Here is a 57671-nt window from a genome sequence, read left to right on the forward strand (position 1 = left end):
GCTAGTTTTTTCCCAGCCCCTTTTTTTATATTTTAGTAAATACCTTATTAATTACAGGGTAAATAATACTTGTTAACACTGCATTGAATATTGCAGTAGGTATAACTACGACAGCAAATAATGCTAATAATGACTGTAATAAAGTCATATTTAAAACCCAACCACCTAATAAACTAAATAAAGCACCTGAGATAATCGTACCAATAAATACAATTATCACAATTATTTTGACAGTGATGTTTGTGTCAAAATAATTAATAATAGGTTTAATCACTATCATTGTGATTACGATTTGTATTGGATTAATTATTTGTCCATAAGGAAAAGTGGTAAGCAATGCAGTAAAAAATGCTGCAGCGACTGTAATAATAATAAATGATTGTTTATCACGAAACAGTGTCGCGCAGATAAGAATCGTTATTAATAAAACATCAGGTGAAATACCACCGGGGATAGGGATAAGCATTGATAAACTACGTAAAGCAATACCTAAGGCGAATAATAAAGCAATTGATACTAATTTTTTTGTGTTATTCATATTAACACACTCCTCTAAACTCATTTATTCTCTATAATGTACTCGTTACTTATAGCAGAATATAAATAAAGTTTAACTGAATATGAAAAACATTACAAGGCTTCTTTGATTTTTTGACTGATTTCACTCATCTGTTGAGGTGTATAATGTTCACCTTGAGGTTGCCAATGTAAATTAAAGCCATCTTGTTCATCATAGCGTGGAATTAAATGAAAATGAATGTGAAATACTGATTGACCTGCATAAGCATCATTATTTTGTAAAATGTTTAAACCTAAAGGGTTAAAAGCTTGTTTAATCGCTTTAGCGACACGTGGTAAAGCTTTAGCAAGATGTGTCATGTTTTCTTCATCAATTTCAAAGATATTAGTGGCTGCTTTTTTAGGAATGACTAAAGTATGGCCTTTAGTGACTTGTGAAATATCTAAAAAAGCTAAAACATGTTCGTCTTCATAAACTTTATAACTTGGTATTTCTCCAGCAATAATTTTTGAAAAAATAGTTTGTGACATAAGATTTTCTCCTCCTACTAATAATAGGTAAATTATAGCATATTTATCACTTTTTTATTAGTTTTAATTGCCTAATGGTTCAATTTATTGGTACAATAATAATAATTAAATGGAATGGAGAGAAAATATGTTAACTGTCAAGAACTTAACAGGAGGATATGGCCAAACTGCTATTATAAAAAATATTAATTTTGATATAGCTGAAGGTGAGGTCGTTGGTTTGATTGGTTTAAATGGTGCTGGAAAAAGTACAACCATCAAACATATATTAGGTATTTTACAACCTATGTCAGGAAGTATTTCATTGAATGACTTGACATTATCACAACAGCCAGAACAATATAAGCAGCAATTTTCGTATATTCCAGAAACACCTGTACTATATGATGAATTGACTTTGCAAGAACATATTAATATGACGTCATTAGCTTATCGTATACCAAAAGATATTGCAGATCAAAGAGCCAATGAATTATTAAAAACATTTGATTTATTAGAAAAGAAAGATTTTTTTCCAATTTATTTTTCTAAAGGTATGAAACAAAAAGTCATGATTACTTGTGCTTTTTTAGTAGAACCACAACTATTTATTATTGATGAACCTTTTTTAGGTTTGGATCCCATTGCAATTAGTCAATTATTGATGCTTATTCAAAAACAAAAACAACGTGGTGCGAGCATATTGATGTCAACACATATTTTAGCTACTGCTGAAAAATATTGTGATAAATTTTTAATTATTCATAAAGGACAATTAGTAGCACAAGGAACATTAGAAGATTTACGTCAACAGACACAATTACCACATGCTTCATTAGATGATATTTATATTACACTGACAACAGAAGAGGTGAAGTAAATGAATGAATTACTTCACAAAAGATTATTACAAGAAAATAAAGATGTTTTTAAGTATAGTAAGTATATTTTTAATGGCAATTTAATAGGTTTTCTATTTATGTTAAGTTTTATTTTTGCTTACTACTATTTACAATGGTTGCAAACAGTGACAGTTTTTCAAAGTAAATTATTAATTAGTGTTTGTCTCATTATTGTAACGATGGTAATCTTCATGCAGAAAGTGATATTGTTAGTTAAACCAGCAGATATTGTTTTTTTAACTTGTAGAGAAGCAGATTTTAAAGCGGTTTTTAGTCTAACGAGAATTAGATCGTTACTACCACCTATCATATCAATGATGATTGTCAATTTAGTAATATTACCAGTGTTTACTATACATTTGAATTATCAATTATTAATCAATTTGATAGTCATGCAATTAGTTGTATTAATTATTGTTAGAATAGTTTATGAACAACAATTTTATCACCAAAATGTTTTGAAATGGTGGCATTACAGTATGTTGTTAATCATCAGTATAGTATTTTTATTACTGCCGATATGGTATAAAATAAATTATGTATCATTATTTTTATTGTTATTATTATTAGGTAGTGCTATTTTACTGGCCAAAAAACAAAAAACAAAAGCATTAAATTGGGAGAAGATGATTGTTTACGAACAACAAAGAAAGCAAAAACAATATCAACTATTAGCATTATTTGTAGATATTCCACAATTAGCCATTAGAGTACATCGTCGTAAATATTTTGATGTGATGATTAAAGGGTTAACGTCAAAAACAACAAATATGTACTATTATTTATTTGTTAGAAGCTTTTTTAGACAAGAAAATACAATCTTTTTACTTGTACGATTAATGTTATTCGCTATGTTATTAATGTCAGTATTTAAATATGATTTGTTGATTTTATGTATTGGTGTGATGGCAAGTTATTTAGTTTTAATTCAATTACGTACATTAATTAAACAATATGATTATCATCTATGGTTTCAAATTTATCCACAAAATAATACTTTTAAATATACAGCTTTTGATCGATTAATTCGTCAAATTATGTTTGCTGTGATATGTATTATCACTGTTTATAGTTTATTCATTTTGACAGTTAAATGGTATGTTGTGATTTATTTGATAGTGATGATTGTGATTATATTATGGTTAGAAAAAAATAAAAAGGGATGATAAAATGACATTATATCAAGAGGCAAAACAATTAGTTTTACAAGCAGGAGAAATAATTAGACAACAAATACAGGCACATCAAACATTGCATATTGAAACAAAATCTAATGCTAATGATTTAGTTACCAATGTAGATAAAGAAATAGAACATTTTTTTGTTTCTCATATTAAAGCAAAATATCCTAAGCATCATATTTTAGGTGAAGAAGGAAACGGGCATGATTTAGCTACATTAAATAATAAAACAGTGTGGATTATTGATCCAATAGATGGTACTTTAAATTTCGTTCAACAACAACAACATTTTTGTATTTCAGTTGCTATTTTTATTGATGGTCAAGGGAAGTATGGTTTTATTTATGATGTTATGGCAAAATGTTTATATGAGGTAGATAAGGGACATTTCTTTAAAGTCAATGGAGAACTCGTTGATCAACCTGTTACACCGCCTATTAAAGAAGCTTTCTTATCAATTGGTGCTAAGTGGACATTATCAGATGTACAATTGCAAAAATTAGTTGCAGATGTACGAGCAACAAGGGATTATGGTTCGGCAGCATTGTCATTAGCATATGTGGCAAGTAATAATGTACATATTTATATTACAAAGAAAAATTATGCATGGGATTTTGCTGCAGGTGCCATCATGCTTGAACATCAAGGCTATCAATTAACGCAAATAGATGGTAGTGCAGTGTCGTTTTTTGAACAGAATACGATTATTGCCGCACCAACAGCATTACACGAAGTTATTTTAACACAATATCTACCTAAAAAATAATTAATAGAAGTATTAAGCAAGTTAATGTCACTTGTTTAATACTTTATTTTTTTATGTTATTAAGTGGTAAAATGAATTGAGAGATGATAAACTAAATAAACAATGAATAAAAAGTGAGGCAGACAATGAAAAATAACAATCAAAAATTTCGCGTCTTATTAGAGCAATTGTCATTACCATCACTCTTAGATGACGATCAATTTTCTAGTGCGACTATTGAAAAAGTTGTAATTAGTAAAAGTAAAAGACAATTATTTTTTATTTTCCGTTTGAAAGATTTACCAAATGTAGTGCAATGGCATCAATTTCATCAAGCATTGCATAATAGTTTTCAAAATATTGCTAAAGTAGATTATCAATTAGAAATTGCAGATCAGTTGAACAATGAAGTTAAAGATCAATATGTGAAAACGTATTGGCCATTTTTATTAAATGAAGGATTAAATTTAGCAACGAATTTAAAAAAAAGTATTTTAGAAAGAGATATTGTTGTCAATTATCCAAAGATTATTATATCTGCTTTAAATGATAATGAAGCAGCGTTATTAACGGCTAAGTGTCAACATGATATTGTTCATAGTATTGAAAAATTAGGATTAGGAAAATATCATCTTATTTTTGAAGTGAATGAAATTACAGCACAGGAAAAAATTTCTCAACATGAACAAGCACATCATCAATTTATCGAACAAGAAACAGAGAAGTTAAAACAAACCATTTTAGAAAATAAATCAAGAGAACAACAAGATACACAACCAAAACCATACTCAACAAATAGTGGTGGTTATCGTGGCGGTAGAAGAACAACACATGTCACTGCTACCCAAATGGGCAGAGAGATTGATCGTAAAAGAATTCAAAGTATTGAGCATTTAATCGAACCTGAAACAGATGTTGTTTTAGAAGGTTATATTTTTGATATGGACGTGCGTGCATTACGTAATAAAAAACATTTAATCACATTGAAAGTAACTGATTATAGTGATTCGATTGCTGTAAAATTTTTTAATGCACCAGAACAAAAAAATAATCTTAATGAATTAGTTGATCATTTATCTAAAGGACAATGGGTACGTGTTTGTGGTAATTTAGAACCAGATTATTTTACAAAAGAAATGACAGTCATGGTTAAAGATTTAGAGATTGTTAATAAACCAGGTAAAGAAGATACAGCTGATAAAGATAATAAGCGTGTAGAACTACATTTACATTCGAATATGAGTCAATTAGATGGGATTACATCAATTAAAGATTATGTTGCACAAGCAACTAAGTGGGGGCATAAAGCAATTGCTATAACTGATCATTATAATTTACAAGCTTATCCAGATGCAGCACATGCAGCTAAAAAAGCAGGAATTAAAATGATTTATGGTGTAGAGGTCGCACTAGCTAATGATGAAGTACCAATTGCTTATAATGCTAATCAACAAAAGTTAGAAGACGCTACTTATGTTGTTTTTGACGTAGAAACGACAGGTTTATCACCAGAGAATGATAAATTAATTGAAATTGCAGCAATTAAAATGCATCGTGGTGAGATCATTAGTAAATTTGAAAGTTTTATTAATCCAAATGAACCATTAAGTTCATTTACAATAGAATTAACTAAAATTCAAGATTCAGATGTACAAAATGCACCACAAGTAGAAGAGGTAATGACTAATTTCTATAATTGGGTCAATGAAGATGATATTTATGTTGCCCATAATGCATCCTTTGATATGGGTTTTATTAATACAGCTTATGAACGTTTAGGATTCGGTAAAAGTAAAAATGGTGTCATTGATACTTTACAATTATCACGTACCATTAATACTAAAGTCGCAAGACATGGTTTAAATTATTTAGCAAAATATTATCAAATTCCTTTAACGCAACATCATAGAGCGATTTATGATACAGAAACAACATCAAAAATTTTAGTAAAGATGTTAGTACAAATTGAAGCATTAGATATTCATTATCACAATGAATTAAATGATAAATTAGCACAACAAGATGTTTATAAACGTGCTCGACCAACGCACTGTACCATCTTAGTACAAAATAGTATTGGTTTAAAAAATCTTTTCAAAATTGTATCACAATCATTTACAGAAACGTATTATCGCCAACCCATTGTGCTGAAATCAACTTTGAATCAATACCGTGAAGGTTTATTAGTAGGTAGTGCGTGTCAAAACGGTGAATTATTTGAAACGGTGTTACAACAATCAGAAGAAGAAGCACAAAAAATAGCGCAATTTTATGATTATTTTGAAATTCAACCAAAAGATCAGTATGCGAATATGTTAGAACGCGAACTGATTAAAAATGAACAACAATTAGAAGAAACAATGAAAAAAATAATAAAATTAGCTGATAAAATGGATAAGCCAGTAGTTGCTACAGGTAATACGCATTATCTTTACGAACATAGTGCTATTTCTCGACAAATTTTAGTTGCTTCAGATAAAAAGAATCCATTAAGTCGACAAATTCTACCACCTGCACATTTTAGAACAACTGATGAAATGTTGCGAAACTTTTCATTCTTAGGTGAAGCGGATGCGCAACGTGTTGTTGTCACAAATAGTCAAAAAATTGCTGATATGATAGAAGAAGTTAATCCTTTAAAAGATAAATTATATACACCTAAAATAGAAGGTGCAGAAGATACTGTACGTGAGATGAGTTATGCGATGGCTAAAAAAATATATGGTGATAATTTACCACAATTAGTGATTGATCGTTTAGAAAAAGAATTGACATCTATTATTGGTAATGGTTTTGCTGTTATTTATTTAATTTCTCATAAATTGGTAAAAAAATCTTTGGATGATGGGTATTTAGTTGGTTCGCGTGGTTCTGTAGGTTCATCATTTGTAGCAACAATGATGGAAATTACTGAGGTTAATCCTCTGCCACCGCATTATATTTGTTCATCCTGTGGTTATGCTGATTTTGATTTAACTGGTCAATATGGTTCGGGTTTTGATATGCCACAACGTACTTGTGATAAGTGTCAGCAAGAAATGATTCGAGAAGGGCAAGATATTCCTTTTGAAACATTCTTAGGTTTTAAAGGTGATAAAGTACCTGATATTGATTTGAATTTTTCTGGTGAATATCAACCTACTGCACATGCTTTTACGAAAGAAATTTTTGGTGAAGATTATGTTTATCGTGCAGGAACAATCGGAACAATTGCTGAAAAAACAGCTTTTGGGTATGTGAAAAATTATTTAGAAGAACGTAATATTTATAAACGTGGTGCTGAGATTGATCGTCTAGTTTCTGGATGTACAGGAGTTAAACGTACAACAGGGCAACATCCAGGAGGTATTATTGTTATACCAGATTATATGGATGTTTTTGATTTTACACCAATTCAATATCCGGCAGATGATTTAACTGCTGCGTGGCGAACAACTCATTTTGATTTTCATTCAATACATGATAATGTATTGAAATTAGATATTTTAGGTCATGATGATCCAACAATGATTCGTATGCTACAAGATTTAACAGGTATTGATCCTAAAGATGTACCTACTAGTGATCCTGAAGTGATGCAAATATTTCAATCACCCGATATTTTAAATGTTAAAGCATCACAAATTTTTTCTAAAACAGGGACATTAGGTATTCCAGAATTTGGGACAGGTTTTGTTAGAAAAATGTTAGAGGATACTAAACCCACTACTTTTTCTGAATTAGTTCAAATTTCTGGTTTATCCCATGGAACAGACGTATGGTTAGGGAATGCACAAGAATTAATTAATTCTGGTATTTGTCAATTAAGTGATGTTATTGGTTGTCGTGATGATATTATGGTTTACTTGATTTATCAAGGATTAGATGAAAGTCTGGCTTTTAAAATTATGGAATCAGTACGTAAAGGTAAAGGATTAACTGAAGATTTTGAACAAGCAATGAAAGATAAAAATGTACCAGAATGGTATATGGAATCATGTAAAAAAATTAAATATATGTTTCCAAAGGCGCATGCGGCTGCTTATGTGTTAATGGCTATACGTATAGCTTGGTTTAAAGTTCATCGTCCTTTATACTATTATGCTGCTTATTTTACAGTTAGAGCATCAGATTTTGATTTGTTAACTATGACAAAAGGTGCCGCCTCTTTACATGCTAAATTAACTGACATGAATAAAAACTTAGATGAACTTAAAAATAAAGATAAAGATTTAATGACTGTTTTAGAATTAGCTAATGAAATGGTTCAAAGAGGTTTTGCATTTCAAAAAATTAGCTTAGAAAAATCTAGTGCTAATGAATTTATTATTGAAGGTGATAGTTTAATTCCACCTTTTAATTCTATTCCAGGTTTAGGAGATAGTGTAGCTAAACGTTTAGTAGAAGCAAGAGATGAAGCACCATTTTTATCTAAAGAAGAATTGAAAAAACGTGGCGGTGTATCTGATAAAATTATTGACTATTTAACAGAAATGGGTAGTCTAGCAGGTATGCCAGAAAAAGCACAGTTAAGCTTATTTGATGATTTAGAATTTTAACATCTTGGATAATATATTTATATATTGATAGTAAAACTACTTATGATTAGGATATCATGAGTAGTTTTATTGATTGTAATCATTTTTATTCCTGTAATTCATATAGTTAAATTAATTTATTGACAAAGTTAAAAAATAAGTTAAAATAGTTAACGGTATTAACTATTTTTGGAGGTGATATTGTGCATGAACAAGCGATGACATTAGTACATGAACTAAGAAAATCATTGAGTCAATTACATAAGCAGAACCAACATCAATTTAATCGACCGATGTTACATCTATTGAATATGATTGATTGTCATGGTCCGCAGACTATGCATTTATTGAGTGAACATTTAGGTTTAACAAAACCACGTATTACTGTTATTGTAAATCAATTAGTAGCAGAAAATTATTTGACGGTGACAGTAGATGAACAAGACAAACGAAAAAAAAATATTGCATTGACATCACAAGGTAAGCAATTTGTTGAGCAACAGCAACAAAAAACTAAAGCTTTTTTCAATGATGTCTTCGAACATTTTTCGTTAGAAGAACAGCAACAATGGTTGTATTTGTTAACAAAAACAATTGATATTATTAATCACTATGAAGAGAAAGGAGAAAATTAATGACATTATTTAAATATTTGAAACAGTTCAAAGTACCACTATTATTATTAATTATCTTTTTAGGTATTAGAGCAGGTAGTGAATTACAATTACCAAGTTATACAAGTAATATTGTAGATATTGGTATCCAACAAGATGGAATAGAAGATAGTGTTGCAACACAATTAACAGATGAAACGTATCAACTTTTACAATTATTTATGTCAGAAGATGACAAAAAATTAATGGATGAAGCTTATAAAAAAGAACAAAATAGCTATCATTTAAAAATTATTAATAAAGCACAGCATGATCGATTGAATACACTATTATCAAATAGTATGTTAATGCTAAATGGTGCTAAGAAAGAGCATCTTAATTTAAATCAATTAAAACAAGGTATTCAAGCAGGTGTGGTGACACCTAAAATGTTAGAGGAGAATAAACAAAAAATATTAAATAAATTAGGTACACAATCTGATTTTATTGTTCAACAAAATGGTATTTTATTTGTTAAAGATGAATATAAAAAATTAGGTATAAGTATTGATGATCTTCGTCATGCATATTTAAAATCTATGGCAATGAAAATGATTTTATTCACTTTATTATCAGGTGGTGCAAGTATTGTAACGAATTATTTTGCTAGTAGAATCGCAGCCACAGTTGGTAGAAATTTACGTCAACAAATGTATGAAAAAGTTTTAACTTTTTCTAAAAATGAAATAGAGAAATTTTCGATGGCTTCATTAATTACAAGAAGTACGAATGATATTCAACAAATACAAACTACACTAGCTATTTCATTATTTATTGTCTTCTTTTCACCAATTATGGCGATATGGGGAATTTATAAAGTTTTACAAACGAACACGAGTATGACATGGATTATTGCTTTAGGTGTGAGTATTTTAATAGCCACGGTAGGTAGTTTAGTTGCTATTTCTATACCTAAATTTAAAATGATGCAAAAATTAATTGATAATGTTAATTTAGTTAGTCGAGAGATTTTAACAGGTTTATCTGTTATTCGTGTCTTTGGACGCGAAAAATATGAAGAAGAACGCTTTAGTAAAGTGAGTCAATCATTAATGTCAACACAATTATTCGCGAATCGTACAATGGTATTTTTAATGCCTTCGATCATGTTAATTATGAACGGTTTAGGTGTATTAATTATTTGGATTGGTGGGCATCATATTGATAAAGGTACAATTCGAGTAGGTGATATGATGGCTTTTTTAACTTATACGATGCAAATTGTAATGTCATTTTTAATGTTAACAATGTTATCGACAATGTTACCACGTGCGACAGTTGCAGCTAATCGTGTTAATGAAGTATTAAATACTGAATTAACAATTGTAGATAGTATGGAAACACAAGATGACTTATTAAATGATGTGAAAGGCATTATCCGTTTTGACAATGTATCTATTACATTTTCAGAAGCAGAAAGTCCTATATTAAAAAACATTTCATTTCAAGCTAATCCAGGAGAAACAACAGCAATTATCGGAAGTACGGGGAGTGGGAAATCAACTTTAATTAATTTAATTCCAAGATTCTTTGATGTAACTGAAGGACGTATTACAATTGATGGTGTAGATATTCGACAAGTATCTTTAGAAAAATTAAGAAGTATTCAAGGTTTAGTACCACAAAAAGGTGTTTTATTTAGTGGAACTATTGCAGATAATATTAAATTTGGTAATGATCAAATGTCACAAGATGAGATGTTATTTGCTGCAGAAGTATCACAAGCATTAGATTTTATTAACAGTAAAGAAGAAGACTTTAATTCAGCTATTGCACAAGGTGGTAGTAATGTATCAGGTGGACAAAAGCAACGTCTATCCATTGCACGTGCAATTGCAAGACGACCTAAAATTTTATTGTTTGATGATAGTTTCTCAGCACTAGATAATAAAACTGAAGTTAAATTAAGAAATAGTTTACGTCAGCATATGAAAGATGCAACAACTATTATAGTCGCACAACGTATTTCTACAATTTTACATGCGGATAATATTATCGTATTAAATAATGGTGAAATTGTGGGTCAAGGACAACATCAAGAATTATTAGCTAATTGTAAAACTTATCAACAAATTGCTGAAAGTCAGTTAAGTGCAGAAGAGTTATTGAAAGGAGGTCAACGTCATGTCTAATCACTCAAAACATCGCCGACCACGTTCTAAAAACTTTAAAGCAACTATGTTACGTATTTTATCTTTGATTTTTAAAACTTATCGTTGGCAAATGCTAGCTATTATTGTTTTTGCCTTGTTAGGAACATTATTTAATATTCTTGGACCTAAAATTATGGGGCATGCCACAACGACATTATTTGATGGCTTAATTGATAAAATTAAAGGTACAGGAACAATTAATTTTACTAAAATAGGTACGATTTTAGTATGGGTTATGGGATTATACATTATTTCGGCTATCTTTATGTCTTTACAAGGTTGGTTAATGACAACAGTGTCTCAACAATTTTCGTTCAAATTAAGACAGCAAATAACGCAAAAAATTAATCGTTTACCAATGGGATATTTTGAACAACGCACAGTAGGTGATGTATTATCTAGAATTACTAATGATGTTGATACTTTAGGACAAGGTTTGAATCAGAGTATCACACAATTAATTACAAGTATTACGACTATTTTAGGTGTTGTACTAATGATGTTCACTATTAATCCAATAATGGCAAGTGTAGCATTAGTTGCATTACCTTTATCGGGATTATTGATAAGTATTTTAACAAAAGTAAGTCAAAAATACTTTGTTCAACAACAACAATCATTAGGTGAAGTTAATGGTCAAGTTGAAGAAAGTTATGCTGGTCAAAATGTTATTGTAGCTTTTAATCATCAACAACAAGATTTTAAAACATTCAAAGAAAAGAATCATGTTTTATATACCTCAGCTTGGAAATCCCAGTTTTTATCTGGATTAATGTTTCCATTAATTAATTTTATAGGTAATTTAAGTTATATTAGTATTGTTGTAACAGGAAGTATTTTAGTAGCTAGAAAAGCAATTGGTGTTGGTGATATTCAAGCATTTATACAATATGTTAGATTTTTCACGCAACCAATAGGTCAATTAGCACAAGTGATGAATATGTTACAAAGTATGGCAGCAGCTGCAGAACGTGTATTTGAGTTTTTAGATGAGACAGAAGAATTACCTATTAAAGATGAAATTATACCGATGAATAAAACAGGTGTTGTGGATTTTGAACATGTAAAATTTGGTTACAAGCCAGATGAAATGATTATTAATGACTTTAATATTCATGTAGAACAAGGTCAAACAATTGCTATTGTCGGACCAACAGGTGCTGGTAAAACAACAATGGTAAAATTATTAATGCGTTTTTATGATGTCAATCAAGGTCAGATTAAGATAGATGGGCATCTTATTACGCAATTACCACGCCCCTATTTACGTGATTATTTCACTATGGTATTACAAGATACATGGTTATTTAAAGGAACAATAATGGAAAATATTCGATATGGTCGTTTAAATGCCACTGATGAAGAAGTAATAGAAGCAGCAAAAGCTGCACATGCTCACCATTTCATTCAAACTTTACCGAATTGTTATCAAATGGAATTAAATGAAGATGCTACTAATATTTCTCAAGGGCAAAAACAATTATTAACGATTGCACGTGCTATCTTAGCTGATAAACCAATTTTAATTTTAGATGAAGCAACATCAAGTGTAGATACAAGAACAGAGCGTTTGATTCAAGAAGCTATGAATCGTCTAATGGAAGGAAGAACGACTTTTGTTATCGCACATCGATTGTCTACCATTAAAAATGCTGATGTTATTTTAGTATTAAAAGATGGTGATATTATTGAACAGGGAAATCATGAACATTTAATTCAAAAAAATGGATTTTATGCGGAATTATATCAAAGTCAATTTGAAGTTTAAATCAAGTGACTGCACTTATAAAAGAGTGCGGTCACTTGATTTTATTTATATTGATTGCTGTTTAAAATAGTAGAATGTTCATGATTATTAACAAATATTTTTGACCTCATACTATAAAAATGATATATTTTAACAGAAATACATATATTTTAAGTAGGAGGTAAGTTAAATGTTTCAAATAAAATTAGATATGGTACAAACGATAGGTTTATCTGTAGTTTTACTAATCATAGGTCAATATTTAAAACATTATGTAAAGATATTTCAAAAATATTGTATTCCATCTCCCGTTATAGGTGGTTTCTTATTTGCCGCAATAAGTTTTGGCTTACATCATGCAAATATTTTAATGTTTGATTTTGATGCAACGTTACAAAAGTTTTTTATGACGATGTTTTTTACAAGTATTGGTTTTAATGCCAGCTGGAAAATTTTAAAACGCGGTGGGACAAAAGTATTTATCTTTTTAATTTTGGCAATCTTATTAGTAATTTGTCAAAATATCGTAGCAGTTGGTATTTCTAAATTATTAGGGATTAATCCGCTATTAGGTTTATTAACAGGTTCAGCAGCTATGACAGGTGGTCATGGTACAGCGGCAGCGATGGCACCTTCAATAGAAGCTTTAGGTATAGAAGGTGCTAAAAGTGTTGCTATTGCAGCGGCAACTTTTGGTTTAGTAGCTGGTTCAACATTAGGGGGGCCATTAGCTCAACGTTTAATTCAAAAAAAGAAATTAGTTATTGAGGCAGAGCAATCTAAAGAAGATGCTTCAGGTTTGATTGAAGGGCATGTAAAAGACCTAAATGGTGAAAATTTTGCTAAAGCATTTTTTATCATTTTGATTTCAATGTTTATTGGTAGTTACTTATCGGAATATTTAAATCAATTTTTAAGTTTCCCAGCATACATCGGTCCAATGTTAATTGCAGCGATATTAAGAAATATTGCTGATGGCACAGCATTGTTTGATATTCATTATGAAGAAATTCATATTATTGAAGATGTATCGTTGAATTTATTTTTAGGTGTAGCAATGATGACATTGAAGTTTTGGGAGTTATCAAGTGTTGCAGGTGCATTAATTGTGTTATTACTAGCACAAGCGGTATTAGCTTATCTATTTACTTATTACATAACATTTAAAATTATGGGCGCTAATTATGATGCGGCGGTTATGGCTTCAGGACATGTTGGTTTTGGCTTAGGTTCAACTGCTAATGGTATTGCTAATATGCAAAGTATTAGTCAAAAGTATGTTCACTCACCAATTGCATTTTTTGTTATTCCAATTATAGGTGCATTATTTATTGACTTTTTCAATGTTGCAATTATTACGACATTTATTTCATTCTTTTCTTAGGAGGCAGTATTAGTGAAAAAGAAAGTTAAAAATTTATTGATATTAAGTCTAGCAGCTAGCACGACATTAATGGGATGTCAGCCTGTATCGCAACAAGAACAACATAAAGTTTTAAATTTAGCTTTTACTTCAGATCCACCAACATTGAATCCTAGTTTAGCTGCTGATATTACATCATCTGCAGTGGCAGACAATTTATTTGAAGGATTAACACGTGTATCTAGTAAAGGGCAAGTGGATTTAGCAGGTGCAGAAAGTATTGAAAAACAAGACAATGGTCGTGTATGGATTTTTAAATTACGTCATGATGCAAAATGGACAAATGGTGATCCAGTAACAGCTAAAGACTATGTTTTTTCATGGAAATGGGTGTTAGATCCTAAAAATGCTGCGAATGCTGCGTATAAATTATATGATATTAAAGGTGCGGAAGCATTTAATAAAGGAACTGGAAATATTAACGATGTAGGTGTGCTTGCATTAGATGATTATACATTACAAGTTACGTTAAATACTTCAGTACAGTATTTTGATCAAATGTTATCTAATTCAGTGTTTTTCCCATTGCATCAAAAAACAGTGGAACAATATCCAAAATGGTATACTTCAGTGGATCATTTTGTTTCTAATGGTGCTTTTCAATTAGCAGAATATCAAACAAATAAACATTTAATGTTAACTAAAAACAAACAATATTACGATCATAAAGATGTTGATTTAGATCAAGTTATGATTAATATTATTCCGGATGAGAATACAGCCTATAACATGTATACAGCAGGTGAATTAGATGTGTTAGGTAGTCCCTATAATAAAGTGTCTACTGAAATTATTGATAAAGTAAAAACAACAGAAGAATATACGAATTTTGATAATTACGGTTTATATTTGTATAAGTTCAATACAAATGATAAATACGTAAATAATATACATATTCGTCGTGCTTTATCTTATGCAATTAATCGTCAAGATATTGTAACTAATATTACTAAAGCTGGTGAAAAAGTTGCTTTGAGTGCTGTACCACAATTTAATCATCAATTGTTTAAAGATAATAATATCGAACAAGCAAAAAAAGAATTAGCTATTGGAATGAAAGAATTAGGTATCAGTCAACCACAAGATATTAAATTAACAATTTCATATAATCGTATTGAAGTACATGCTAAAATTGCGCAACATATTCAACAACAATGGCAAAAAGAATTGGGTGTTAATGTTGAGTTGAATAATGCTGAATGGAAAGTTTATCTTGATCAAGTACGTAAAGGACAATTACAAATTATGCGTGCTGGATGGCCAGCTGACCGTTCAGATCCGGCTAATTTCATTGATATGTATCAAGATGTTAAAAGTGGGGATAATAATACAGGATGGCATAATCAACAATTCAGTGATTTAATTGCTAAAGCTAAGAGCGAAGGTGATGAAGTCAAACGTAATGAATTGTTAAAATCAGCAGAAAAAATATTAATAGATGAAGCACCAATTACACCTATTTATTTTTATGTAACTCCAACTTTAAAAAAATATTACATCAAAGATTATCAATCAACATTGTTAGGTAATGTCTATTTAAAAGATGTTAAATTAGATAAATAAAGTTATTCATGGGGCTGGGAAAAAACTAGCCCCTTATTATTTTTTAACACTATAATATATCAGATAATTTAAAATATTTTCAAAAATACATGGACAAAAGGTATAAATATATGGTAAATTATTTTATAAACTGATGTGTCTTATATGACAATCGTTAAATTAGGAGGTAAAGAAATGAAAAAACAATTAAAAACAGTTGGTGTAGCTTTAGCTACGACAACATTAATTTTGACAGCTTGTGGCTCAAATAATAATGGTGCTAGCGCAGATAAAAAAACAATTAATTTATCATTTACATCTGATCCACCAACATTAAACCCAGGGTTATCAACTGATACAACTTCTGCAGCGTTAGCAGATAATTTATTTGAAGGTTTAACGCGTGTAGCTAAAGATGGTAAAGCTGACTTAGCAGGTGCAGAAAGTATTGAAAAACAAGACAATGGTCGTGTATGGATTTTCAAATTACGTAAAGATGCTAAATGGTCAAATGGTGAAGCTGTAACAGCAAAAGATTATGTTTTTGCTTGGAAATGGGTATTGAATCCAGCTAATCAATCAGAAGCAGCTTACAAATTATATGATATTAAAGGTGCTGAAGCCTTTAATGGTGGTAAAGGTAAAGTAGAAGATGTAGGTGTTGAAGCAGTAGATGACACAACATTAAAAGTAACTTTAAACTCACCAGTACAATATTTTGATCAAGTGGTAACAAATGCTTCATTTTTCCCAGTTAATCAAAAAGTTGTAGAATCAAATGCTAAATGGTATACAAAACCAGAAACATTTGTATCAAATGGTGCATTTAAATTAACAAGTTATTCACCAAATAAAGAATTAACATTAGCTAAAAATGATAATTACTATGACAAATCAAATGTAGATTTAGATGAAGTTAAAATTAATATTGTAACAGACGAAAATACAGCATTTTCTATGTATAATGCAGGGGAGTTAGATGTTGTAGGTGATCCTTACAATACGATTGCAACAGATGCAATGGAGCAAGCTAAAAAATCTCCAGAATATAAAGCAAATAAAAAAGATGCTGTATACATGTACAAATTTAATGCAGAAAAAGAATTTGTTAAAAACCAACATATCCGTCGTGCATTGTCATATGCTATCGATCGTAAAGCAATTGTAGATAACATCACAAAAGCAGGTCAACAACCAGCTGCTGGTTTTGTACCATCATTCGATAGTAAACTATTTAAAGATCATGATGTAGAATTAGCTAAAAAAGAATTAGCAGAAGGCTTGAAAGAGTTAGGTTTAGCTAACGCAAGTGATATTAAATTAACAATTTCATATAATACGAGTGAAGGTCATGCGAAAATTGCCCAAGCAATTCAAGAACAATGGAAACAAGTATTAGGTGTAACAGCAGAGTTAAGTAATGCTGAGTGGAAAGTATTCTTAGATCAAGTACATAAAGGTGACCTACAAGTGATGCGTGCTGGTTGGTCAGCAGATTACTCAGATGCAACAAATTACTTAAATATGTTTTCTGAAGTATCAAATGGTGATAACAATACAGGATGGCATAGTGATGAATACACTGAGTTATTAAATAAAGCAAAAGAAGAAACTGATGCTACAAAACGTGAAGCATTGTTAAAATCAGCAGAAAAAATTATCGTAGATGAAGCACCAATTGCACCACTTTACTACTATGTAACACCAACGATGACGAAAGAATATGTTAAAGGTTTTGAACAAACACCATTAGGTAATGTTTACTTGAAAGATATTAAAATCGAAAAAAAATAAAATAACAGGTAAGTGAAGATAGGATTAGGATAACTTCTAATCCTATCTTACTGCTTAAATTAAATGGTTGATTTTTTAATTTAGTCTATTATAAAATGGTGAAATAGTGTTTATAAAAATAAAGGAGTGAATAAAATGGGTAAATATATAGGGAAACGTTTAATTTCTATTGTAATTACATTATTTTTAATTATTACAATTACCTTTTTCTTAATGCGTATTGCGCCTGGTAGTCCATTTACGCAAGAAAGACAATTACCGGCCGAAATTTTAGAAAACTTAAATCGACAATATGGTTTAAATAATCCATGGTATATTCAATACAAAGATTATTTACTTAATATTTTACAGTTTGATTTCGGTACATCAACAAAATATCGTGATGTAACAACTAATTCATTAATTGCTTCTGGTTTCCCAGTGTCAGCAATGTTAGGTGCAGAAGCTATTTTTCTAGCTGTGAGTTTTGGGGTAATGATTGGTACAGTTTCAGCATTGTATCATAATAAATGGCAAGATTATGCTTTAAGTATTTTTGCTGTTTTAGGTATTTCAGTACCAAGTTTTATCATGGCTTCATTATTACAATATGTTTTTGCAGTTAAGTTAAATCTGTTTCCAGTAGCAAGTTGGAATGGTTTTATTTATTCAGTGTTACCAGCGATTGCTTTGTCTTTATCACCAATGGCCTATATTGCTAAGTTGACACGTTCAAGTATGTTAGAACAATTAGGTGCAGAATATATTAAAATGGCAAGAGCAAAAGGAATGTCAAAAGAAACAATTATATTTAAACATGCCTTAAGAAATGCGATTATGCCTGTATTAACGTATTTAGGTCCTTTAACGGCAGCTGTATTAACAGGTAGTTTTGTTGTAGAGAAAATCTTTAGTATTCCAGGATTAGGAAAACATTTCGTAGAAGCAATAACGAACCGTGATTATTCTGTTATTATGGGTACAACTGTTTTCTATAGTATTATTTTATTATGCTCAATTTTAATTGTAGATATTTTATATAGTTTTGCAGATCCACGTATTAAACTGAAAGGAGGCAAATAATATGCAATATAATAACGAAAGTCAAATTCCATTAGAAAAATTTGAAATTGTTGGAACACAACAGCAACAGGCAGAACGTTTAGATAAAAAAACTTTATCTTTTTGGTCAGAAGTATTTAGACGATTTTTACAAAATAAATTAGCCGTTGTAGGTGCAATTATTGTTATGTTAATTACTTTATTTGCCATTTTCGGTCCTTATTTAGTATCGTTTTCTTATTCTGAACAAACAGGTATTTATAATCAAGCACCAAGTGCGACACATTGGTTTGGTACAGATGATTTAGGTCGTGATATTTTTGTACGTATTTGGTACGGTGCAAGAATTTCTATTGCTATTGGTTTGATTGCTGCATTTTTAGATGTAGTAATTGGTGTTGTTTATGGTGCCACAGCAGGTTTACGAGGTGGAAAAACAGATAATATAATGATGCGTTTTGCTGATATTTTATCAGCAGTACCTTATTTATTAGTCGTTATTTTACTATTAGTTGTTTTAAAACAAGGGTTGATACCAATGGTTCTAGCTTTAACAATTACTGGGTGGATTAATATGGCACGTATCGTACGTGGTGAAGTATTAACAATTAAAAATAATGAATATGTGTTAGCATCACGCACATTAGGCGCTAATACATGGCATATTTTAATTAAACATATTATTCCTAATGCAATGGGTGCTATTATTGTAACAATGACATTGACAGTACCAAGTGCTATTTTTACTGAATCATTTTTAAGTTATTTAGGTTTAGGTATACAGCAACCATTCCCATCTTGGGGAACAATGGCTTCAGAAGGTGTTGCTGCGTATCAATATTATCCTTGGCGTTTATTTTTCCCAGCTTCATTCATTTGTTTAACAATATTTGGTTTTAATGCAGTCGGTGATGGTTTGCGTGATGCATTGGATCCGAAATTACGTAAATAGGAAGGTGAAAAAATGACGAAAATTTTAGAAGTTAATAATTTACATATCAATTTTCATACTTATGCTGGGATTGTACATGCTGTAAGAGGTGTTAGTTTTTCATTGAAAAAAGGTGAGACACTAGCTATTGTAGGTGAATCAGGTTCAGGGAAATCTGTGACAAGTAATGCAATTATGCGTTTAATTCCTCAACCACCTGGTGATTATGCACAAGGTGAGATTTTATTTGAAGGACAAGATATACTAAAATTATCAGAACAACAAATGCAAACGATTCGTGGAAAAGATATTGCGATGATTTTCCAAGATCCAATGACATCGTTAAACCCAACAATGAAAGTGGGTAAACAAATCGATGAAGTATTAATTAAGCATTTACAAATGTCTAAAGAAGCTGCACAAAAACGTGCAATAGAGTTATTAGATTTAGTAGGTATTCCTTATCCAGAGAAAAGATATCATCAATATCCGCATGAATTTTCTGGAGGTATGCGTCAACGTGCTGTTATTGCGATTGCGCTAGCAACTAATCCTAAATTATTAATTGCTGACGAACCAACAACAGCTTTGGACGTTACAATTCAAGCGCAAATTTTAGAACTAATGAAAAAAATTCAAAAAGAATTTGATACAGCTATTATTTTTATTACACATGACTTAGGTGTTGTTGCAAATGTTGCAGATAGAGTAGCCGTAATGTATGCGGGTCAAATTGTCGAAGAAGGTACAGTTGATGATATTTTTTATGACCCACGTCATCCATATACATGGGGATTACTATCTTCAATGCCTGATTTAGATAATCAAAAACGAGAGCCATTGCGTGCTATTATTGGAACGCCACCAAACTTAATTGATCCACCTAAAGGTGATGCATTTGCACCACGAAATCCTTATGCTATGGCAATTGATTATGAACAAGAGCCACCAATGTTTTCGGTAAGTGAAACGCATCGTGCTAAAACTTGGTTATTACATAAAGATGCGCCAAAAGTAGAACGTCCAAAAGAAGTGCAAGCACGTATTAATAAACGTGGTTTACAAAAACAAGAGGAGGCGAAATAAATGGCTAAAAAATTATTAGAAATAAAAAATTTAAAACAGTATTTTGGTTCGCCACAAAATCCAATTAAAGCAGTAGACGGTATTTCTTTTGATATTTATGAAGGTGAAACTTTAGGTTTAGTAGGTGAATCAGGTTCAGGTAAATCTACAACAGGTCGAAGTATTATTCGATTATATGATATTACTGATGGACAAGTGTTATTTGAAGGTAAGGACGTTCAAGCAGCAATGTCTCGTAAAGAAGTATTGAATTTTAATAAAGAAATGCAAATGATATTCCAAGACCCTTATGCTTCATTAAATCCAAGAATGACAGTAAAAGAAATTTTATCTGAACCATTTGATATTCATCATATGTATTTAAATAAAGCAGAACGTGAAGTAAAACTTTATGAATTATTAGAATCAGTTGGGTTAAATAGAGAACATATTAATCGTTATCCACATGAATTTTCTGGTGGGCAACGTCAACGTATCGGTATCGCACGTGCATTAGCATTAGACCCAAAATTTATTATTGCAGATGAACCTATCTCAGCATTAGATGTTTCGATTCAAGCACAAGTGGTTAATTTGTTAAAAGAATTGCAAATGGAACGTAATTTAACTTATTTATTCATTGCACATGATTTATCAATGGTTAAATATATTTCAGATCGTATTGCAATTATGCATCGTGGTCACATTGTAGAAATAGGGCCAGCAGACGATATTTATAACAATCCACAACATAGTTATACAAAATCTTTATTATCAGCTATTCCTTTACCAGACCCTGATTATGAACGTCAACGTGTTCGATATAGTTATGAAGAAGGTCATGAAGATTTTGTTAATCAACAATTAGTAGAAGTCTCACCAGGACATTTTGTACTTAAATAAAAAAGAATGTGAATAGTTGCTATTCACATTCTTTTTATTGTATTGTAAAAATATAGTAATTGATGACATCAAAATAGGAGGCGATCTTATTAAAATTATTAAATTGTATTACCAAAGTAGATCATTGAATGAAGATTTTATAACGTGGTGGTTAAAACGTTATTTAGGTTTTTATGGTAAATTAACTGTTGCGCTACTATTATGGGGATTATGGTTTGCTTTTTTATTTAATATTAAATTGATAATATATTTTATAATTTTTATTATCATCATTTCAGCTATTGTAATCAGTTATGAGATTTGGCAATATAGGGGGAAATTTTATGAAAATAACAAAAGTAGAACAAAGTCAAAAAAATCACATGAGATATAATATTTACTGTGATCAACAATTTGTACTATCAGTTTCAGAACATACTTTAATTAAATTTGTCTTATTGAAAGATAAAGAAATTTCTACTCATGAATTAGAACAAATTAAAACATATGAAAATTATCAAAGAGTTTACGACAAAGCAATTCAATTTATTTCTTATAAACTCAGAACAATTAGTGAGATGAGGCAGTATTTACATCAATTAGAAGCATCTGAGCAATATATTGATCAAGTCATTGAGAAATTATTATTAGAAGGCTATTTAAATGATGAATATTATGCGCAATGTTATGTCAGTACAATTATCAATACAACTGATAAAGGACCAATAATTATTCAACAAAAATTAGCACAACATCAAATTGATAAGATGAAGATTAATCAAGCTATTGATATGTATTCACCACAACAATGGCAAGAACGTTTAGAAATGTTAATTCATAAATTCATCGTTAAACAACAACTTCCTAAGCGTGCCTTAATACAAAAAATTTTACAAACTTATCAACGTAAAGGTTATATGATGTCATCAATTCAAGAAGTGTTATCAACAGTTAATTGGCAACAAGTTATTAATGATGAAACGACACAAAGATTAATTGATAAAGTTGCACAAGATTTTTATCATAAGTATCAGAAAAAACATCAAGGTTATCAACTGCGTACAAAATTATATCAAGCATTGCAGCGAAAAGGATTTGATTATGATGATATACAAAGCATCGTGAGTAAATTGTTGGAGGAAGATTAATATGCTAATAATAAATAAATTATTAAAAAGTTGGTTATTTGCTTATATCATTGCTGTGATTGGTCAACAGTTATTGCTTGCTCTATTTAATTTTACCAATTGGCTACCGTTACAACAAAGTGCACAGCAATTAATGCAGTATTATACGTTGATTTTCACGATTATTTTTGCTTATTTTTTATTTGATGATGCACTTTATATTATTGTGTCAATGTTAATTGTTATTATTCAGCCAACGCCTATGTCATTATGGTTAATTGCCCTGAGTCTTATTTTAATTTATTTTTGTCGTCAATTAACGCTTCAGTCACATGAATTAATAGGTTTGTTTCTTTCATCAACATTTATTGTTATTTTATCAATTGTAATTTTACCTTGGTTTGATTGGCAACAATCGATACTAGTCTATGTTTATCAAAGTATAATAGATTTACCTGAGTCAACTTTTAAAGTAATTATCGTGAGTTTAGTTTTTAGTTTAAATACATTACTTCCTAATGATGCTAATCAACTAATATCGCAATTAATGATACCGTCAGATATGCTTATTTTAGCAAGTGCATCAAGTACAATATTTATTATTTCTTTATCAACGCTATGTTTATATATGGGGGCCATTAAAGAAAGTCTAGTACAAAGTTTATTAGTGCCAGCCATTCAATTGATTAATGTTTTAAAATATCCTATTGTGCTATTAATCCCTTTAATCGTGACTTTAGTATTAACATTAATGAGTTATTATGTGATGCCTTTAAATAATTCGATTAAATCGGTTTTTTATGGCAGTAGTTTTTTTATAGCATTTATTGATGGTGCCCAACTTAATGGTGGTGGTATATGGGGCTGGACCAATGTATTGACTATCTATGTTATTTTGCCTATGCTATTAACATGGTTATTGGCATATATATTAGATAAAATGAATTGGTTTAAAAAAGTATCCATGAAACTTACACGACAAATATTTCAACAATAAGGAGAAGATTAATGCGTTATCAATTGAATGATATAGAAAAAATAATGAAAGACAAATTAAAAGATTATGATATAACTGTAGATAGAAAAGAAGAAAAGATGACAGTAAAGCATATTCATGGTGGAAGTGTAGTAGTAGCACTAAGAACATTATTAGCAAAAGCAAATGAACAAGAGAATTTAAATAATATAGATGAGGCAGTCTATTACATTACTACGAGTTTAACAGCCAGAGCTAAAGATGAAACGGTAACGATTAATTTATCACAAATTTATCCTGTTATTCGTGCAACGAGTTTTCCAAAAATGACTAAACAAGATGTTGCTTTTGTTGTAACAGCGCATACAGCTGAAACAATGATTTATTATGCATTAGATTTAGGTAATACCTATCGTTTAATAGATGAAAAATTATTACAACAATCAAATATTACTAAAGAACAATTGCATGAAGCAGCAATCACAAATTTGAAACAATTACCAGTATCTTTAGCTAAAGATGAAGTAGTAAGTAATCATTTTTATTTTGTAAATAATAAAGATGGTTATGATGCAGCAAGAGTATTAAATGACGAGTGGTTAAATCAATTAGTAGCTACATTTACAGGTGAAGCAATCATGGCTATTCCACATCAAGATACCTTGATTATTGGTGATATTGTTAATGAAGCGGGTTATGATATTATGTCAAAAATGGCCATTCATTATTTTACGGAAGGATTAGTTCCCATTACCTCTATGACATTTAATTATGAAGAGAATAAGATAACACCTTTATTTATTCTAGTACAAGATAAAAAGATGAACTGATATATTACATAAATATTACGTTGATTACAGAGATATAACAAGTTAAGTTTTTAATGAAATAGAATTGAATCTCCTAAAATAATAGGGTAATCTAATAATACGATATAACATAGGAGAAAATGACATGAAGAAAAAGAATAAATTAACTAAAGTTTTAGGCGCGTCCGTTATGGCAACATCATTATTATTTCCAACAACAGCTCAAGCAGCGATAGATGCTTCAAATATTACTGTCGATTCAGGGATGGAAAATACAATTTTAGCTAAAATTAATGCTATTCGAGAAGCTAATCATTTACCATTAGCAACTTACTCACCAGCTTTATCAGAACAAAGTAAACATTTATTAGCGGGTGCTGAGTCAGTTAATAGTCGTTTTACGAATGGTGCAGGTAGTGCGCATAATTATTATGGACAATATAATTACAATACAAATGAAGTGTGGTCTTCAATTGGTATGTCATCAGGTTTTGCATTAGATCAATGGATTACTGAAGCAAATAGTGTAACAGCAGGTGCAATGCACTGTATGACTTTATTAACAGCAAGTGAAATTGGTGGTGCGTTAGCAACGGAAAATGGTCAAACATTGTATGTAAGTACATATACACCAGGTGGTAATGCTGAAATTGATAAAACAGCACGTGCAATATGTAATAGTCCACTTGTACATGCACCATATGGTGGTAATTTAGCGAATGCTTATACTGATGTATTAAATTCAGGTAAATCAGTTAAACCAGAAGTTGAAACGACTCAACCAGTTTCTACACCAGCAGAAACTGTAACCGAGCAACCTTCAATGAATGTTGAAGCAACAACACAACAACCACAAGTAAGTGTGGAAGAAGTAACATCAGTAGCAAAACCAGCACCAGAAAGTAAAGAAGTAGCAACAACAATTGAAAAACCACAAGTAAGTGTGGAAGAAGTAACATCAATAGCAAAACCANAGTAAGTGTGGAAGAAGTAACATCAGTAGCAAAACCAGCACCAGAAAGTAAAGAAGTAGCAACAACAATTGAAAAACCACAAGTAAGTGTGGAAGAAGTAACATCAGTAGCAAAACCAGCACCAGAAAGTAAAGAAGTAGCAACAACAATTGAAAAACCACAAGTAAGTGTGGAAGAAGTAACATCAGTAGCAAAACCAGCACCAGAAAGTAAAGAAGTAGCAACAACAATTGAAAAACCACAAGTAAGTGTGGAAGAAGTAACATCAATAGCAAAACCAGCACCAGTAAGTCAAGAAGTAGCAACAACAGTTGAGAAACCACAAGTAAGTGTGGAAGAAGTAACATCAGTAGCAAAACCAGCACCAGTAAGTCAAGAAGTAGCAACAACAGTTGAGAAACCACAAGTAAGTATGGAAGAAACAACATCAACTAAAGCAACAACAAGTCAACAAAATGACACAGCACAATTAGTGAATGACTTAACAAAACAAAAAATTGCTAATAATGTGGCATATATTAATGAAGTAATTAATGTTTTAAAAACTTCAGCACAATCAAAAGAATTAACAGAATTAGTTGATCAAATTGAAAAAGCTAAAAATGATGCTTTAAATATGAAAGATGATACTAAAGTATTAGAAGGTTTAGAAAATATTATTCTTGCATTTGAAAAATTAGCTAATGAAGAAGAAACTTCAGAAGCAGTATCAACAACATCAACAGTCACAACAACAGAAGTTAAGAGTGAAAAAGCACAAGTAACAACGGATGCAGTCAAACACAATACAACAAAAGCAAGTATTGAAAAAACTGTTAACAAAGTAGCTAAAAATCCAAATAAAAAAATGTCATTACCTAAAACAGGTGTTACAGGAGAAACTTCTTATGCACAATTAGGATTGTTAGGTTTATTATTGGCAACATTAAGTTTCGGATTACGTCGTAAAGCTAAATAAAATCATAATTATTGAGATAGTTAAATAAGCTATCTCAATAATTTTTTTGTTTCTAAAATATGAGTTTATTTCTATTACAATTTGATATCATTAAAATATTTCTCTTGATTTTATTATGAAAGTTCTATATTATTAAAAAGTAAGACCTTTACCTTGGTTATATGGAGCACTCCAACTCTTATAACTCAGTTAAGGGCGACTATAATATATTTTGGAGGTGCCTCACATGGCAGCAATTACACAACAACATAAACAAGAAATTATCGCTAAATTCCGTACGCATGAATCAGATACTGGTTCTCCAGAAGTACAAGTAGCAGTTTTAACTGCAGAAATTAATGCATTAACTGAACACTTAAACACTCATAAAAAAGATCATGCTGGTCGTCGTGGTTTACTTAAAAAAGTTTTCCGTCGTCGTCATTTATTAGATTACTTACGTGATAACGATATTCAACGTTACCGTGAATTAATTAAAACATTAGGTTTACGTCGATAATAAGAAAAATAAGAGTAATGATTAATTATCATTACTCTTATTTTTATCAAATGTATTTTTAAATAACCAAAACGGAACATGTGGTTCTTGATGATTTAAAATACGAATGATGTTAGCTTTATGTTTCCAAATAACAAATAGTGCGGCAAGAATTAAAAATAGTTTAGTGATATTGTCACTAAAAATAAAGGTGCTTATTATTACTGCAATTGCTGATAAAATACTTGATAAAGATACGTAACCAATTAAAAGTAAAGTAGTGACAAAAGTAATAAAAGCAATTAAAAAAATGACAGGTTGAAATGCAAGTAACATTCCTGCTGATGCTGCTACAGCTTTGCCGCCTTTGAATTTAGCAAATATTGGATAAACATGCCCTAGAATAACAACAACACCAAAAACTAGAGGATGCCAGGCATTAACATGAATAAAAGTCATAGGTAATATGACAGCAAGATATCCTTTTAAAATATCTATTAACATGACAATGCTTCCTGCCGGTATGCCTAAACATCTGAAAGTATTTGTTGCACCTAAATTACCACTGCCCATTGTACGTATATCTTTGTGAAAAAAGATTTGACCAATCCATAATGCAGTAGGTATTGATCCTAATAAATAGGCAATAAGAATAAATATATAATTCATAATTATACTCCTTAAATAATGAGTCAGCTGTTCATTTGAAATGATTAAGTATGAAAATGACTAACCTTATCAAAATTTTAACATAGTATATAAGAATACACAACAAAACGCTGTCTAATCGGTTATTAATAGTATTCATTTGAAATTACTGACAAAATATTGAATTAAGTTTATAATAACAAGTGTTTAAAAGAAATAAGAGGTGAAACAATGACAAAAAAAGTAACGACGAATTATAATGCTGATTCTATTCAAATTTTAGAAGGTTTAGAAGCAGTAAGAAAACGTCCTGGTATGTATATAGGTTCAACAGATTCTCGTGGTTTGCATCATCTTGTCTATGAAATTGTTGATAATTCAGTAGATGAAATTTTAGCTGGTTACGGTGAAACAATTAATGTCGTTATACATAAAGATAATTCTATTGAAGTTGAAGATTTTGGTAGAGGTATGCCAACAGAACAACATGCTTCGGGTAAACCAACACCTGAAGTTATTTTAACGGTATTACATGCAGGTGGTAAATTTGGACAAGGTGGTTATAAATCATCAGGTGGTTTACATGGTGTAGGTTCCTCAGTAGTTAATGCGTTGTCAGAATGGTTAGTTGTTACAATTTATAGAAACGGTAAAATTTATAGACAACGTTTTGAACAAGGTGGGCATCCAGTAACTACATTAGAAGTTATTGGTAAAACTAAACGAACTGGAACTGTAATTCATTTTAAACCAGATGCAACTATTTTTTCTAAAACGGTTTATAAATATGATATTTTATCAGAACGTTTAAGAGAATCGGCATTTTTATTAAAGAATGTTGAGATAAAATTAACAGACGAACGTACAGTACCTGTTCAAAATGAAGTGTTTAAATTTGAACGTGGTATTGAACAATTTGTTGAATTTTTAAATGAAGAAAAAGAAACATTAAATAAAGTTGCTTATTTTGAAGGTAAATCAAATGACATAGAGGTTGAATTTGCTTTTCAATTTAATGATGGCTACTCTGAAAATATTTTATCTTTTGTTAATAATGTAAGAACAAGAGATGGTGGTACGCATGAAACAGCGACTAAAAGTGCACTTACACGTGCCGTGAATGAATATGCACGAAAAGTTAATTTGTTAAAAGAAAAAGATAAAAATTTAGATGGTGCAGATATTCGAGAAGGTTTAACTGCTATTATTTCTGTGCGTGTGCCTGAAAATTTATTGCAATTTGAAGGGCAAACGAAGAGTAAATTAGGAACATCAGAAGCTCGAAGTGCAGTAGATAATGTTATTGCAGAAAATATGATATATTGGCTAGAAGAAAATGTACAAACTTCAACATTATTAGTAAAGAAAGCTATTAAAGCACAACAAGTACGTGAAGCTGCGCGTAAAGCACGTGAAGAAGCACGTTCAGGCAAAAAAAGAGGTAAAAAAGAGAATTTATTATCAGGTAAATTAACACCTGCACAAAGTAAAAATGCATCTAAAAATGAACTGTATTTAGTCGAAGGTGATTCGGCAGGTGGTTCAGCTAAGCAAGGAAGAGATCGTAAATTTCAAGCTATTTTACCTTTAAGAGGTAAAGTATTAAATACTGAGAAGGCAAAATTTGATGATATTTTTAAAAATGAAGAAATTAATACGATTATTCATACTATTGGTGCAGGTGTAGCAGTTGATTTTAAATTAGAAGATTGTAATTATGATAAAATAATTATTATGACAGATGCTGATACAGATGGCGCACATATTCAAGTTTTATTATTAACATTTTTCTATCGTTATATGCGTCCTTTAATTGATGCAGGTAAAATTTATATTGCATTACCCCCTTTATATAAAGTAGAAAAAGGTAAAGGTAAATCTAAAAAATTAGCATATGCATGGACAGAAGCCGATTTAGCTCAAGCAATGAAAAAAGTAGGAAAAGGTGCTGAATTACAACGTTATAAAGGTTTAGGTGAGATGAATGCTGATCAATTATGGGAAACAACGATGAATCCCGATACACGAACATTGATACGTGTAGTGATTGAAGATGAATCTCAATCTGAACGTCGTGTTGTCACTTTAATGGGTGATAAAGTAGAACCACGTCGTGAGTGGATTGAACGTCATGTTGAATTTGGTTTACAAGAAGAGCAATCGATTTTAGAAAAATAGGGGGAAATCATGAAAGATACAATTCAATTGATGTCACTTGAAGATGTAATGGGTGATCGATTCGGACGTTATTCAAAATATGTTATCCAAGATCGTGCATTACCTGATGCAAGAGATGGTTTGAAACCTGTACAAAGACGTATTTTATATGCAATGTATACAGAAGGTAATTTTGCTGATCGTAATTATCGTAAATCAGCTAAAACAGTAGGGACAGTAATAGGTAATTTTCATCCACATGGTGATTCCTCTGTTTATGATGCGATGGTGCGAATGTCGCAAGATTGGAAAATGAGACATATATTAATAGATATGCAAGGTAATAATGGATCGGTTGATGGTGATCCAGCCGCAGCTATGCGTTATACGGAAGCACGTTTATCAAAAATCGCTCATTTATTATTACAAGATATTGAAAAAAACACAGTAGAATTTGTGATGAATTTTGACGATACTGATGAAGAGCCAACCGTATTACCAGCACGTTATCCTAATTTATTAGTTAATGGTTCTGTTGGTATTTCAGCTGGTTATGCAACAGATATTCCACCACATAATTTAGGTGAAGTGATTGATGCGACATTATATTTATTAGATCATCACCAAGCCAATGTCGATGAATTAATGCAATTTATTAAAGGGCCAGATTTTCCAACTGGTGGTATCATTCAAGGACTTTCAGGCATTAAGCAAGCTTATGAAACAGGAAGAGGTCGTATTGTCGTTCGCTCTAAAACAGAAATTGATATGATGCGTAGTGGACGTGAGAGAATTATTATTACAGATTTACCTTATGAAGTTAATAAAGCTAATTTAGTCAAGAAAATAGATGAATTGCGTATAGATAAAAAAATAGAAGGTATTAGTGAAATTCGCGATGAAACTGACAGAGAAGGTCAGCAAATTGTGATTGAACTAAAAAAAGAAGTGAATGCACAAGGTATTTTAAATTATTTATTTAAACATACGGATTTGCAAGTTGCTTATAATTTTAATATGGTAGCTATTGACGAACGCCGTCCTAAATTAATGTCATTACGTCAACTATTACTTGCTTATATTGAACATCAAAAGCAAGTAATCTACCAACGTTCAGTTTATGAATTAAATCGTGCGAAACAACGTATGCATATTGTAGAAGGTTTAATTAAAGCTTTTTCGATATTAGATAAAGTCATTCGACTTATTCGTAATTCTGAAAATAAATCAGACGCTAAAATCAATTTACAAGATGAGTTTGATTTTACAGAACAACAAGCAGAAGCTATCGTTATGTTACAATTATATCGATTAACAAATATGGACATTTTAGCACTACAAAAAGAATTTGATAACTTGAAAACAATGATTCATCAACTTGAAAAAATTATTAATAATAGCTCTACTTTAGTAAAAGTGTTGAAAAAAGAACTATTAGAAGTAAAAAAAGTGTTTGATGCACCAAGACGTTCAGTCATAGAAGCTAAAATAGAAGAATTAAAAATAGAAAAAGAAGTATTAATTGCTAGTGAAGATGTGATTGTTACCTTGACAAAAGATGGTTATATTAAACGTACTTCAACAAGAAGTTATATAGCATCTAAAGGTATTGAAGATTTAGCAATGAAAGATACGGATATTTTATTAACTAAAGTGGATTGTAATACACAAGATGTAGTTGTTATTTTCACTAAAAAAGGTTATTTCTGTTATGTACCAGTGCATTTATTACCTGATATTAAATGGAAAGATTTAGGACAACATTTATCTAGTATTTGCACATTAAATGATGATGACGAAGTGTTGAGCTTAATGCTAGAAAAACAATTTGTTGATAATGATACAATTGTTATGTCGACTAAAAATGGTATGATTAAACAAACATTAACAAATAAATTTAAGTTAACGCGTCATAATAAAGCTTCAATGGCTATTAATTTAAAAGAAGATGATGAGTTGATTTCTGTTTATCATTTAACAAGTAGTCAATTATTGACTGATGTTATTGTGACAACTAATGTTGGTTATGTTTTAAGATATAATCATCAAGATATTCCAGTATCAGGATTACGAACAGCAGGTGTTAAATCAATCACATTAAAAGATAATGAGTATGTTGTAGGTGCTTCGCCAATTTTAATAGATAATCATTATTTAGTGACTTTATCTCAAAGAGGCGCAGCTAAACGTATGAAATTAACTGATTTTGATACAGCAAAAAGAGCACAGAGAGGATTAGTTATCTTAAAAGAACTTAAATCTCAACCTCATAGATTAGTTTTCGCTAAAGTTATGTCAGATAATGTAACATTAGAATTAGTATCTGAAAAACAGATGATTAAACATATAGAAGTGAAACATATAAGACTATCAGAACGTTATACTAATGGTAGTATAATCGTTGATACAACTGACTTTGGAGAAATCACCTTAGTACATGAAAAAGTTAGTGAGTAGATAAAATTATAAATTAACTTTAAGATATATCGTATGATGAGTGTTCATAGAACTATGGACAAAAATAGGAGTTATTGGTATATTTAATATGTAATTAATAAAGCAATAGTAAAAGTTACTTAATATTAAGTAGCTTTTACTATGTTTATAAATAATAAAGTTTATTAGGAGGACATATGTTTGAAAAATATTTAAATACAATAAATGATTTCTTTTCTACAGGCCAAGCATTTATTTGGAGTTATTTTGCTATTGGTTTATTAGTAGTATTAGGTATTTATTTTACGATTAGTTTTAAATTTATTCAGTTTAAAGGCATTAAAGAGATGTTTAAAGTGTTAACTGAATCACCAGATCGTGAAGGTGTATCATCATTCCAAGCATTTACAATTTCTGCAGCTTCTCGAGTAGGAACAGGTAATATCGTAGGTGTTGCCATTGCTATCTCTATGGGAGGTCCAGGTGCTGTATTTTGGATGTGGGTAATGGCTGGTTTAGGTGCATCATCTGCCTTTATTGAAGCGACATTAGCTCAAATTTATAAAAAACGTGATCCTGAAACAGGCGCATTTATTGGTGGACCAGCTTATTATATAGAACGTGGTTTAAATCAAAAATGGTTAAGTGTTATCTTTGCAGTATTAATTACAATTACTTTTGCTATTTCTTATAGTTCTATTCAAGCAAATACAATTGCGCAATCATTAGAGATTTATCATGTGCCTACACATATTATTGGTATTGTGTTAGCAATTTTAACAGCAGTAATTATTTTTGGTGGTGTTCACCGTATTGCAAAATTCACAGAATGGTTTGTGCCATTATTAGCAATTGTTTACTTAGCAATGGCTTTACTTGTTATTATCATGAATATTACACATGTGCCACATGTGATGATGATGATCATTAAGGGTGCTTTTGGTATAGAACAATTTGCAGGTGGTTCTATTGGTGCCGCAACTGCAATGTTTTTAGGTATTAAACGTGGTTTATTTTCAAATGAAGCTGGTGAGGGGTCAGCACCACATGCTGCAGCAACTGCTTCAGTATCTCATCCAGTAAAACAAGGTTTAATTCAAGCCTTGGGTGTATATTTTGATACTTGGATTGTTTGTTCAGCAACAGCCTTTATGATTTTATTATACCCAGGTTTAGAATATGGTGAATCTGCATTATCAGGTATTAAATTAACACAAACAGCGTTAATTCATCACTTAGGTACGATAGGTGGTTCATTATTAACATTTTCAGTATTTTTATTAGCTTATAGTACAATCATTGGTAATTATTTCTATGGTGAAACAAACATTAAATATTTAACAGATAGTAAAATTGCTCTACAAGCATTTCGTGTTTTAGCTGTTCTTGTTATTTATTTTGGTTCAGTTGTACAATTAGATTTAGTGTGGAATATTGGTGACTTCTTTATGGCATTGATTACTACAATTAATTTAATTGCAATTTTAAGCCTTAGTCATGTTGTTTATTCAACAACTGTTGATTATTTAAAACAACGTAAAGCAGGAAAAAATCCAATATTTGAAATTAAAAATATTAGTTCGGATTTAACTAATATTGATTGTTGGGGAGAAAACAACGCAAAATAGTGAGTATGGGCGATAATCGTCCATACTTTTTCTTTATGGAGGTAAATCAATGAGTTTTTTACAATGTTTTATTAAAAGTTCGAAATTAGTTTTGTTATTTATTGTATTTAAGATTGTTATGAATATTATATTTGATAGTCAAAAAGTAAAATTATTTATTTTAAATATATCTAATTGGTCGGAATGGTTAGTCATTATCATCATCTTGCTAGCAATTTGGTTTGTATTAACAATGATTTTGGCTGTTATATATTATCTTTATAAAAATTATAAAAAATAATAATTGCAAATAAAATGTTTTAGAGAAGTTAATACGCTCTGAAACATTTTATTTTATAATCTCGAGGAAATAGTTTTGAAAAATAAAACTATATACTTGTGAAAATAGATGAAAACATGTTATTATGTTATATGAAACGGTTACAAGAAGAAAAAATATTGATAATAAAACTAATGATAGAGATTTTAATTTATAAAATGTAAAGGAGAACAATTATGACTGTTACAATTTATGATGTTGCACGCGAAGCAAAAGTGTCAATGGCAACAGTATCACGTGTAGTAAATAATAACCCTAATGTTAAAGCAGCAACACGTCAACGTGTTATGGACGTCATTGAAAGACTAGGCTATACACCTAATGCAGTAGCTCGAGGTTTAGCAAGTAAAAAAACAACAACAGTAGGTGTGATTATACCTGATATTTCTAATTTCTTTAATGCTGAACTGGCACGTGGTATTGAAGATATTGCTAGAATGTTTAAGTATAATGTTATGTTAACGAATTCAGATCAAGATAGTGATAACGAATTAGAAATTTATCAAACATTAGTAAGTAAACAAGTTGATGGTATTGTTTATTTAGGAGGTGCTTTATCTCCTAAATTAACACAGTTATTTACTAATGGTACGATACCGGTTGTATTAGCAGCCACTTCAGATAGTGAAAAAGTATTACCTTCAGTGAATATTGATTATCAAGCAGCAGCTAAAGAAGCAACTTTAAAATTAATTAATAATGGTAACCGTAAAATTGCTTTAGCAATTGATTCGAATAAAAATGTTGTTTGTCAACAAATTTTAGCAGGTTATAAAGATGCTTTAATGGATAAAAATATTAAATTTAATCAAAAATATGTATATGATACATGTCATACTTATAATGATGGTATTGAAGTGTATCCTACTTTAGCCAAAGCTGGTGTTGATGCTGCTGTGGTTTTAAACGATGAAGTTGCTTTAGCATTTGTACATAGTGTACAAGATAATAATAGAAGTGTACCAGAAAATTTTGAAGTGATTTCATTTAATAATACAAAATTAGTTAATATGGTAAGACCAAAAGTATCTTCAGTAGCGCAACCAATTTATGATATTGGTGCAGTATCAATGCGTTTATTAACTAAATTAATTGATAAAGAAAAATTAGAAAAATTAGAAGGTAGTAAAATTTCACAAGATGAAGAAAATCATGTGATATTGCCTTTTACAATTCGTTATAGAAATTCAACAAAATAAAATTTTTAGATTGAAAGATATCAGTTGACAACTGAAAAAGAGTTACTTATAATATGCAGAGTAAGTTAATCTTATCCAGAGTTGGTGGAGGGAATAGGCCCAATGAAACCCAGCAACCCCGTAAATTACGGAAGGTGCTATCCTTAGCAAAGTTTTGCTTTGAACGATAAGAGGCATAATAGTACGTACTGCCTTATGTGGATAAATATTAATTTATTTACATGAGGTTTTTTTATTTTTAGTTATTAGGAGGATATTATGACAATCAAAAAATTATTCACTTCAGAATCAGTTACTGAAGGACATCCAGATAAAATTGCAGATCAAATTTCAGATGCAGTATTAGATGCAATTTTAGCACAAGATCCACAAGCACGTGTGGCTTGTGAAACATCTGTTACAACAGGTTTGGCATTATTAACTGGAGAAATTACAACAACAGCGATTATAGATTTACAAAAAATTGTGAGAAAAACAATTAATGAGATTGGTTATAATCATAGTGCATTAGGCTATGATGGTAATTCGATTGCTGTATTAACTGCTATTGATGAACAATCACCAGATATTGCAATGGGTGTAGATCAATCTCTTGAAGCAAGACAAGGTCAATTATCAGATCAAGAAATTGAAGCTATTGGTGCAGGTGACCAAGGTATCATGTTTGGTTATGCTAGTAATGAAACACCTGAATATTTACCTTTACCTATTGCTTTAGCACATCAATTATCTCGTCGTTTAACAGAAGTTAGAAAAAATCAACAATTAACTTACTTAAGACCAGATGGTAAAACACAAGTAACTATTGAATATGATGAAAATAATCAACCTTTGCGTGTAGATACTATTGTTATTTCTACACAACATGATGAAAATATTAGCCAAGAACAATTGCATAAAGATATTCATCGTGAAGTTATTGATAAAGTAGTGCCTAAAAATTTATTAGATGATGAAACAAAATATTTTATTAATCCTACTGGACGATTTATTATAGGTGGTCCTGTTGGAGATGCTGGATTGACAGGTAGAAAAATTATAGTGGATACATATGGTGGTTATGCTAGACATGGTGGTGGTGCTTTTTCTGGTAAAGATGCAACAAAAGTTGATCGTTCAGGTGCTTATGCTGCACGTTATGTGGCTAAAAATATTGTTGCAGCTGGTTTAGCAGATAAAGTTGAAATTCAATTAGCTTATGCAATAGGTGTATCCGAACCTGTATCCATTTTAATTGATACTTTTGGTACTGGTAAAGTATCAGATAAACAATTAATAGAAGTTATACGTCAGAATTTTGATTTGCGTCCAGCTGGAATTATTAAAATGTTAGATTTACGTCGTCCTATTTATCAACAAACAGCAGCATACGGTCATTTTGGACGTACAGATGTTGAATTACCTTGGGAACAAACAGATAAAGTAGAAGTAATTAAAGCAGCATTAAATCAATTGTAACATTGAATGTAAAGATATAGACAAAGTTTTATTAACTTGTTATACTTATTAAGTATTAAATATAAAATTCCCAAGTCAAGGGGGAGTAACTGGTTATCTATTTATTTAGATAATGCTATTGTCGTCATTACATGATTATATCATCGGTGATAGCAGCATATTCATGCTTAGTGAGACCTTTGCCATTATTGGCAAAGGTCTTTTATATTTGTGTAATATTTTTAAGGAGGAAAAATATGTTATCAACAGTTTTAGCATACGGATGGATTTTAATTGTATTAGTTTTTTTAGAAGGTTTGTTATCAGCAGATAATGCTATTGTTATGGCTGTTATGGTAAAACATTTAAATAAAGAAGAACAGAAAAAAGCTTTATTTTATGGGTTATTAGGTGCAGTTATCTTACGATTTGGTGCATTATTTTTAATTACTATTTTAGTAGAATTATGGTGGATTCAAGCATTAGGTGCTGCTTACTTACTATATGTTGGGTTAGCACATACTTATAAATTTTTGAAAGTTGGTCATGATGAAGAAGATGGCAAACAATCAGGAGATAGTTTTTGGGTTACTGTTATTAAGGTTAATATAGCAGATTTAGCCTTTGCTATTGATTCAATGCTGGCTGCTGTTGCAATTGCAGTGACTTTACCTAAAGTAGGTGATTTTTCTGTAGGTGGTATTAATGGTGGACAATTTGCAGTAATGTTCATTGGTGGTATTATGGGTATTGTTTTAATGCGTTATGCAGCTAATGCGTTCATTAAATTATTAGCAGATAAACCTGGTTTAGAATTATCAGCATTTTTAATTGTTGCTTGGGTAGGTGTTAAATTAGTTGTTATTACATTAGCACACGAAGCAGTACATATTTTACCACATGATTTCCCACATTCATTTGCATGGAATTCAATTTTCTGGTCAGTATTACTTGTATTATTAGTAGGTGGTTATGCCTTTTCTGATAAAATTCAACAATATTTAAATAATAAACAATAATAAGAAATAAGTTCATGATAAATATAATCATGAGCTTATTTTTATTTATTTCATCTATTATCTGTGATAATATATACTCATAAGAAAACGCTTGCAAATTATTAGAGGAGGAATTTTTATGGATTATAATCAACAATATTTATCATTACTTGCTAAAAAGTATCCAACTATAGAAGCAACTGCACAAGAAATTATTAATTTACAGGCCATTTTATCTTTACCTAAACCAACAGAACATTTTTTAAGTGATATTCATGGTGAATATGAAGCTTTTCAACATGTTATAAAAAATGGTTCAGGTGTTATTAAAGAAAAAATAAAAGAAATATTTAAAGATAGACTATCTACTAAAGAAATTAATAGTTTCTCTACATTAGTTTATTATCCACATGAAAAATATAATCAAATTAAATTGGAAATAAGTGATAAAAACGAGTTGATAGAATGGCAAAGAATAACTTTATTGCGATTAATTGAATTAACAGCATTTGTTGCACGTAAATATACACGTTCTAAAGTTAGAAAAGCATTACCTAAAGATTTTGCGTATATTATCGAAGAATTGTTATATAAATGGCAAGAAACTGATGAGAAAACAGAGTACTATGATAATATTTTAGTTAATGTGATTAATTTAGGACGTACACGTAGTTTTATCATTGCTTTATGTCAATTAATTCAACGACTGGTAGTTAATCATTTACATATTGTAGGAGATATTTATGACCGTGGACCTTATCCAGACAAAATTATGGAAGAATTAATGCAACATCATTCAGTAGATATTCAGTGGGGTAATCATGATATATTATGGATAGGTGCAGCAAGTGGTTCAGAATTATGTGTTGCCAATGTTTTAAGAATTTGTGCAAGATATGATAATTTAGATATAGTAGAGAATCATTATGGTATTTCTATTCGCCCATTGTTAGCTTTAGCGGAGCAATATTATAAAGAGGATGAGTGCCAACAATTTTTACCTAAATTAACTATGTCAGAACAATATTCAAAGGATGAAATCAAACAAATTGCGAGAATGCATAAAGCAATTGCAATAATTCAATTTAAATTAGAAGGTCAAGCCATTATGAGACAACCTAGCTTTCAAATGATGAATAGAAGGTTGTTAGATAAAATTGATTATCAAAAAGGCACAATCGAATTAAATAATATGACGCATCCTTTACTAGATCATCATTTTCCGACAATTGATCCTAAACAACCGTATGTATTAAATCAAGCAGAGCAAAATGTTATTGAACGTTTAACTTTATCGTTTATGAATAGTGATAAATTAAGTAGACATATTTCATTTTTAATAGCTAAAGGTAGTATGTACACAGTTTACAATAATAATTTATTGTATCATGGCTGTGTGCCGTTAAACGAAGATGGCAGTTTTATGTCTTTTGAAATAGGTGGGCAACATTATGCAGGTAGAGCGTTATTTGATGAATTTGATAAAATTATTCGACAAGCTTACTATAATCGAGAAAATCATGAGCCAGTATTTAAAGATTTAGCTTGGTATTTATGGACAGGGAAAGCCTCACCCTTATTTGGAAAAAAAGAGATGACAACATTTGAACGTTATTTTATTCAAGATAAAACGACACATATTGAAAAGAAAAATAAATACTACTATTTGAGAGATACAGAAGCATTGTGTATAAAAATTTTAAATGAATTTGGTTTACATGATGAAGAAAGTCATATTATTAATGGTCATACACCTGTTAAAGAGAAAAAAGGTGAAACACCCATTAAAGCAAATAATAAATTAATTGTGATAGATGGAGGCTTTTCTAAAGCTTATCAATCAACGACTGGTCTAGCAGGTTATACTTTAATTTATAATTCTTTCGGCATACAATTAATTTCACATCAACCTTTTACTACAAAAGAAGCGGCTATTTTAAATGAACAAGATATTGTTTCTACACGTCGATTAGTAGATAAAACTTTAGTGAGAAAACGTATTAAAGATACAGATATTGGGGATGAGTTGCAGCAACAAGCAGCTGCGTTAATTCATTTATTAAAGGCATATCAAACAGGAATTATTAAAGAAAATAAATAAAGATACAGAACAGAATTTTAATGGTAAGATGATAGGTATTATATTGAAATCATGCTATAATATATCAATAATATATAGAAAAGAGAGATTATTATGTCTAAGTTTAAATCATACTCATCCTCTAAACAGGCATTGATATTAATATCAATTGTTATTCTTTTAGGACATAGTTATTGGATAGTTAGCAATCATTTTACATTAATTACTTATAGTGATATGTATCAACAACAAATGGTGTTTTACCGAGATGCATGGGAAAAATTGCACTCAGGTCATTTTGTATTCTGGACATGGAATAGTTTATTAGGTAATAATTTCTATGGTGCAAATACATTCTACTATTTATTTAGTCCGTTTGCTTGGTTTATTGTATTGTTTCCTAAAGAAATGATTATACATGCGATGTTAATTGCTAATATTGCTAAATATATCGTTATGGCTTATTTTATGTTACGTTTATTAACTTATATGGGTGTGCAACGTTTAGCAGCATTAATGGTTGGAACTTTAGCTTATGTAGCTAGTGGACCTGCTATTATGAATTATTGGTATAATCATTTCAATGATTATTTTTGCTTTGTTCCTTTATTAATTTTAATGATTGATAAAGCAATTAAAGAAAATAAATGGCGCTATTTACCTATAGTTATTGCTATTTTATTAGCAATCAATTTATATTTTTCATTTAGTTTATCTATTTTTATAAGTATCTATATTGCTTTTAGATATTTAATGATTAAACCTTTCAATAGTAAGAAATTCTTTAGATTTTATAGTAAGTATATTGGGTGTTATTTAGTCGGCTTATTGATAGCAATGGTCAGTTTTTTACCGACCGTATATCAATTGTTAACTAATCCACGTGTAGGGCAATTTAAAGAAGCTTGGGAATTAACAACAATTAATAAAGTACTTATGTTATTATGGCAAGCTTTTGTCAGTTTATTATATCCACCATCAGCTATTGAAGCACAAGAATGGTTTTATGAATTATCTAATAAATGGCAATCATTGAGTTTGTATTCGAGTATTTTACTGATCTTTTTATTACCACAATTGTTTAAATTATTGAGTAAACGTTATTTAACATTGATGAGTATGTTTGCTGGTCTATTATTAGTTATTTACTGTGTACCAGTATTAAACAGTGCTGTCAGTGGTTTTGGTAATGTTACATTTCGTTGGAGTTATATTATCGTATTATTTATAGCTATCGTGTTAGCTTACAGTATTGAACATATTGAATTACTAGAGGTTAAATATTTTAAATATAGTTTTGTATTGTTTATTGTTTTTACAATTGTATTTTTACAGTATTATCAAGAAGTCGATTTATATCAATCAGCAGAATCAAAACAAATTTTCATTTATGCCAATGTTATTCCTACAGCTATTATTGGAATTACTGCCTTTTACATTTTAAGTTGTAATGCAGTGATAAAAGTTAAAATGCGATTAATTATATTAGTTGTAATGTTTCAAAGTATCTTTAATTTTATTTTGTTTATTACACAATCTTCTTCAGGTCAATTTACTAATGTAGAGGACTGGCCAAGATTACAAGGGGTAAAAATGATTCAAAAACAAGTGAATGAATTAAAACAAAATAATTTAATCACTGATCAACAAAGAATTTATTTAGATACTGCAATTGCAGATGATACCGCACTTTTTTATAATTTAGGTTTAGCTTTTAACATTAATCAACCAAGATTGTATCATTCATTATATAATAGCCAAACAAATGATTTTTATAATTGGTCAGAACAACTTGAACAAGCGCCATATACATCATGGACGCGTGCATTTCGTTGGAATCAACATAATAATATGTTATTAAATATAAGTGGTATGGTTACAAATCAATTGGATATTAATTATATTCCTGTTGGATTTACTTTAACGCAATCAACAAAAAATTTACATATTTATAATGATCAATATCAGTTAGGTTATGTGCAACAATTTCCATATGCTATAACATCAGAACAATTGCTAAAAACACCTGCTATTGTACGAGATAATATTTTAAATCAAGCACTTGTCTTAACATATCAACAAATAAAACATTTTAATTACGCTAGCTATCAAGCACCATTAACACAAGAAATTATTGCTTATAGTCAATCTATTATTCAACAAGGTAAAAAAGTACATTATGATCAACTTAATCAACGTGTTAATATTGATCATGATATGATTTTTAAATTGGCACCATTTACGAATGATGGTGAAATGTATGTAGCTAATACTGAAGGCGTAACTTATACAATTGATAATATTGAATATAATCAACAAGAAGTCACTTCATTTTCAAGAGAGGGGAGAACATTTGCTATTCCTTATCATAAAGGAAGTGTGTTACGCATTAAAGTAAATAAAGGTCAATATAGTTTTGATGTCAATAATAAAGACAATAATGCATTGGTTTTTTGGAATCAATCTCAAAAGATTTATCAAGCAATTCAACAACAACGTCATATTGAAACAAGTAATGAAGTTTTAAGTGATAATAAATATGCTGTTACAGTGACTAATCCTAAAAAACAAATTTTATTTTTAGCTATTCCTAATAATAAAGGATGGAATATTAAAGTAGATGGACAACCTGTAAATGCCTTAACTGTACATGGTGGTTTTATGGGATTAAAAATGGAACAAGGTCAGCATCGTATTACAATGAATTATGTCAGTCCAGGATTTTATTTAGGCTTATCTATTTCTATCGTTACTAGTTTAAGTTATTTATTTGTTTTATATTATCGACGCAATAAATAGAGAAAGAGAGGTTAGAAAAACGAGTTTGTTTTTCTAACCTCTTATTTTTTAATAGTTAATAATTTTTGTTTGACCATTATGTTGAAGAATTTTTTTATTTTTCATTAATCGACCTAAAGCACGTTTAAAACTTGCTTTACTCATATTAAAAATTTCTTTGATATCTTCAGGTGCTGATTTATCTGTTAAATCCATTACACCTTCATGTGCAATTAAATAATTATAAATTACTGTTGCATCATCATCTAAACGTTCATGTGCACGGGGTAAAAATGAACCATTTAGTTCCCCAGTCGGTTTAGCACCAATAATACGAACTTCTACTTCTTGTCCTAAGCGGGGCTCGCTTTCACGTTCTGATTCGTGAACGAAGATTTTATAACCCTCTTTACTTAATAAGAAACTACCGACACGTAATAATCGATAAGGTCTTGCTGATAATGTTTTATTCATCATTGATTCATCAGCTTTAGCATATAAATCATCAACAATACCTTCGCTGGCAAGACGTGCAAATAATTGTCCGTGATAATCTGTTCGTAAACAAACTAAAATATAATCACCTTGCTCTGGCCACACTTCTTTAAGTTTAGGTAAATCTTCCCAAGGGACAATAACTTCTCGAGGAATACCTATATCTAATGCAACACCATCACGATCTACTTTGATGACTTTGGCCCAATCATAACGATCAACTAATATGTTCGGTACTTCACTTGTCGCAAATAATTTGCCACTACGAGAAGGATAAACAAAAAAAGAATATTCTTCACCAATTTGTAGATCATCGTCTTGTGAAATCTCTGAAGCATTTAAAGTTACTTCATCACCATTTTCACTATGTAATAAGTAACTTGAGCCTAAATTTTCGACCACTTTTAAAAATGTGACCGTTCCTGAAATATGATTGTCCATAAATTCCTCCTTATATTGCTATACCGTATCAAATATTATTTTAACATGGTTAGTCTAAAATATAAATAGTTATGATTAAGTTTTAAATTATGATAGAATAAGAAAAAATAGAGGAGAAGAGATAGTAGTGGGACTTGATCAATTAATATTACAATATTTAAGTGTGCAAAAACAATTGAATTTATCTATTTTATTACCACAATATATTTTGAATTATCAACAAAATAATCATTATGATATTGTAGGACATATTCAGCACGATTTAAATAATGATGCTGCAAGTGAAGCACTGGATCTATTAATTAATGAAAAAGTATTTATTTCAAATAGTTTATTTATTGAAAAATTAGAACAATGGTATCAACAGTATTTCAATAAAATTAGTTTAGAGCAACAAAAACGACAAATTATGCAAAGTTTAGAGACGTGTTTAGTTGAAACTGAGCCATTTGAAGAAATTAAAATAACAAGTGACTTATTGTTACTACAGTTAGCACAATTAGAATATGATAAAGATCAATTATCAGATAAAGTTTGTTGTTTATTAGCACAAGGGCTGTATCAGTATTATGAACGTACTAATTTCACACCACATATTGAGATGATTAATGGTGATGAGATGACAAGTGGTTTAGAAGTATCGTGTTATATTATTAATCAAACAGTAGCTATTTTTACATTTCGTGGTAGTCAAACGAAATTTTTTCAAGAGATGTCTTACCATGATTTTCATCAATCACGATTGGATTGGCAGTATAATTTACGTGCAATTGTACAAGGCACAACAACAACTCAATATCAACAAGCTATTCAGTTTATTGAACAAATAAAGAAAAAGCATGCAAATCTTAAACAATGTTTTGCGACAGGTCATTCACTGGGTGGGCATTTAGTACAATTAGTTCAAATTGTACATCATTATTTTGATGATTATGTAGTGAGTAATAGTTCTCCATTACAGTTGAAACAGTTATTTTTAATTGCACCTAATCAATTTACAGCTATACAATGGCAACAATTATTTCAAGAACAAAATAAAGAAGCAGTGTTACAACAATGGGGTTGGAAAAATACTGGAAGAATTTATCAATATGCAAGTGATTTAATTAATATTGCTAGAGAAATACCACAAACTTTTTATTATGGTCAGTTAGTTAATTTACCAGGACAACCTTATTTTAGTTATCAACCTTATTTGCAACAATGCTTTACTTCTGAACAATTAATGACATTGACGACAGTCATCTACGAGGCTTTAAATATTAAAGATAAAGAGAAGTATGATTTTGTGATTGATTTATTACAAACGATACTCTTTAATTTATTATCTCCTGATCAATGGCAGGCAGATAGTGTTCAATTAGTCGTTAATTTACTAAAATATTTAAATTTAAATAATTGGTTATCACAAGTAAGCTATGGAAAATGTTTAACTTTATTAAAAGATTACCATCAAAGCTTTGAATCAAATCATCAATTGAATTATTTTAAACGCACAGCATTAACGATGCAATTACAATATCAAATGTATAGAGGTTTAAATATAACATTATTGAAAGCGATCGCTAGCATGCATCGTTTATCAGGTCATTGGTTGTCGTTAGAAGAAAGGGAAAAGAATGAGTATTTTTATTAAATTTTCAATTATTATTATATTGATAGTATGTACCGCGTTTTTTGTAGCTAGTGAGTACGCAATGGTTAAAGTTCGTCGTACACGCATGGAAGAACTAGCAAGAAATGGAAATCGTCGTGCCAAACGTGTGATTTTTTTATTACAACATTTAGATGATATATTATCGGCTTGTCAATTAGGTATTACTATTTGTTCATTAGGTTTAGGTTGGCTAGCACAACCGACAGTGGCTACAATATTAAAACCTTTGATTAATCAAATTAATATATCTACTACAACATCTCAAACATTAACTTATGTTATTGCATTTTTATTAGTGACTTATGTTAATGTCGTTGTTGGAGAATTATTGCCTAAAACAATAGCTATTCAACAAACAGATAAGATTGCTTTAACTTTATCGCGTCCAATTTACATTTTTGAAAAAATATGTTATCCCGTAATTTGGATATTACAAAAAACAGCTAATTTTTTCATTAAATTATTAGGTTTTCAACCAGCAAGTGAATCAGATGAAGTGCATTCTGAGGATGAATTACGTTCTATTATGGCAAATGCTTTAAAACAAGGTGAAATTAATAAAGTAGAATATAGTTACGCTAATCGTGTATTTGAATTTGATAATCGTGTAGCTAAAGAAATTATGGTCCCACGTAATGAGGTTGAAGTATTGGATTTAAAAGATGATTTGACAACAATTTTAAATCAAATAGAGCAAGAAAAATATACGCGTTATCCAATTATTGAAGGTAATAAAGATAAATTATTAGGTATGTTAAATATAAAAAAATTATTTATTAGAGATCATATGATTGAATCTTTAGACGAATTAAAAGAATATATTTCACCAATAGAAACTATTTTTGAGTTAATGCCAATTTCTAAAGTATTAAATAAAATGCAAAATGAACATATACATATGGTGGCATTAGTTGATGAATTTGGTGGTATTTCCGGAATTATTACAATGGAAGATATCATAGAAGAAATTATTGGTGAGATACGTGATGAATTTGATAGTGAAGAAAGATTGCCAGTAACTAAAGTAGATCAATATACCTATATTTTAAAAGGTAGTATTGCTATTCAAGATGTTAATCAATATTTTAATTTGAATTTACCACATCAACAAGTTGATACTTTATCAGGTTGGTTACATTTACAAGATTTTTATGTTTCAGAAAATGATGAATACACAATTGATCATATTATTTTTAAAGTGCTTAAGAAATCGAATTATCGAGTGACAAAAGTAGAGGTCAAAATTAATCCAAAAGAAGTAAATAAAGAAGGGATATAGTATGATGCAATCTTCAAATTTCATTTCTCAATCAGAAATTAAAAGTTTAGAATTATTAGCAGAATTAAGAGCCTTTAGAAAGAATGCTGGGTTAACACAATATGAACTATCAGAAAAATCAATGGTGTCATTGAATACAATTAAGCGTATGGAAAATGCGCAACATTTTCCAAAAATTGATACACTAATTCGTGTAGCCATTGCACTAGGTTATGATTTACATTTAACAATTGATCATTCAGCAGAATAAATAAGGGGGAGCTAGAAGTAGCTCTCTTTTATTTCGGATTGTAAGCTATGACTGTGCTATGATATAATAAAAACAATATTAAATTTAATAGTATAGGAGTAGGATATGAATATTTTTTATAATAAAAAAGTTTTTCCAAATGTATTATTTATTACATTACAACACGATCAAAGTGAACAGTACCATTATGAAACATTTGATAATATTGTAACAATTAGCAATCAAGATAAGCGTATTATAGGATTAAATATATTTAATATCGAATCATTGAATATTGAAGGTCAAGGTAATATCACATTAACATCACAACAGATTGAACATTTGCAACAGCAATTAGATAAATTAAATTTAGATATACAATTAGTTGTTGATGATACGAATAAATTTATTGTTGGTTATGTAAAAAATAAAGTGAAGCATCCTAATGCCGACAAGTTAAATATTTGTCAAGTTGATATTGGACAAGAACAAGAATTACAAATTGTTTGTGGTGCAGCTAATGTTGAAGCACATCAAAAAGTTGTAGTAGCAACAATTGGTGCAGTTATGCCATCTGGTATGGTTATTCAAGCAACACAATTAAGAGGTGTAGATTCTTTTGGTATGCTTTGTTCAGCAAAAGAATTAGTTATATCTCAAGACTTGGATAAACCAGGTATTTTAGTATTATCAGATGATTATGAAGTAGGACAATCATTTATCATTTAGTATAAGGTGGGAAATATATGAAAAACTGGTTTAAAAATTTATTTTTTTCTGATGAATCTAATGAAGAAGCCACTTCACATAAAGAAGTAGATGAATTAGAAGATATTCTTTATAAAAAAAGACAGCGTATAAGAGAACCGAGAGTAGAAAATAAAACAGATATTGTTGAACAACAAAGAGAAGATTTTATTGAAGTTAAAAAAAGAGACAGATTAAATACTGATATTATTGATACATTAGAAAAAAATGGTATTGAAATTAATCAACCTAAGCAATCTAAAATTCGTCAATTATCTAAACGTTCTCAGCAATTATCAGAAGAAGTTGAACAATTAGGTGAAACGGTTTACAGACGTCATCGTTCTACAAGAGAACGAAGTAAGATTTCAGTGGAAAACTTAAACGAAGAGATGAAAAAAACATCACCACTACATCAATTACAACAAGATGATATTTTTGGTATTTTTCCAGAGGAACCTAGTCAAAATACCGATATTATTGTAGAAATTGATGATGAGTATATTGAGCAATTGATGCCATCTAATACTCAATCAAGTCATACAGTAGTAGAAGCAACTTCAGAACAGCAACAAGTAGAAGAAACTTATCAACAATTAACAAAAACTCGAAAATCATTTATGGAAGAATTCGGACCAAAATCTGATGATGAAATACCTTATTATCCTAAATATAAAGGACATCAATCAAAGTCTTCTAATGAATTACATCGTGCATATCAACAAATTCATAGATCTGGATTTAAACCTACAACACATTTTTCAGCAATTAATGGTGTTACAGAAACAAAACAAAGTTCGTCACCAATAAGAACAAGAGTAGTTAAAGATGTTGAATATTCGTCAACAGGTAAAATTGCTAAACCAGTTGATAATTCAAAAATCACTTCCAAAATTAATGGTGTAGATGAACCTAAAACGATAGCTGGATTGAAGCAAGTTGAAATTAAACCACCAGCATCTTCACATATTCCAACTTCGGCTATTTCAGTAAGTACACCTAAAAAAGAAGTAGAACAAAGAACCAAAGAGAAACCAAAAAGAGAAATAACAACACCTTATAATGTACTTTCTTCTGTGGAGGAGCGTGCAAGATTAAGAAAGTTAAAACGTTTAGGAAGATAGGAGAAAGCAAATGAATTGGACAGAGATAGTTGCACCATATAAAAACCAATTGATTCAAGATTTGACTAGTTTATTAGAGATTCCATCAGTTAGAGATGACCATCAAATAACAGCTAAAGCACCTTTTGGTCCAGCAGTCCGTCAAGCTCTAGATTTTATGCTAGAATTAGGTCAAAGAGATAATTTTTTAGTTAAAAATGTCGGTAATATAAGTGGACATATAGAAGTAGGGCAAGGTGAAAAATTATTTGGTGTTTTAGGTCATGTGGATGTTGTACCAGCACCAGTAGAGGGATGGTACCAATCACCATTTAAAGTATTAGAAAAAGATGGTTGGTTGATTGCACGTGGTACTTTAGATGATAAAGGACCTACAATGGCAGCTTATTATGCTATTAAAATTTTAAATGATTTGAAAGTTACATGGAATCAACGCATACGTTTAATCATTGGAACAGACGAAGAATCAACATGGCAATGTGTAGAAAAATATTTTGAACAAGAAGAAATGCCTGATTTTGGTTTTGCGCCTGATGCAGATTTTCCATTAATTTATGCAGAAAAAGGTATTTCAACTTTTGATTTACTACAAGCAACTAATAAAGTAGAACATCCGGTATTATTAAGTTTTCAAGCTGGTGATCGTTATAATATGGTTCCTGATCATGTTGAAGCAGTTTTACAATTAGACAGTCATATTGAAGAAAGTTTCTTAACTTATTTATCAGATAATCAGTACCAAGGTCAATATACTGAAAAAGATGGTCAACAAATACTTATTTTAAAAGGTAAGTCAGTACATGCAATGGCACCTGAATTAGGAAGCAATGCACCTGTAAATTTAGCGAAGTATTTAATGACCTTACCATTGGATTCAGAAGCTAAAAAATATTGTCAATTTATTTGTGATTATTTTGCAGAAGATACATTTGGAGAAAAATTAAATATTGCTTATACTGATGAAGAGATGGGTGCTGTGACAGTTAATGCAGCTGTTTTCAATTATACTTATTCAGCAGATAAGACAATAGGTATTAATTTACGTTATCCAGTGCGTTACAATTTCCAAGAAGCGATAGATAAATTAAATCAAACAGCACAGCAATTTGGTTTATCAGTTACTAATATGCATAATCAAGAACCACATTATACAGATATTAATGATAATGATATTAAAACATTATTACAAACATATCGTGATCATAGTGGTGATATGACTGCACCTAAAACAATTGGTGGTGGTACTTATGCACGTGCTTTGAAAAAAGGTGTAGCATTTGGTGCATTATTCCCAGATTGTCCGGACACTATGCATCAAATTAATGAAGCGGTACGTATTACTGATATTATTAAAACGACAGAAATTTATGCAGATGCCTTATATCGTTTATGTACAGTAGAAGGTAGTCAACAATAAAATAAAAAAGATGGAGCAAAAAGCTCCATCTTTTTTATTTACCATGACGATGTGCGATACGGCTAGCTGCAGCAGCGGCAATTGCACCAATTAAGTCATCTAAAAATGTATGACATCGATGTTTATCAGTCGTATGTTGATCTAATTGTCCGATAATACCAGGTTTTAATTTATCTAAATAACCATAATTAGTAAAGCCAATTGAACCATAAACATTAACAATGGACATAACTAAAATTTCATCAATACCGTAAAGTGGTTCATCTCTTAAAATAATATCACCTAATGGTTGAGATAATTTGCCTTGTTCTGCTAAAATATCTAATTCAATACCTGTTAAAATGGCATGTTGTACTTCTCTTTTATTTAATACTTTTAAAATATTATCAAGACAATATTCAATGCTAATATCTTCATAGTATTGTTGCTGTAAATTTTTAACGATATCAGCAATATCAATTAACTTCACACCACGTTGACGAAGTAAATCAATAATTAAGTCGCTCGAAACTTCGTGCATATATAGCCTCCTATTGTACTTGAATAACAGATTTAATACCAGGTATTTTTCGTGTTAACACATGTTCAATACCCGCTTTTAGTGTTAAAGGTGCGCTAGGACAACCATCACAAGCACCTAGTAATTTTAATTTTACAATACCGTCTTCAACAGCAATTAATTGATAATCACCACCATCTCTAATTAATAATGGTCGTAATTTTTCCATTTCTCTACTTACTGCTGCAAATTGTTCTTGTTCTGTCATCTTATTTACCTCTATATTTTTAATTTTAATTCTATTATACTGGTACAAATATTAGAAGACAAGTAAAGTCATTTTTTTAAAACTTAATAGTACACATTTTCTTAAATTTGCTTTATACTGTAATTATATCATCTAGTTTTATGATTATTTTAAATAGTTACAATAAGAAATGAGGTATTTAAACTGATGAATCCTTTAATTGAATTTTGTCAGGCAAATTTATCACATGATATTCAAAAAGCAATTGATATATTTCAGGCAGATAATGATATTGATGTAGAAATTGTAGATTGTTTGAGTCGATGTGATGTGTGTGCAAGTACCTGTTACTGTTTAGTAGATGGTCAATTAGTTTATGCTAAAAATGCAGATAAATTAATTGATAAAGTGTATGACTATTTAAATCAAGATAATTTAACAAAAATAGATCAAATTTATCAAACTGTGGAGGATTTAGCTATGACACAAGAACAAATTTTAAATATTACACCATCAGCTGCACAACAAGTAAAACAATTATTTAATGAGAGTGGTGTGCCAGAATATTATTTACGTATATCTGCACATGCTGGCGGCTGTGGCTGTTCAGGTGGTGGTATACAATATGGTATGGTAGCTGAAGAAGCACCAAGTGAATATGATACAATTATTGAATCAGAAGGTGTGAAATTACTAGTAGATCAAAATGATGTAGATTTATTAACAGGTACGATGATTGATTTTGCTGAAGCAACAGACGAATTACCTGGTGGTTTTACAATTGATAATCCCAATGCAGCCAATAAATCAGGTGGTTGTTGTGGTGGCGGTAATCACAAACATTAAGTAAACAGCTATCTATTCACATATTGATAGAAGTGAGATAGACGGGAATAAGGGTAGTATCAAAATTATATTTTTGATCTATCACATTCCCGTTTTATAAATGGATAAAAGGAGTAAATAATGAGTATATTAAATGTCGTTAATTTAACACATGGTTTTGGTGATCGTGCCATTTTTGAAGATGTGTCATTTAGATTATTAAAGGGAGAACATATAGGATTAGTAGGTGCCAATGGTGAAGGTAAATCTACTTTTATGAATATTATTACTGGAAAATTACAACCAGATGCTGGTAAATTAGAGTGGTCAAAACGAGTGCGTGTGGGTTATTTAGATCAACATTCTGTATTACAACCAGAAATGACAATTAGAGATGTTTTAAAAATGGCTTTTAATCATTTATTTGATTTAGAACAACAAATGAATGATTTTTATGATCAAATGGCTGAAGCAACACCAGAAAAAATGGAAGAATTATTAAAAGAAACTGGTGAAATTCAAGAAATTTTAATGATGCAAGATTTCTATGTGATTGATGCTAAAATAGAAGAAGTTGCACGTGCTTTAGGTGTAACGGCTTTTGGTTTAGAAACACATGTTAATGAATTATCAGGAGGACAACGTACTAAAGTCTTATTAGCAAAATTACTATTAGAAAAACCAGATATTTTACTATTAGATGAACCTACTAACTATCTTGATGTTGAACATATCGAATGGTTAAAACGTTATCTTCAAAATTATGAAAATGCCTTCGTATTAATCTCTCATGATATTCCATTTTTAAATAGTGTGGTTAATTTAATTTATCATATGGAAAATCAACAATTGACGCGTTATGTAGGAGATTATGATAAGTTTTTAGAAGTTTATGAAATGAAAAAAAATCAATTGCAAGCTGCTTATCAAAAACAACAAAAAGAAATTGCTGATTTAAAAGATTTTGTAGCCCGAAATAAAGCGCGTGTTGCAACAAGAAACATGGCAATGTCAAGACAAAAGAAATTAGATAAAATGGATATGATAGAGTTAGCGGGTGAAAGACCTAAACCTCAGTTTAATTTTCTAACTGCACGTACACCAAGTCGTTTTATTTTTCAAACAAAAGATTTAGTGATAGGTTATGATATGCCATTAACCAAACCTTTAACTTTAACTATGGAACGTAATCAAAAAATTGCAATTGTAGGTGCGAATGGTATAGGTAAAACAACTTTATTACGTAGTTTATTAGGAGAAATTAAACCAATCAGTGGTGAAGTTGAGCGTGGAGATTATTTAGAAATTGGCTATTTTGAACAAGAATTAGCTAATGACAGTGGTAAAACTTGTTTACAAGAAGTGTGGGATATATTTCCTGCTATGAATCAAGCAGAAGTACGTGCTGCATTGGCAAAATGTGGTTTAACAACTAAGCATATTGAGAGTTTAGTACGTGTGTTAAGCGGTGGTGAACAAGCAAAAGTTAGATTTTGTAAATTACAGAATAGTGAAAGTAATGTATTAATATTAGATGAGCCAACAAATCACTTAGATGTAGATGCTAAAGATGAATTAAAGCGTGCTTTACAAGCTTATAAAGGAAGTATTTTAATGGTTTGTCACGAACCAGAATTTTATGAAGGTTTAGCTACAGAAATATGGGATTTTTCTCAATATAGTAGTAATAGATTTTTATAATATGAGGAGAGATAATGAAAACAGATAAACAATATAATTCTTTTGACGAACTGTATAAAGGTAAAACGACTAAAGAATTAACACAATTAGCGAAAGATTTAAAAGTAACGAGTTATAGTCGTTTAAATAAACAAGAATTAGTGCTTGCCGTGCTTGAAAAACAAATGGAACAAGATGGTAATTACTATATGGAAGGTATCTTAGATGATATTCAACCTGATGGCTATGGTTTTTTACGAACAGTTAACTATGCACCTGGTGAAAAAGATATTTATGTATCTGCTTCTCAAATACGTCGTTTTGAATTAAAACGTGGTGATAAAGTAAAAGGAAAAGTACGTAAACCAAGAGATAATGAAAAATATTATGCCTTATTACAAGTTGATTTTGTGAATGGCAGTAATGCAGAAGAAGTCAAAAAACGTAGTCATTTCCAAGCGTTAACTCCATTATATCCTAATAAACTGATGCGTTTAGAAACGACAGCGAAACATTTATCTACACGTGTTATTGATTTAATTGCACCTATTGGTTTTGGGCAACGTGGTTTAATTGTTGCACCACCTAAGGCGGGAAAAACAACTTTAATTAAAGAAATTGCAAATGCAATTAGTGAAAATCATCCAGATGTACATTTATTAATTTTATTAGTTGACGAACGTCCAGAAGAAGTAACAGACATAGAACGTTCAGTTGCGAATGCAGAAGTTGCTAGCTCTACTTTTGATGAAACAACACGTCATCATATTAAGGTAGCAGAATTAGTATTAGAACGTGCAAAACGTTTAGTAGAATTAGGTGAAAATGTTGTTATTTTAATGGATAGTATTACCCGTTTAGCACGTGCTTATAATTTAGAAGTACCGTCAAGTGGTAAAATATTATCAGGTGGATTAGATCCAGCATCATTACATAAGCCAAAACATTTTTTTGGTGCAGCACGTAATATTGAAGGTGGTGGTTCATTAACTATTTTAGCTACAGCTTTAGTAGAAACAGGTTCTCGCATGGACGATATGATTTATGAAGAATTTAAAGGAACGGGTAATATGGAATTACAACTTGATCGTAATTTAGCAGAACGCCGTATTTTCCCAGCTATTAATATTCGACGAAGTTCGACACGTAAAGAAGAATTATTATTAGATAATACCACACAAGAAGTATTATGGAAAATCAGAAAAAATATGTTACATGATGATAATATTACTGAAAAATTATTAAAATCATTTAGACAAACTAAATCAAATCAACAATTAATTGATAATGTTTTAAAAGATTAATCAACATAAAAAAGAGCTGATAATGCAACAGATTATCAACTCTTTTTTGAATAAAATTATTTGTTAAAATTTTCATTAAATGTTTGAATAACATTATTTTTTAAAATTAATGTACCGTATTCTTCTAATACGCTTAAATCTAATTGTACAATATTTCCAAATTCACTTGATTGTGCAATAAATTGCGTTAATAAATAAGGTGATAAATGATGTAAATCAAAATTGACATAATAGTAATAATGTTCATTCCATTCGTAAAGTAAATCATTCATGATGACATTAGATAATGTTTGATAATGGGAATAATCAATTAAATCATCTAATGTTTTAAATTTAATAATTAAATTAGCTTTCATTACTTTACGTGAAGTATTAACATGTTTTTTTGAGATATTTTTTTCAGTATTATCGATATAATGACTTAATTCTTCTTTAATATTATCTGATAAATTTTCGATACGTTGATTGATTGTAGATTTAAATAAGTGGTTAACAATATTCGAATTATTATCTTGTGTGACAATCATGTCAATACCTTTTTCACTAACTAAAACTTGAATAAAGATAGGTTCATTTTCATCAAAATTATCTATTTCATCAACTTCATCTATGATAGTCCAGACAAATTCTTCGCCTTTTTCTTTATTAAGCCATAATTCCTCTTGGTGAAACCCACGAGATGCGATATCTTCATAAGTTAATGAGAATTTTAAATGTGATTCGTTAATTTTTTCGAATTTCAATAATTACACCTCCGTTATTATATAATACAAAAACACAAACTTTTTTATGAAATTATATTTCATAAAAAAGCTTGCATCAGCAATTATTTTACTAATTCTTGTGCTTCTAATAGCTGAAAGGTTCTTACCTTTCTTGGTAAAAAGCGTCTAATTTCGTCTTCGTTATAACCAACTTGTAGTCTTTTAGAATCCATTAAAATAGGTCTTCTTAATAATCCAGGATTATCTTGAATTATTTTATATAGGTCTTGCAACGATAAAATGTCAATATCAATGTTTAATTTTTGGAAAGTTTTAGAACGAGTAGAAATAATATCTTCAGTTCCTTCTTCAGTCATTGATAAAATAGCTTTGATTTCATCAATTGTTAACCCTTCTGAAAAAATGTTTCTTTCTGTAAACGGAATGTTATGTTCAATTAACCATGCTTTTGCTTTACGGCAAGATGTACAACTTGGTGACGTGAATAATGTTACCATCCATCTCACACTCCTTTTCAAATGGTTTATGAATAACTTTACTTACTCACAATTTCTATTATATACAATATCAAAATAAAAATCTACACTTTATTTGATATAATTTGACTTTTATTTTAAAAAAATTAATAAGAGTAATTTAAAATTTTATGGTTTATTTATTCTATGAGGTGAGAAAATGTTTTATGCTATAACAAAAAATAAACAAGTTATTCATATTAATCAAGCATCTGACAAAGAACAATATTATTGTCCACAATGTCATGCAGCATTAATGATAAAAAAAGGCATCAAAATTAAAAAACATTTTAGCCATATAAAAGGTAATCATTGTAGTCATCATAACGGAGAAAGTATTAATCATCACCAAGCTAAAAAGCAAATTGCTAAACATTTAGCCAAGTATTATAAAGTAGCTATTGAATATCGTATTAAAGAAAAAGAGCAAGTTAGAATTGCCGATATTTGTTTGCCTAATGAACAATATATCATTGAGTTTCAACAATCAGTTATTGATTATAAGTTGTTAAATATAAGACATCAATTTTATATAAAATGTGGGTATCAAGTTGTATGGTTACTAGATGATAACTTAATTATGATAAATTATCATAAAATTAAATTGAGTCGTTTTATTCGTCATTTTATTCAAAAAAATAAAGTGGGCTATTATATTTTAACTTATAATTATTGTCACAAAAAATATTACGTATATTATTTATCCATGTCAGATTTATTTAATAATTATGTCAAATTTAATAAAGTTGATATCACTATTACTGATATTTTTAAACATACAACTAATTATCAATATTCATTGACAAAAAGAATGGCAACATATCAAGAAAAAAGTAATTATATGATGCAAACGCTGAAATATAATCGCTCAGTACATCATCAATTATTAAAAAATATATATCAATTAGGCTGGAAAATAAATCAGCTACCTTCATATATAGGTTATATTTATCCACAACAATTATTTTTAGCTTGTCATCCTTTGGAATGGCAAGTATATGCTACTTTATTGGTGCAAATTTATCATTATTCATCCAAAGATATACTTCGTCATTTGTTAGCTAAGTATCCTAAATATCAAAGTATTTATATTGATCATCAAGTTATTCAATTAGAAGTAAAAACTATGTTTCAAGATTTTATAAAACAAATACCTCAATAATTTGTCGAGTCATGAGCAGATACATTGTTAAATAGCATTCTCTTGTTATATTTAGTTATAATTTATTTAAGGAGAATAATAATGTTAAAAGTTTTAAGTGAAGCAAGGTTGTCAAAATATTCTATTTTATCGATTGTTGTAATTATATTAGGAATGATAGGTGGGATTACGCATATATTACCCGGTAAATTACCTTATTTTTCTTTGCTTATTACAGGGGCTATCGCAATAATTTTACAATTTAATTTTAAAATCTTTATGATTTCAATAGGAAAAATGACTAAAAGTAGTTGGTTTTGGGTAATTCCAGTAGCTTTATCTACATTATTCATCTCATTAGGAGCAAATCTATTAGGTTATACAGCAGTAGCTAATTGTGCTTTAGGGAATGGCAGTACTATGGAAAAAATTATTTCATTAATATTTATTTGTATTTCTTTAGTCGGTGAAGAAGTAATTACCGCAGCTTTTACATTTCCTATTTTTACACTTCTATCTAAAACAATGACTATTATAAAAGCTTGGTGGATTGCTTCAATTATAGATGCTTTGATTTTTGCTTTAATGCATGTAAATGCTTATGATTTTAATATGTACCAATGTTTAGTTGCAACAGGTCTTACAAGATTACCATTTAATTGGATTTGGTTAAAAGCGAACAGTTTATGGGGTGGGATTGTTACACATATTGTTTATGATTTGATTATTTTCATTCCAA

The 57671-nt window shown here is 29.9% G+C and carries 47 protein-coding genes and 2 riboswitches (1 of these 49 running past the window's edge); of the genes, 39 read left to right on the forward strand and 8 right to left on the reverse strand.

Annotated features, from left to right (window positions below):
* Positions 1–25: 25 nt before the first annotated feature.
* Both AC5EAH_RS01760 and AC5EAH_RS01765 read right to left on the reverse strand, forming a co-directional pair.
* Positions 26–538, reverse strand: coding sequence for a tryptophan transporter (locus tag AC5EAH_RS01760; protein ID WP_493493030.1), 513 nt, complete (start codon positions 536–538; stop codon positions 26–28).
* 92 nt (positions 539–630) lie between these two features.
* On the reverse strand, positions 631–1050 hold the full coding sequence (locus AC5EAH_RS01765) for an HIT family protein (protein ID WP_493493031.1): 420 nt from the start codon (positions 1048–1050) through the stop codon (positions 631–633).
* Between the two features lie 127 nt (positions 1051–1177).
* On the opposite strand from AC5EAH_RS01765, the gene AC5EAH_RS01770 reads away from it, so the two are divergent.
* The 19 genes from AC5EAH_RS01770 (at position 1178) to rpsO (ending at position 26948) form a co-directional block, all read left to right on the forward strand.
* Positions 1178–1909 carry an ABC transporter ATP-binding protein gene (locus AC5EAH_RS01770; RefSeq protein WP_493493032.1) on the forward strand — a complete coding sequence of 244 codons (732 nt, stop codon included), beginning with the start codon at positions 1178–1180 and terminating at the stop codon, positions 1907–1909.
* Complete coding sequence (locus AC5EAH_RS01775) at positions 1910–3097, forward strand: ABC transporter permease (protein WP_493493033.1); 1188 nt, start codon at positions 1910–1912, stop codon at positions 3095–3097.
* A gap of 4 nt (positions 3098–3101) precedes the next feature.
* Positions 3102–3878, forward strand: a complete 777-nt coding sequence (locus AC5EAH_RS01780; protein ID WP_493493034.1) for an inositol monophosphatase family protein — start codon at positions 3102–3104, stop codon at positions 3876–3878.
* 125 nt (positions 3879–4003) lie between these two features.
* Positions 4004–8395, forward strand: a complete 4392-nt coding sequence (locus AC5EAH_RS01785; protein ID WP_493493035.1) for a PolC-type DNA polymerase III — start codon at positions 4004–4006, stop codon at positions 8393–8395.
* A gap of 182 nt (positions 8396–8577) precedes the next feature.
* On the forward strand, positions 8578–9009 hold the full coding sequence (locus AC5EAH_RS01790) for a MarR family winged helix-turn-helix transcriptional regulator (protein ID WP_493493036.1): 432 nt from the start codon (positions 8578–8580) through the stop codon (positions 9007–9009).
* The gene (locus AC5EAH_RS01795; RefSeq protein ID WP_493493037.1) at positions 9009–11159 is read left to right on the forward strand and encodes an ABC transporter ATP-binding protein; all 2151 of its coding nucleotides are present in this window, start codon (positions 9009–9011) and stop codon (positions 11157–11159) included. Before AC5EAH_RS01790 ends, AC5EAH_RS01795 begins: the two co-directional genes overlap by 1 nt.
* Positions 11152–12948 (forward strand): ABC transporter ATP-binding protein, encoded by a 1797-nt coding sequence (locus AC5EAH_RS01800; RefSeq protein WP_493493038.1) that lies wholly within the window; start codon positions 11152–11154, stop codon positions 12946–12948. Before AC5EAH_RS01795 ends, AC5EAH_RS01800 begins: the two co-directional genes overlap by 8 nt.
* A gap of 169 nt (positions 12949–13117) precedes the next feature.
* Positions 13118–14311 carry a sodium/glutamate symporter gene (gene gltS, locus AC5EAH_RS01805; protein ID WP_493493039.1) on the forward strand — a complete coding sequence of 398 codons (1194 nt, stop codon included), beginning with the start codon at positions 13118–13120 and terminating at the stop codon, positions 14309–14311.
* A 12-nt stretch (positions 14312–14323) separates the two neighbouring features.
* Positions 14324–15913, forward strand: a complete 1590-nt coding sequence (locus AC5EAH_RS01810; RefSeq protein ID WP_493493040.1) for a peptide ABC transporter substrate-binding protein — start codon at positions 14324–14326, stop codon at positions 15911–15913.
* Between the two features lie 174 nt (positions 15914–16087).
* A complete protein-coding gene (locus tag AC5EAH_RS01815; protein WP_493493041.1) occupies positions 16088–17686 on the forward strand; it encodes a peptide ABC transporter substrate-binding protein in 1599 nt (532 codons plus the stop codon).
* Between the two features lie 135 nt (positions 17687–17821).
* A complete protein-coding gene (locus tag AC5EAH_RS01820; RefSeq protein WP_493493042.1) occupies positions 17822–18748 on the forward strand; it encodes an ABC transporter permease in 927 nt (308 codons plus the stop codon).
* A gap of 1 nt (position 18749) precedes the next feature.
* Entirely contained in the window at positions 18750–19679 is a 930-nt protein-coding gene (locus tag AC5EAH_RS01825; RefSeq protein ID WP_493493043.1) for an ABC transporter permease, read from the forward strand.
* A 12-nt stretch (positions 19680–19691) separates the two neighbouring features.
* Positions 19692–20744 (forward strand): ABC transporter ATP-binding protein, encoded by a 1053-nt coding sequence (locus AC5EAH_RS01830; protein ID WP_493493044.1) that lies wholly within the window; start codon positions 19692–19694, stop codon positions 20742–20744.
* On the forward strand, positions 20745–21626 hold the full coding sequence (locus tag AC5EAH_RS01835; protein ID WP_493493045.1) for an ABC transporter ATP-binding protein: 882 nt from the start codon (positions 20745–20747) through the stop codon (positions 21624–21626). It abuts the gene before it with no gap.
* Between the two features lie 323 nt (positions 21627–21949).
* Positions 21950–22753 carry a RecX family transcriptional regulator gene (locus AC5EAH_RS01840; RefSeq protein WP_493493046.1) on the forward strand — a complete coding sequence of 268 codons (804 nt, stop codon included), beginning with the start codon at positions 21950–21952 and terminating at the stop codon, positions 22751–22753.
* Position 22754: 1 nt separating this feature from the next.
* A complete protein-coding gene (locus AC5EAH_RS01845) occupies positions 22755–23729 on the forward strand; it encodes a hypothetical protein (RefSeq protein ID WP_493493047.1) in 975 nt (324 codons plus the stop codon).
* An 11-nt stretch (positions 23730–23740) separates the two neighbouring features.
* Complete coding sequence (locus AC5EAH_RS01850; RefSeq protein WP_493493048.1) at positions 23741–24538, forward strand: DUF1444 domain-containing protein; 798 nt, start codon at positions 23741–23743, stop codon at positions 24536–24538.
* Positions 24539–25498: 960 nt separating this feature from the next.
* Positions 25499–26449 (forward strand): LPXTG cell wall anchor domain-containing protein, encoded by a 951-nt coding sequence (locus AC5EAH_RS01855; protein ID WP_493493049.1) that lies wholly within the window; start codon positions 25499–25501, stop codon positions 26447–26449.
* A 226-nt stretch (positions 26450–26675) separates the two neighbouring features.
* Complete coding sequence (rpsO, locus tag AC5EAH_RS01860; protein WP_493493050.1) at positions 26676–26948, forward strand: 30S ribosomal protein S15; 273 nt, start codon at positions 26676–26678, stop codon at positions 26946–26948.
* A gap of 21 nt (positions 26949–26969) precedes the next feature.
* On the opposite strand, the gene plsY is transcribed toward rpsO, so the two are convergent.
* Positions 26970–27602 carry a glycerol-3-phosphate 1-O-acyltransferase PlsY gene (plsY, locus tag AC5EAH_RS01865; protein WP_493493087.1) on the reverse strand — a complete coding sequence of 211 codons (633 nt, stop codon included), beginning with the start codon at positions 27600–27602 and terminating at the stop codon, positions 26970–26972.
* Positions 27603–27806: 204 nt separating this feature from the next.
* Between plsY and parE the strand changes: the two genes are divergently transcribed.
* The 9 genes from parE to AC5EAH_RS01910 all read left to right on the forward strand — a co-directional run bounded on the left by parE (position 27807) and on the right by AC5EAH_RS01910 (position 42628).
* Positions 27807–29753 (forward strand): DNA topoisomerase IV subunit B, encoded by a 1947-nt coding sequence (gene parE / locus AC5EAH_RS01870; RefSeq protein ID WP_493493051.1) that lies wholly within the window; start codon positions 27807–27809, stop codon positions 29751–29753.
* A 9-nt stretch (positions 29754–29762) separates the two neighbouring features.
* Positions 29763–32189, forward strand: a complete 2427-nt coding sequence (parC, locus tag AC5EAH_RS01875) for a DNA topoisomerase IV subunit A (RefSeq protein ID WP_493493052.1) — start codon at positions 29763–29765, stop codon at positions 32187–32189.
* A gap of 176 nt (positions 32190–32365) precedes the next feature.
* Complete coding sequence (locus tag AC5EAH_RS01880; protein ID WP_493493053.1) at positions 32366–33796, forward strand: alanine/glycine:cation symporter family protein; 1431 nt, start codon at positions 32366–32368, stop codon at positions 33794–33796.
* Positions 33797–33845: 49 nt separating this feature from the next.
* Positions 33846–34076, forward strand: a complete 231-nt coding sequence (locus AC5EAH_RS01885) for a hypothetical protein (RefSeq protein ID WP_493493054.1) — start codon at positions 33846–33848, stop codon at positions 34074–34076.
* A gap of 215 nt (positions 34077–34291) precedes the next feature.
* A complete protein-coding gene (locus AC5EAH_RS01890; protein WP_493493055.1) occupies positions 34292–35314 on the forward strand; it encodes a LacI family DNA-binding transcriptional regulator in 1023 nt (340 codons plus the stop codon).
* Positions 35315–35382: 68 nt separating this feature from the next.
* A riboswitch (SAM riboswitch) is annotated at positions 35383–35487 on the forward strand.
* Between the two features lie 85 nt (positions 35488–35572).
* Complete coding sequence (gene metK / locus AC5EAH_RS01895) at positions 35573–36772, forward strand: methionine adenosyltransferase (RefSeq protein ID WP_493493056.1); 1200 nt, start codon at positions 35573–35575, stop codon at positions 36770–36772.
* 68 nt (positions 36773–36840) lie between these two features.
* A riboswitch (yybP-ykoY riboswitch) is annotated at positions 36841–37013 on the forward strand.
* A complete protein-coding gene (locus tag AC5EAH_RS01900) occupies positions 37009–37770 on the forward strand; it encodes a TerC family protein (RefSeq protein WP_493493057.1) in 762 nt (253 codons plus the stop codon). (Overlaps the previous riboswitch by 5 nt.)
* 118 nt (positions 37771–37888) lie before the next feature.
* The gene (locus AC5EAH_RS01905) at positions 37889–39850 is read left to right on the forward strand and encodes a fructose-1,6-bisphosphatase (RefSeq protein ID WP_493493058.1); all 1962 of its coding nucleotides are present in this window, start codon (positions 37889–37891) and stop codon (positions 39848–39850) included.
* Positions 39851–39943: 93 nt separating this feature from the next.
* Positions 39944–42628, forward strand: coding sequence for a YfhO family protein (locus tag AC5EAH_RS01910; protein WP_493493059.1), 2685 nt, complete (start codon positions 39944–39946; stop codon positions 42626–42628).
* A 48-nt stretch (positions 42629–42676) separates the two neighbouring features.
* Here the strand turns inward: AC5EAH_RS01910 and AC5EAH_RS01915 are convergent, their stop codons facing one another.
* The gene (locus tag AC5EAH_RS01915; RefSeq protein ID WP_493493060.1) at positions 42677–43543 is read right to left on the reverse strand and encodes a CvfB family protein; all 867 of its coding nucleotides are present in this window, start codon (positions 43541–43543) and stop codon (positions 42677–42679) included.
* Positions 43544–43670: 127 nt separating this feature from the next.
* Between AC5EAH_RS01915 and AC5EAH_RS01920 the strand changes: the two genes are divergently transcribed.
* From AC5EAH_RS01920 to pepV, 6 genes are all read left to right on the forward strand, one after another.
* The gene (locus AC5EAH_RS01920; RefSeq protein WP_493493061.1) at positions 43671–45179 is read left to right on the forward strand and encodes a DUF6792 domain-containing protein; all 1509 of its coding nucleotides are present in this window, start codon (positions 43671–43673) and stop codon (positions 45177–45179) included.
* Positions 45163–46479 carry a hemolysin family protein gene (locus AC5EAH_RS01925; protein WP_493493062.1) on the forward strand — a complete coding sequence of 439 codons (1317 nt, stop codon included), beginning with the start codon at positions 45163–45165 and terminating at the stop codon, positions 46477–46479. Before AC5EAH_RS01920 ends, AC5EAH_RS01925 begins: the two co-directional genes overlap by 17 nt.
* A gap of 1 nt (position 46480) precedes the next feature.
* A complete protein-coding gene (locus AC5EAH_RS01930; RefSeq protein ID WP_493493063.1) occupies positions 46481–46729 on the forward strand; it encodes a helix-turn-helix domain-containing protein in 249 nt (82 codons plus the stop codon).
* 105 nt (positions 46730–46834) lie between these two features.
* Entirely contained in the window at positions 46835–47437 is a 603-nt protein-coding gene (ytpR, locus tag AC5EAH_RS01935; RefSeq protein WP_493493064.1) for a YtpR family tRNA-binding protein, read from the forward strand.
* 17 nt (positions 47438–47454) lie between these two features.
* Entirely contained in the window at positions 47455–48579 is a 1125-nt protein-coding gene (locus AC5EAH_RS01940; protein WP_493493065.1) for a hypothetical protein, read from the forward strand.
* A 10-nt stretch (positions 48580–48589) separates the two neighbouring features.
* Positions 48590–49996: a dipeptidase PepV gene (gene pepV / locus AC5EAH_RS01945; protein WP_493493066.1), complete on the forward strand. Its 1407-nt coding sequence runs from the start codon at positions 48590–48592 to the stop codon at positions 49994–49996.
* A gap of 34 nt (positions 49997–50030) precedes the next feature.
* Here the strand turns inward: pepV and AC5EAH_RS01950 are convergent, their stop codons facing one another.
* The gene (locus AC5EAH_RS01950) at positions 50031–50516 is read right to left on the reverse strand and encodes a phosphatidylglycerophosphatase A family protein (protein WP_493493067.1); all 486 of its coding nucleotides are present in this window, start codon (positions 50514–50516) and stop codon (positions 50031–50033) included.
* A 10-nt stretch (positions 50517–50526) separates the two neighbouring features.
* Positions 50527–50763 carry a NifU family protein gene (locus AC5EAH_RS01955; protein WP_493493068.1) on the reverse strand — a complete coding sequence of 79 codons (237 nt, stop codon included), beginning with the start codon at positions 50761–50763 and terminating at the stop codon, positions 50527–50529.
* 186 nt (positions 50764–50949) lie between these two features.
* Here AC5EAH_RS01955 and AC5EAH_RS01960 point away from each other — a divergent pair, with 186 nt between their 5' ends.
* From AC5EAH_RS01960 to rho, 3 genes are all read left to right on the forward strand, one after another.
* The gene (locus AC5EAH_RS01960) at positions 50950–51588 is read left to right on the forward strand and encodes an iron-sulfur cluster assembly accessory protein (RefSeq protein ID WP_493493069.1); all 639 of its coding nucleotides are present in this window, start codon (positions 50950–50952) and stop codon (positions 51586–51588) included.
* A 120-nt stretch (positions 51589–51708) separates the two neighbouring features.
* Positions 51709–53268 (forward strand): ABC-F family ATP-binding cassette domain-containing protein, encoded by a 1560-nt coding sequence (locus AC5EAH_RS01965; RefSeq protein WP_493493070.1) that lies wholly within the window; start codon positions 51709–51711, stop codon positions 53266–53268.
* Between the two features lie 14 nt (positions 53269–53282).
* Positions 53283–54551 (forward strand): transcription termination factor Rho, encoded by a 1269-nt coding sequence (gene rho / locus AC5EAH_RS01970; RefSeq protein WP_493493071.1) that lies wholly within the window; start codon positions 53283–53285, stop codon positions 54549–54551.
* Between the two features lie 56 nt (positions 54552–54607).
* Here rho and AC5EAH_RS01975 read toward each other — a convergent pair whose 3' ends face one another.
* Both AC5EAH_RS01975 and spxA read right to left on the reverse strand, forming a co-directional pair.
* Positions 54608–55294: an adaptor protein MecA gene (locus AC5EAH_RS01975; protein WP_493493072.1), complete on the reverse strand. Its 687-nt coding sequence runs from the start codon at positions 55292–55294 to the stop codon at positions 54608–54610.
* An 83-nt stretch (positions 55295–55377) separates the two neighbouring features.
* The gene (spxA, locus tag AC5EAH_RS01980) at positions 55378–55773 is read right to left on the reverse strand and encodes a transcriptional regulator SpxA (RefSeq protein WP_493493073.1); all 396 of its coding nucleotides are present in this window, start codon (positions 55771–55773) and stop codon (positions 55378–55380) included.
* A 178-nt stretch (positions 55774–55951) separates the two neighbouring features.
* Here spxA and AC5EAH_RS01985 point away from each other — a divergent pair, with 178 nt between their 5' ends.
* Both AC5EAH_RS01985 and AC5EAH_RS01990 read left to right on the forward strand, forming a co-directional pair.
* Positions 55952–56953 carry a competence protein CoiA gene (locus tag AC5EAH_RS01985; RefSeq protein ID WP_493493074.1) on the forward strand — a complete coding sequence of 334 codons (1002 nt, stop codon included), beginning with the start codon at positions 55952–55954 and terminating at the stop codon, positions 56951–56953.
* Between the two features lie 81 nt (positions 56954–57034).
* Positions 57035–57671, forward strand: the 5' portion of a protein-coding gene (locus tag AC5EAH_RS01990; protein WP_493493075.1) for a CPBP family glutamic-type intramembrane protease. It continues 17 nt past the right edge of the window; 637 of the gene's 654 nt are visible here — the first part of the coding sequence; the start codon lies at positions 57035–57037; its stop codon lies off the right edge, out of view.

The organism is Staphylococcus sp. B1(2026), from assembly GCF_058895785.1.

What these genes read in the sequence shown, in the direction of transcription:
- AC5EAH_RS01880 (WP_493493053.1), top strand. Translation starts at nt 32,366, where the DNA reads ATGTTTGAAAAATATTTAAATACAATAAATGATTTCTTTTCTACAGGC.
- AC5EAH_RS01770 (WP_493493032.1), top strand. Translation starts at nt 1,178, where the DNA reads ATGTTAACTGTCAAGAACTTAACAGGAGGATATGGCCAAACTGCTATT.
- AC5EAH_RS01910 (WP_493493059.1), top strand. Translation starts at nt 39,944, where the DNA reads ATGTCTAAGTTTAAATCATACTCATCCTCTAAACAGGCATTGATATTA.
- AC5EAH_RS01925 (WP_493493062.1), top strand. Translation starts at nt 45,163, where the DNA reads ATGAGTATTTTTATTAAATTTTCAATTATTATTATATTGATAGTATGT.
- AC5EAH_RS01795 (WP_493493037.1), top strand. Translation starts at nt 9,009, where the DNA reads ATGACATTATTTAAATATTTGAAACAGTTCAAAGTACCACTATTATTA.
- rpsO (WP_493493050.1), top strand. Translation starts at nt 26,676, where the DNA reads ATGGCAGCAATTACACAACAACATAAACAAGAAATTATCGCTAAATTC.
- AC5EAH_RS01950 (WP_493493067.1), bottom strand. Translation starts at nt 50,516, where the DNA reads ATGCACGAAGTTTCGAGCGACTTAATTATTGATTTACTTCGTCAACGT.
- AC5EAH_RS01760 (WP_493493030.1), bottom strand. Translation starts at nt 538, where the DNA reads ATGAATAACACAAAAAAATTAGTATCAATTGCTTTATTATTCGCCTTA.
- spxA (WP_493493073.1), bottom strand. Translation starts at nt 55,773, where the DNA reads ATGGTAACATTATTCACGTCACCAAGTTGTACATCTTGCCGTAAAGCA.
- AC5EAH_RS01835 (WP_493493045.1), top strand. Translation starts at nt 20,745, where the DNA reads ATGGCTAAAAAATTATTAGAAATAAAAAATTTAAAACAGTATTTTGGT.
- AC5EAH_RS01915 (WP_493493060.1), bottom strand. Translation starts at nt 43,543, where the DNA reads ATGGACAATCATATTTCAGGAACGGTCACATTTTTAAAAGTGGTCGAA.
- AC5EAH_RS01800 (WP_493493038.1), top strand. Translation starts at nt 11,152, where the DNA reads ATGTCTAATCACTCAAAACATCGCCGACCACGTTCTAAAAACTTTAAA.
- parE (WP_493493051.1), top strand. Translation starts at nt 27,807, where the DNA reads ATGACAAAAAAAGTAACGACGAATTATAATGCTGATTCTATTCAAATT.
- gltS (WP_493493039.1), top strand. Translation starts at nt 13,118, where the DNA reads ATGTTTCAAATAAAATTAGATATGGTACAAACGATAGGTTTATCTGTA.
- AC5EAH_RS01840 (WP_493493046.1), top strand. Translation starts at nt 21,950, where the DNA reads ATGAAAATAACAAAAGTAGAACAAAGTCAAAAAAATCACATGAGATAT.
- AC5EAH_RS01965 (WP_493493070.1), top strand. Translation starts at nt 51,709, where the DNA reads ATGAGTATATTAAATGTCGTTAATTTAACACATGGTTTTGGTGATCGT.
- AC5EAH_RS01815 (WP_493493041.1), top strand. Translation starts at nt 16,088, where the DNA reads ATGAAAAAACAATTAAAAACAGTTGGTGTAGCTTTAGCTACGACAACA.
- AC5EAH_RS01765 (WP_493493031.1), bottom strand. Translation starts at nt 1,050, where the DNA reads ATGTCACAAACTATTTTTTCAAAAATTATTGCTGGAGAAATACCAAGT.
- AC5EAH_RS01845 (WP_493493047.1), top strand. Translation starts at nt 22,755, where the DNA reads ATGCTAATAATAAATAAATTATTAAAAAGTTGGTTATTTGCTTATATC.
- AC5EAH_RS01985 (WP_493493074.1), top strand. Translation starts at nt 55,952, where the DNA reads ATGTTTTATGCTATAACAAAAAATAAACAAGTTATTCATATTAATCAA.
- AC5EAH_RS01820 (WP_493493042.1), top strand. Translation starts at nt 17,822, where the DNA reads ATGGGTAAATATATAGGGAAACGTTTAATTTCTATTGTAATTACATTA.
- AC5EAH_RS01890 (WP_493493055.1), top strand. Translation starts at nt 34,292, where the DNA reads ATGACTGTTACAATTTATGATGTTGCACGCGAAGCAAAAGTGTCAATG.
- AC5EAH_RS01780 (WP_493493034.1), top strand. Translation starts at nt 3,102, where the DNA reads ATGACATTATATCAAGAGGCAAAACAATTAGTTTTACAAGCAGGAGAA.
- AC5EAH_RS01960 (WP_493493069.1), top strand. Translation starts at nt 50,950, where the DNA reads ATGAATCCTTTAATTGAATTTTGTCAGGCAAATTTATCACATGATATT.
- AC5EAH_RS01940 (WP_493493065.1), top strand. Translation starts at nt 47,455, where the DNA reads ATGAAAAACTGGTTTAAAAATTTATTTTTTTCTGATGAATCTAATGAA.
- parC (WP_493493052.1), top strand. Translation starts at nt 29,763, where the DNA reads ATGAAAGATACAATTCAATTGATGTCACTTGAAGATGTAATGGGTGAT.
- AC5EAH_RS01930 (WP_493493063.1), top strand. Translation starts at nt 46,481, where the DNA reads ATGATGCAATCTTCAAATTTCATTTCTCAATCAGAAATTAAAAGTTTA.
- AC5EAH_RS01885 (WP_493493054.1), top strand. Translation starts at nt 33,846, where the DNA reads ATGAGTTTTTTACAATGTTTTATTAAAAGTTCGAAATTAGTTTTGTTA.
- AC5EAH_RS01825 (WP_493493043.1), top strand. Translation starts at nt 18,750, where the DNA reads ATGCAATATAATAACGAAAGTCAAATTCCATTAGAAAAATTTGAAATT.
- AC5EAH_RS01955 (WP_493493068.1), bottom strand. Translation starts at nt 50,763, where the DNA reads ATGACAGAACAAGAACAATTTGCAGCAGTAAGTAGAGAAATGGAAAAA.
- AC5EAH_RS01830 (WP_493493044.1), top strand. Translation starts at nt 19,692, where the DNA reads ATGACGAAAATTTTAGAAGTTAATAATTTACATATCAATTTTCATACT.
- pepV (WP_493493066.1), top strand. Translation starts at nt 48,590, where the DNA reads ATGAATTGGACAGAGATAGTTGCACCATATAAAAACCAATTGATTCAA.
- AC5EAH_RS01850 (WP_493493048.1), top strand. Translation starts at nt 23,741, where the DNA reads ATGCGTTATCAATTGAATGATATAGAAAAAATAATGAAAGACAAATTA.
- AC5EAH_RS01900 (WP_493493057.1), top strand. Translation starts at nt 37,009, where the DNA reads ATGTTATCAACAGTTTTAGCATACGGATGGATTTTAATTGTATTAGTT.
- AC5EAH_RS01775 (WP_493493033.1), top strand. Translation starts at nt 1,910, where the DNA reads ATGAATGAATTACTTCACAAAAGATTATTACAAGAAAATAAAGATGTT.
- ytpR (WP_493493064.1), top strand. Translation starts at nt 46,835, where the DNA reads ATGAATATTTTTTATAATAAAAAAGTTTTTCCAAATGTATTATTTATT.
- rho (WP_493493071.1), top strand. Translation starts at nt 53,283, where the DNA reads ATGAAAACAGATAAACAATATAATTCTTTTGACGAACTGTATAAAGGT.
- metK (WP_493493056.1), top strand. Translation starts at nt 35,573, where the DNA reads ATGACAATCAAAAAATTATTCACTTCAGAATCAGTTACTGAAGGACAT.
- AC5EAH_RS01785 (WP_493493035.1), top strand. Translation starts at nt 4,004, where the DNA reads ATGAAAAATAACAATCAAAAATTTCGCGTCTTATTAGAGCAATTGTCA.
- AC5EAH_RS01905 (WP_493493058.1), top strand. Translation starts at nt 37,889, where the DNA reads ATGGATTATAATCAACAATATTTATCATTACTTGCTAAAAAGTATCCA.